Source organism: Paraburkholderia sp. J10-1, assembly GCF_905220165.1.
Lineage (GTDB): Bacteria > Pseudomonadota > Gammaproteobacteria > Burkholderiales > Burkholderiaceae > Paraburkholderia.
The window spans coordinates 1-57,671 of record NZ_CAJMYW010000015.1 but is presented as its reverse complement, the minus strand read 5'-3'; the positions used below and the strand labels follow the sequence as shown (position 1 = coordinate 57,671).

Sequence of the window (57,671 nt, the reverse complement as noted above, 5' to 3'; positions counted from 1 at the left end):
CGCTCGACCATGGCGAGCGCGAGATCGAGCCCCGCCGTCATGCCCGCCGAGGTCCAGACCGGCCCGTCGACGATATAGATGCGGTCGTCTTCCACGCGCACGTCCGGAAAGCGCTGCCGCAAATCGCGCGCGTAGATCCAGTGTGTGGTGGCGCGGCGGCCGTCGAGCAGGCCCGCCTCGGCCAGCACGAACCCGCCCGTGCAAATGCCCGCCACCCGGCGTGCGCGGCCGCTCGCGCGGCGCAGGAACGCCAGCACCGCGGGCTCTGCAGCCACGGCAACCGGATCGTTCACGCCCGCCACGATCCAGGTGTCCACGCGGCTGCGCGCGGGCGCGGGCGTACGCTGCGTGTCCACGCTCATGCCGAGCGACGAGCGAACCGCCCCGCCCTCCATCGAATAGTTCTCCATCGCGTAGAACGGCGAGCCCGCCACCACGTTCGCGTATTCGAAAACGCTTTGGGTCGCGAGCGCCATCACCTGGAACCCGTCGCTCAGCAGGTAGCCGATGCGGTGCATGTCCTACTCCCGTCGTTGCATGTCCTAAAACACGACCATATACGTCATTTGCGCCACGGTCAATCACGGCCAGAATGCATTCACAGCAGCGCCAACTCGTACGTTACCTAACCACTCGCGCCGCTACACAAAGGAGTGCAATCATGACCCAGCCATCTCATCGCGGCACCGCGCTCGTCACCGGCGCGTCTTCCGGTATTGGCGCCGTGTACGCCGCAGAACTCGCCCGCCAGGGCTACGACCTCGTGCTCGTCGCGCGCAATCGCGACCGGCTCGCCGCGCTCGCCGAGCGCATCACGAGCGAAACCCAGCGCGACGTGGAAGTGCTCGCCGCCGATCTCAACGACCGCAACGACCTCGCCGCCGTGGAAGCGCGCCTGCGCGACGACGCGAGCCTCACGCTGCTCGTGAACAACGCGGGCATCGGCACGCACACGCCGCTCGTGGAGAGCGATGTCGATCACATGACGCGCATGATCGAGTTGAACGTCACCGCGCTCACGCGGCTCACGTATGCGGCCGTGCCGGGATTCGTCGCGCGCGGCAATGGCGCGATCATCAATATCGCCTCCATCGTCGGCATCGCGCCCGAGATCCTCAACGGCGTGTATGGCGGCACCAAGGCGTTCGTGCTCGCGTTCAGCCAGTCGCTGCATCACGAACTGGCGGCCAAGGGCGTTCGCGTGCAGGCGGTGCTGCCCGGCGCCACGGCTACGGAGTTCTGGGAGACGGGTGGACTGCCGCTCGAACATCTCGACAGTGCGATCGTGATGTCGGCGCAAGACATGGTGAGCGCCGCGCTCATCGGCTTCGAGCGCGGCGAAACCGTGACGATTCCTGCGTTGCACGACGTGGAGCAATGGAACACGTTCGAGACGGCTCGCCGCGCGATGTCCGCGCATCTGTCGAGCAACACGCCCGCGGCACGCTATCGCGTTGCGCAGTGACGTTCGCGTTCGAGTCAGGCGGGGGCTTGCCCCCGCAAATCACGCTTCCCGCTTGGTCCGCCCGTATAGCAGCAGCATCGCCGCAATCACCACGCCGTAGATGATCTGGCGTCCGGCCTCCGGCATCTGCGCGACCGAGAGGATCGATTGCAGCAGCGTGATGAGGATCGCACCGGCCACGGTGCCGAGGTACGAGCCCCGGCCACCCAGGATGGACGTGCCGCCCAGCACCACCGCCGCGATTGCGGGCAGCAGGTAAGCGTCGCCCATCGACTGCGCCGCCTTCGACGCATAACCCGCGAGCAGCACGCCGCCGAACGCCGCGAACGCACTGCACACGGCGAACGCAGCCACGGTCACGAGCCGCGTATCGATGCCGGAGAGGTAGGCGGCGCGCTCGGTGTTGCCGATCGCGTAGAGCGTGCGGCCGAAGGTCGTGCGCGAGAGCAGGAACATCGTCGCGGCCCCAATCACCACCCACAGCGCGACGGCATTCGGCACGCCGGGCACGAGCCAGCCCGCCGCGAGCCATCGCATGACTTGCGGCGCGGAATCCTGCGGCGACGATCCCCCCGTGTAGACGATCATGATGCCCTGCGCAACCGCATTGGTCGCGAGTGTCGCGATCATCGATGGAATGCGCAGGAGTGCGACGAGAATGCCGTTGACGATGCCGATCAGCACGCCACAACCAATGCCAACGGGAATCGCGAGAATTTGCCCGAGTTCGCCGTGCCCTGACACCGCGCACGCCATCATGGCACCGACCGTGATCGTCCACGGCAGGGACAGGTCGATGTGGCCAAGCAGAATCACCATCATCAGCCCGGTCGCAATAATGCCGAGAAACGCGCCGACCTTCAGTTGCAACAGGATGTATTCCGGCGACGTGAAGTTGCGCGAAAACATCCCGCCCACGAGCAGCAGCGCAATGATGCAGCCGAACGCAATCACGATCGGCTTGTCGATCTTGCTCGTGAGCCTCGACACGAACGTGGTCCGAGTGCTTGCCGAAACGCCGCTCATTGGAACCACTCCAGACGGTTGCGCACGCTGAACAGCCCACACGCGCCAATCGCGACAGCCAGCAGAAGAATCACGCCCTGGAATAGCGGCTGCCACAGCGCGTCGACGTTGAACACGAACAGCAGGTCGCCGATCGAGCGAAACGCGAACGCACCGAAGATCGCGCCAATCGCACTGCCCTTGCCGCCGAGCAGCGACACGCCGCCGATCACCACGGCGGCAATCGAAAAGAGCGTGTATGAGTTGGCGCTGCCGAGGCTCGCTTCGCCGGTGTCGGTGAAGAAGGTCAGAAAAAGGCCGCCTATCGCGGCGAGCAGGCCGGCCAGCGTGTAGCTTGCGAACTTCGCGCGGCGGATCGGCATGCCGGAGAGGAAGGCCGCGGGTTCGGACGAACCGGTCGCATAGGCCGCCCGCCCCACTGCCGAGCGTTTGAAAGGAATCCAGACGATTGCCACCGCCGCAATAAGAATCAGCAGGCTCGTCGGCACAACGCCTGCAACCTTGCCGGTCAGAACGTCGGCGAGGTCCTCGTTGATCGTGCCGCCCGGCACGGGGCGCAGCAGCAGCGCGATGCCGTAGTAGACGGCGCCCGTCGCGATCGTCGTCACGATCGGCTGCAAGCGCCCGAAAATGATGATCACGCCATTGAGCGCGCCGCACAGCGCGCCTGCCGCGAGCACGCCCACAATGCCGAGCGCGCTGTGCAGCGCGTCGCCCGTGACGATCCACGAGCCAATGCAATTCGTCAGCACGAGCATCATGCCGATAGAGAGATCGATGCCGGCCGTGAGCACGACGAGCGCCTGGCCCATCGACACCAGTGCGAGCAGCACCGCCTTGTTCGCAGCGGTCTGAAACACGTTCGCCGACAAACTCGACGGATAGTTGAACAGATAAATCGCGAACATCAGCACGAACAGGCCGAACGCGAACGCCGTCCCGCGATTTTCCGCATACCAGTAACGCAGCCCGCTCATGGCGCGACTCCTGTGGAGGGCGTTGCTTGCGCGATTTGTCCAACCGGCAGGTCCAGCGCGCTGGCGATCAGGTTCTGCTCGGTGATCGCCGCCCCGACCAGTTCCTGCTTGATCCGGCCTTCGTACAGCACGAGCACGCGGTCGCAGCAGCCGATCAGTTCGTCATAGTCGGTCGAGTAAAAGAGAATCGCGGCGCCTTCGTCGGCAAGCCGCCTGAGCAACTGATAAAGCTCCTGCTTGGTGCCCACGTCGATGCCGCGCGTCGGGTCGCTGAGGAGCAGGATTCTGGGCTTGCGGATCAGCCACTTCGCGATGACCACCTTCTGCTGGTTGCCGCCCGAGAGCGCCCCCACCGGCGCGTCGACGCCATGCGACTTGATCGCGAGGAGTTCCATCATTCGGTCTACGAACGACTGCTGGCGCTCGCGATCGATGACACCCGCGGTGGACATGCGATCGAGTGCCGCAAACGAGAGATTTTCGCGCACCGACATCGGCAGCATCAGGCCTTCTGTCTTGCGGTCCTCCGGGATCAGCGCCATGCCGATTCCCTTGGCGCGCGCGGCAACCGGGCTGCCGATCGACACGGCCTTGCCGTCGATCTCGATCTTGCCCGCGCAACCGCGCAGCACGCCGAACAGCGCGAGCAGCAGTTCGCGCTGCCCCTGGCCGTCGAGGCCGCCCAGCCCGAGAATTTCGCCGCGCTGCAGCGAAAAGCTGATGCCTCGCAGCGTGTCGCTCCATGCAAGATCGTGACAGGCCAGAACCGGGGCGGCGGCGCTCGACGGCTCAGGCTTTTCGGCAGGCTTGTCCGGAAAAGCATGCTGGTACGTCCGGCCGATCATCATTTCGACGACCTCATTATCCGAACGCGTGCCCGCCTCGAAGCTCATCACATGACGGCCATTGCGGTAGACCGTGCATTCGTCCGCGAGCGCCTTCACTTCGTGCATGCGGTGCGAAATGAAGAGAAGCGCGAGCCCCTCTTGCCGCAGGCGCTTGAGCACCTCGATCACGCGCGCGACGTCGGCCGCGGTGAGCGCGGACGTGGCCTCGTCGAGGATCAGAATGCGCGGCGCGTGAGCCAGCCCCTTGGCCAGCTCGACCATCTGCTGGCGCGACAGCGGCAGGTCGCGGACTTTCGCGAGCGGATTGATGTCGGCCGCGCCCGCTCGTGCGAGCGCTTCCTCGGCCTGGCGGCGCTGGGCCCGGCGGTCGATCATGCCAAAGCGGCGTGGCGGGTTCGAAGCGAAGATGTTGTCGGCCACGCTCAGGTCGGGAATCAGCGACAGCTCCTGATACACACAGACAATGCCGGCCGCGTTCGCCTCGGCGGGCGACGCGAACGAGACCTCGCGGCCGTCGAGGTGCATCACGCCTTCGTCCGGCTGCACGACGCCGGACATCACCTTCAGCAGCGTGGACTTGCCCGCGCCGTTTTCGCCGAGGATTGCGTGAATGCGGCCCTTTCGCACCGCGAGGTCTGCGTGATCGAGCGCCACGGCGCCGCCATAGCTTTTCGACACGCCGGACATCTGAAAGAACGGCTGCCCTGCATCCTGCTGCATGCTTCGTCTCCCGTCACGTCGCCAGCCTTCACGCGTTCACTGGTTGCCCTGGCTCTGCTTCATGATCTCCTGCGCGGAGAAGTTGATGCCGCAAGTGGGAAACGAATTGCCGACGAAGAAGTTGTCCGACTCGTTCGGGAAATAGTTGGCGCCCGCCTTCAGCTTCGAGTCGTCGGTCACGTCGAGCGGCAGCTTGATCGCCACAGGAATCGTCTGGCCATCGAGCGCCGCGAGCGCCGTCTTGATCGCCACGGCCACCTGCGCGGGACCGCTGCCCGCCGACGTGCACTTCAGCCCCTGGGCGCCGTACTGCGCGCAGAACTTGCGAAAGCCGTTTTCCGTCTCGCCGCCGAACGGCACGAACGGATGTTTCGCATCGATCATCGCGCGCACGACACCGGTGTCGCCGCCTTGCGCCGAGATGCCGTCGAAATGGCCTTGCACGGCAATCGCGTCGGCGGTGGCCTTCTGCGCGACGGCGTCGTCCCACTTGCCGTAGACCTGCACGACGTTCCACTTCTTGCCGCTCTCGTCCAGTGTCTTCGTGAAGCCATTGTGGCGGTCGGTGTCGACCGACGTGCCCGCCACGCCGCGCACTTCGAGCACCTTGCCGCCGCTCGGCAGATGGCCCGCGAGCCACTTGGCCCACAACACGCCCAGCCCGTACTGGTCGACGTCCACGTTGATCGCGTCTTCGCTGTCGAGCGTATTGTCGAACGCGACCAGCACGACGCCGGCTTTCTTCGCGCGGCGGATCGCGGGTCCGAACGAAGCGGGATTCTGCGCGTCGACGATGATCGCGTCGTAGCCGGCGTCGATGAAGTTGTTGACAGCCGAGATCTGCGCCGGAACGTCCTCGCCGGTCGAGACGACCTTGAACTCCTTGAGCTTGGCGGCGACGTCCGGTTGCGCCGTATAGGCCTTGGCCGTCTTGATCATCTGGATACGCCAGGTGTTCGCGATATAGCCGTTCACGAGCGCGACACGGTACGGGCCGCTCTTCTTCGGATACTTGATGAACTTCGTGTCGGTCTTCCAGGGGACCATGCATGTGGGGTCGCTGGACGGGCCGGAAACGATCGATGCCTGCGCGAATGCCGCGCTTGCGCACAGCGCCATTGCCGCGGTCGCCGCCGCTCGAAGCACGTGGATTCCTGAAAGCATGTTGTCTCCTTTTTGTCGGATAGAACTGACTGCTTATGGATAACCGGCGCACCTGGCTTGCCGAAAATGGCCGACACCGTGTGCGTAACGCGGGGAATCTTTCTGGATGTGCTGCAGCGGGACTGGACCGGACACGCCGAACCAGCGGAATGACATCTTCAAAGGCGTCCCCTCGAAGCAAAACGACGGGCATGCGTGAACGCCACCCCGTCTGACAGTACTGGCATACCAATCTGCGCGCGATAGTGGTTTACCACTGGATGCGGCGCGCGGGCCAACTGGCGGGAATCGGGCGAAAACCCGCACCACGCCTATGCGTGGCGGTGCGCCAACTGGTGTACCATTTTGCCGAACTTCAGCCGCCGCCCGGCGGCTTCGACGCTTTCGAGAATCTGGATGGCCGATCTTTCGCATACGCCAACCGGTCGCGCCGCCGATGCGGACGCGGCCGACCGCTCCTACGTCGGCCTCGCGAAACAGATCTACGAGCTGATCGCGGCGGGCGAACACGGGCGCGCGCCGGTAGGCCCGCGCGAGCGCCTGCCTTCCGAGCGCACGCTCGCGGAGCGCTTTGGCGTGAGCCGTACGCAGGTGAGAGAGGCGATCATCGCGCTGGAAGTGCAAGGCGTGGTCGAGGTGCGCGTGGGCTCGGGCATCTATGTGGCCGAAGCGCCGGAGGCGCGCTCCATCGCGTTCGACCTGCCGCGCGGGCCGGGCCCGATCGAGACGCTGCGCGCGCGCGAAGTGATCGAAAGCGGCATCGCGGCGCTCGCCGCAACCGAACGCAAGGACTCGGACCTCGACCGCCTCTTCGCCGCGTTGCGCGCGATGCGCGAAAACATGGACGACAAGGCCGCGAACGAGGCCGCCGACCGCGAGTTCCATCTGGCGATTGCGGGCGCAACGGGGAACGACATGCTGCGCCAGGTGGTGAGCGCGATGTGGGACAACTCACGCGCCGACCCGCTGTGGCAGAAGATCGAGGAGCACTTCCATACGCCCGCGTTGCGCGCCGCGTCACAGAAAGACCACCAGCGCATCTTCTCGGCCATCATGGCGCGCGATGCCGATGCCGCGCGTGCGGCGATGCAGGCGCATCTCGCACGCGTGATCGGCGAATTCACCCAGGCGTGGCGTTAGCGCCTTATGCGGCCGCAGGCAGCGCGTGCGCGAGCAGCGCGCTTTCCTCGTGCGCAACAGCCAACGGTGCGTTGAACGGCGCCTCTTGCGGCATGTCCACCGTCTCGCTCACACGGAAGGTCGCCACGGCCTCGGCCATCTGGCTCGCCTGCTGCTCGAGCGATTCGGCGGCAGCCGCTGCCTCTTCCACGAGCGCCGCGTTCTGCTGCGTGACCTGATCCATCTGGCTGACCGCCGTCTCGACCTGCTCGATGCCGGCGCTCTGCTCCACGGTGGCCGAGGCGATCTCCTTCATGAGGCCCGACACCTTGTCCACCGACGCGACGATCTCGGCCATCGTCGCGCCTGCTTCGCCCACGAGCGAGCGGCCATTGCGCACGTCATGCACCGAGGCGTCGATCAGCGACTTGATCTCGCGCGCCGCAGCGGCGCTGCGCTGCGCGAGCATGCGCACTTCGCCCGCGACCACCGCAAAGCCGCGCCCCTGCTCGCCCGCGCGCGCGGCCTCGACCGAAGCGTTGAGCGCGAGAATATTGGTCTGAAACGCAATGCCGTCGATGATGCCCGTGATGTCCGCAATCTTGCCCGAGCTGCGGCTGATCTCCTCCATCGTTTCGATCACCTGTTCGACCACGCGTCCGCCGCGCTGTGCGACATCCGCCGCGCCTGTGGCGAGCGCGCTCGCCGCGTTCGCGTGCTGCGCATTCTGACGCACGCTCGACGTGAGCTGCTCCATGCTCGATGCCGTCTGCTCCAGCGACGCCGACTGCTGCTCCGTGCGGCTCGACAGATCGAGGTTGCCCGCCGCGATTTCGCGCGCGCCCGTATTGATGGCGTCGCAACTCGAGCGCACGCTGTGCACCGTGTGGCTCAGGCCGCCTTGCATGCGCCGCATGGCGCCAAGCAACTGGCCGATTTCGTTGCGCCCGCCACTTTCTATGTGGACCGAGAGATCGTTCGCGGCGATCTGGTTCAGCACTTCCACCGCCCCTTTGAGCGGCGCCGTCACGAGGCGGCGCAGCGCCATATGGGTTGCGACGACGAGCGCCAGCGCGCCTGTCAAGCCCACCGCCACCATCGCCATCACCCAGTCGTGCTCGCGCTCGCCCTGGTCGAGCGTCGCGCGCGTGGCGGCGTCCGCATTCGCGCGCAACGCACCCACGCTCGCCGAAAACTGTGTATTCGCGTTGGCGACGTCTCCGGCGGCGAGCGTGGCATATGTGGCCGTGTCGCCAGCATCGAGCGCCGTGGCCGCGCGCCGCAGCGTATCCGCGAGCGCGCTCCACGTAGAGAGCAAGGTGTCGCGCTGCTGGGCCGCCGCGGCATTGAACGGTGTGCTCGTGCGCAGTGCGGCGCTATGCTTTGCGGCCTGATCGAAGAGATCGCTTGCGTCCTGCTGCGCCCGCTTTTGCGCTTGCTCCCGCGCTGCTGCGTCGCTCGTTTCCTTCGCCGCCTGGTACGCGCGCGCGAGTGCCGTTTGCGCAAGCGCCGCGTCCTCGCGCAAGGCGAGCGCGAGTGCGTCCTGGCGCGCGACTTCGTGAATGAAACGCGCCGAGTTGTCGGCGCGGCCGATCATCAGGACACCTACCGCAGCGCCCACCACCAGCATCGCCGCGAACGTGCAGAGCACGACCAGCAGCCCGGTTCGAATCGTCAGATTACGCATGGCTCTCTTCCCGGTTCAGGGCTTCGACGTGGTTGGGACAGCGTCGCTGCCCATGCGGGCCAGCAGCATGTTCGCCTGCTCGATCAGCGTGGCGCGGTATTCACCGGGCAGCAGCACGTCGTCGGCCACGGCCATCGCTTCGCCGAGTTGCGCGCGAAACGCGAGGATCGTGCGCTCGATCTGCGCAGTCGACAATTGCGGCAACACCGCCTCCACGAACTTCGTCATCACCACCACGCTCGCGCCGAAGCGTGAGATGGCTTTGCCATGCGCGCTCACTAGCGCGGTCATCGATTTCAACAGCATCTCGTCACTGGTGCTCACGGAATTCTCCAGATACAACGGCCAAAGGGGAATTGGAAACGGCAGCCTTCAACCGGCCACGCACACTTCCAGCACGCGCGGCATCAATTCGGCGGGCGCGGGACGTGCAAGCAGATAACCTTGCGCGCGGTCACAGCCGATCTCGCGCAGGAACTCGAGTTGCCGCGGCGTCTCGACGCCCTCGGCCACCACCGTGACGCCGAGCGAGCGCGCCATCGCGACAATCGCGCGCACGATCGAGCGGTCGCGCGCGGCGCTTTTCTTCACCCGCGGCGACATGTCCGGCTCCGGCTCGGCCATATCCGCGAGGAACGAACGGTCCACCTTGAGCGTGTCGACCGGTAAGGACTGCAGATACTTGAAAGACGAATACCCCGTGCCGAAGTCGTCGATCGCGAGGCTGATGCCGCGGGCGGCGAGTTCCTGCAGCAACGCTTCGATACCGCCCCGGCCCGACGTCATCGCCATGCTCTCCACGAGTTCGAGCTGTAGGCGCGTGGGCGGCAAGCCCGTTTCGCTGAGTATGGTCGTCAGCTGATGCAGGAAACCGTCGTGCAGGCATTGCCGCGCGGAGAGATTCACGCTGATGCGGCCGAAGTCGAAGCCTTCGTCCAGCCACTCGCGCGCCTGGCGGCAGGCTTCGCGCAACACCCACGCGCCGAGTGGCACAATCAATGAGGATTCCTCGGCAATCGGAATGAACTGATCGGGCGGCACGAGGCCGCGGCGCGGATGCTGCCAGCGCACGAGCGCCTCGATATTGACGAGTGCCCCGCTCGCCACATCGAATTCGGGCTGATAGTGGAGCACGAGTTCGCCGGCCTCCAGCGCATGGTGAAGCTCGCTTTCGAGCACGATGCGCTCCATGGCCGAAGACGTCATCGGCGCGGCGAAGAAGCGGAAGTTGTTCTTGCCCGCGTCCTTGGCCTCGTACATCGCGCGGTCGGCCTGCATGAGCAGTTGCCGCGGATCGCGCGCGTCGTCCGGATACATGCTGATGCCGATGCTCGGCGTGACGAACAGCAGTTGCTCGCCAATGTGCATCGCGGCGCCCACGCGCGCGAGCAGCCCCTGGGCGATCTGCCCGACGTGGCGAATGTCCTCGATGTCCTCGATCAGCAGCGTGAACTCATCGCCGCCAAGACGCGCCACCGTGTCGGTCTCGCGCACCGCTTCGCGCAGACGCGTGGCGATCACCGTGAGCGCCTCGTCGCCCACGCCGTGGCCCATCGTGTCGTTGATGAGCTTGAAGCGGTCGAGGTCGAGAAACATCACCGCGACGCGCTTGCCCGAACGGCGTGCGCGCGCAAGCGAGAGCGTAAGGCGCTCGGTGAACAGCGTGCGATTGGGCAGGCCCGTCAAGGCGTCGTGCGTCGCGAGGTAGCTCAGGCGCTCCTCGGTCTCGCGGCGCTGCGTGATGTCCGCGAAGATCGCGGCGTAATGCGTGCAGCGGCCCCCGGGGTCGCAGATGCTGGAAATCGTCAGGTATTCCAGGTAAAGCGCGCCGTCCTTGCGGCGGTTCCAGATTTCGCCTTTCCAGTGGCCGTTTTGCTGAAGGCTGCGCCACAGTTCGCTGTAGAACGCCGAACCCTGGCGCCCCGAGTTGAGCAGGCTCGCGTTGCGGCCCAGCGCTTCGTGCTCCGTATAGCCCGTGAGGCGCGTAAAAGCGGGATTCACGCGTTCTATGGTGCCATCGAGGTCGGTGATCATCACGCCGTCGAGCGTCGATTCCACCACCTGGTCGGCGAGGCGCAGATTCGCGCGCGAAGCGAGCAGCGCGTCGTCGCGCTCGCGCAGCGCGATCTGCAGTTCGCGCACGAAACCATCTTCGATATCGTGCAGGATATGGGAGAGGTCGAGCAGGCCAGCGAGACTGCCGTCTTCGCCGATCACCCCCACGTGGCGCATGCGGTGCTCGACGAGATACTGACGCGCAGCATAGAGGCTTTGCGAATGCGCGAGCGAGCGCAGCGGCCGGCTCGCGCGCGCGCCGACCGTGCCGTCGAGCGCGCCGGCGGCCGCGAAGCGCACCACGTCGCGCTCGGTCACGATGCCGTAGTCGCCTTCGGGATAGCTCACGACCAGAGCGCTCAAGCGCCGCGCACGCATGCGCTGCATGGCCTCGTGCATGGCCATGCGCGCGTCGACCACGAGCGGCATCGCGGCGTTGACCGACCCGACGGTCTTCAGCCGCAGGAAGCATTCGAGCCCCTGATTCATGACCAGGTCGGTTTGCGTGACGATGCCGAGCGAGCGGCCAGCCTGATCCACGACGAGACAATGGCGGATGCCCTCGCGCTTGAAGCGCAGCGCGGCGTCGCGCAGGCGCGTGCTCGCAGGCAGCGCGCGCACCGGATGGCTCATCGCGTGACGGATGGGCAGCGCCAGCGCGGCGGCGTCTTCGCCCAGCGCGAGCGCGTCGTGCTCGGTCCAGATGCCGACAGGCCGCCCCATTTCGGTAATCACGATGGCGCTATAGCGCCGCTCGCTCATCATGCGCGCCGCTTCGCGAATCGGCACGTCGGGCCCGCAGGCAAGCGGCGGCCCTGAAAGAAGCTGCCCGATTTCCAGGTCCAGCGTGTGGTGTTGCATGTAGCGCCCCGAACCGCACTGCGATGTCTTTGTGAGATAGCGGGAAGCTAACAGCGGGCAAGCGGGTTTCAGTTGACGAAAATCAAGGTTCTAACCATCCGAGACTACGCAAACGTTTGCGTATCCTGTGGCACGAATATCAGGGCGGCATCATGTGTCGCGCGCTTGCGACAAACTTGATGCGCATAAACTTTTATATGTGGAGCCACATAATCTAGTTTACTGGACAGTTAAATCCATTAAACTGGACACTATGGATATCCACACCAACATCGCCCGCCGCCTGCGCGAACTACGCGACGCCAAAGGCTGGTCGCTCGAAGCGCTGGCCGAGCGCAGTTCGGTCAGCCGCTCGAACATTTCGCTCATCGAACGCGGCGAGAGCAGCCCCACGGCCGTCGTGCTCGACAAGCTCGCCACGGCACTTGGCGTCTCGCTGGCGTCGCTCTTCGAGGCGCCGGGCGACGAAGCACGACAGGTCCCCTCCCCGCATGCCGCGGCCCGCGATCAAGCGGTTTGGACCGATCCCGAATCGGGCTACGTTCGGCGCAATCTGTCGCCGGCCGCGTGGTCGCCCATCCAGCTCGTGGAAGTGCACTTTCCGCCAGGCCAGCGCGTGGCCTACGACACAAGCCTGCGCGACGCGGAAATTTATCAGCAGGTTTGGGTCATGGAAGGCGCGATGGAGATGACGGTTGGCGAGCGCCTGTGGCGGCTCGAAACGGGCGACTGCCTCGCCATGCGCCTCGACTGCCCTATCGTCTATCGCAATCCCACGAGCGAACCGGCGCGCTACGTCGTCGCGCTATGCAGGATTACTAACTGACCAGATTCGAATACACATGAGCGAAACCATCGAGATACGCCGCCTCACCGCCGAACAGGCGCACGCCGCCTCACCCGCGCTTGCGAATGTGCTCATCGACTGCGTGGAGGGTGGCGCCTCGGTGAGCTTCATGTGGCCCATTTCGCGCGATACGGCGCTTGCGTTCTGGCGCGAGGTCGCACAAGGCGTGGCGCGCGGCGAACGCATTCTGCTCGCGGCCGAAGACGCGCAGCAGCGCATCGTGGGCACGGCCCAGCTCGTGACGGCACAACCCGCGAACCAGCCGCATCGCGCCGATGTCGCCAAGGTGCTGGTGCATCGCGCCGCGCGCGGGAACGGCGTAGGGCTGCGCCTCATGCAGGCGATCGACGCGGCGGCGCGGGAAGCGGGCAAATCGGTGCTGGTGCTCGACACCGTCACAGGTGGCGTAGCCGAGCGGCTCTATGCGCGCGCAGGATGGCAGCGCGTAGGCGCCGTGCCGAACTACGCGCTGATGCCGGACGGCACCTTCTGCGGCACGACGTTCTACCACAAGCAACTGGCAAGCAGCTAACGTGGCAGGCTGCTAACGCGAAGCCGGTTCATCGTGCGTTCACCCAACCATGGGGCGACGGTACGAATAAAACCAGTACGAACGCGGGCACGGGCAGCACGCACTCATTTACCGTAATCGGCCACGTACCGGCGTGGCTCAATACGTGCCCGGTTTTAGAACATTGCCGATTGCCAACGCCAAACCATCGGGATTGTCATAGGCCATCATATGCTCGGCGTTGGCTACGAGTTCGACGCTACAGCCCGCTCGCTCGAATCGGGCAATATCCTCGCGCGTTGCCGTATCCGGAAGAATTACCCCTTTTCTCGTATTCAGCCTGGCGAGGTCTTCGAGCCAGCTTCCCGAGTTGTCTTCCAATGCGGACTTTGCCCATTGGTATAGGGCATGAGGCGACGCAACGGCAAACGGGCCCAGCCAGGCGTCATTGCCGCCCTCGGCTCTCAATTGCGCCCGAAGCTGCGCAAACCCGCCATTGACGAACTCCGCTTCGGTCGTCGATGCCATTTCCGACAGCCTCGCAATACCGTAATCGGTGAGACCGGGCGCACACAAGATCAGCGTTCTGAGCTTGCCTGGCAGGCATTTCGCCAGTTTCAAGGCAATGAACGCGCCGGCACTGTGAGCGAAGAGATTCACCTGCGTGAACGGCTCGGCCGCAACGAATTTTTCCAGAACGGCTGCCTGTGCCGTGGAGGTATAGGTTCCGTCCTCTGGTTTGTCGCTAAACCCCGCGCCCATGAGATCGACGAGTATCGATCTGCATTTCGAATAAGACCTGGACGTCACGACCGGCGGATAGTCGCTACTCGAAGCACATCCCAAGCCGTGAATAAAGACGAGCGGATCGAATGTGCTCGTACCGCAATGCATATCGATGTAACGAAGAATGTTGCCTCCGTCGTCTACGGTGAACGTATTCACACACCTCTCCACGAAGCGATATCGAACTCACGATACCCCAACGTGGAATACCTATGGAAATTCACTACACCTCTCATGACCTGAAATACGCTTTGGGACAGTGCGACGAGACCACAAAGCGACTCGCATCGCTCACGCATGCTCCACCGCGCGCAACGCCTCCGATGGCCGCATGCCGAACATGCGCCGGTAGTCGGTGGCAAACTGGCTCAGATGCCAGAAGCCCCAGGCCGCTGCAACGTCCTGCACCGAGCCGGCCGCGCGTCCGCACAGATCGCGCCGGGCGCCGTTCAGGCGCAGCGCACGCAGATAAGTGGCGGGCGCCATGCCGAGCACGTCCTGAAAACAGTACTGGAGCGTACGACGGCTCACGTGCAACTGCTCGCAAAGCTCCGGCACGCCAACAGGCCGCGCGCGATGCGCGAGCACATAGTCACGTGCCTGCGCGACGATCCAGCGGCGCCGCGAGGCGGGCTCGACAACCGCCTCGCCGCTAGTCGCGCAGGCATCGAACAGCGCGGCGAGCACTTCGGCCTGGACTTCATTGCGCTCGAACTCCGAAAGCGGGCCGTTTGGCGCGTGGGCATGCGCGTGTCCACCGTCGTCGAGACGCCTTGCGAGCAGCGAGCAAAGGCGCTCGATACGTGCGGCGCCAGCGTGCACGATGGGCGTGCCCGGCAGACGCTCGTCAAGCGACGCGCGCTCGACCGAAGCCGCATAGTGGCGCAGCACGTCGCCGCGCACGACCACGCCGTAGATCGAAAATTGCGCCGGCGTGAGCAGTTCGAATTCGACGTTGCCAGGGCGCAGCGCAAACGCGTTCGCGCCGATAGGCTGCGCGTCGATACGCGCATGACCTTCGCGCGCGACCGGAATGCCGAACCACCAGGCATCGCCGCGCACTTCGCACGCCTGCCGCAGCGTGTGGCTCGTGGTCTCGCGAAACACCTTCATGGTGTCGAGCGGCAACTCGGTGAGGGTGCCGACGAAGCGGCCCGCGGCGAGCTGGTCGTAGGTCTGACGCCACCCCACGAGATTGCGCGCCTGCTCGTCGGCGTCGTGCGCGACGCTGACCACCGCACGGCCTGCTGGCACCTCCGCGCCCAGCGCGTTGCGCCGCGTTTCCTCGGCCGTGGCTTCGGTCCGCTCAGCCAATTCGTTCATGGTTGCCTCCCAGCTCGCACTTGCATCTGTCGATTGTCGAATGATGCAAGAGTCGCGCCAGCCCGGGCAATATGCCGAAAGGCCAAATCGCGCGGCAAGCTGCTCCACGGCGGCGCAATGGCCTGTTACCGGAGTGCTCAATCACGGCACACGCGGCGACGCGCACCGCCGCGGTGCGTGAAGGGTCGCGCAAGGCTGCGGCGGGCCATATGGCATGCCGCACGCGGGCTCACGCCGAACCAAGCTGACTTGCCCCCGCATTGCCCGGCAACGTCGCGTCGCTATCGTCCTTGAGTCCGACGCCGGTCAGCCCGAGCCGCCGCGCGTGCGTGAGGAGGTAATGCAGCTTGTGAGCGGCGGCCTCGTAGGGCAGGCCTTCGGGCCGCACGTTCGAAATGCAGTTGCGCTGGGCGTCGTGGCAGCCCACTTTCGGCGCATAGGTGAGGTAAACGCCAAGGCTGTCGGGCGAACTGAGTCCGGGCCGCTCGCCTATGAGCATTGCAACGAGCTTCGCGCCCAGCAGTTCGCCAATCTCGTCGCCAAGCGCAACGCGCGCCTGGCGCGCAACGACCACGGGACCGATGCGCCAGCCTGCAAGGCGCGCACGCACGGCGAGCAGCAACGGAACGGCCTGCTTCGCCGCAGCGAACGCCGAAAGGCCGTCGCCGATCACGAACATGACTTCGGGCGGTTCGCCGTTCGAGGCGGCTGCGATGGAACCTGCCAACGCGGCCAACTCGGCCCGGCTCGCCTCCGACAAGCGCCGCCCCAGATCCGGCCTGCGCAAATAATGCTGCCGGTCGGGCGCCGCGCTCTCCACGCCGAGCGTTGCGAATCCCTCGGCTTCGAGCGTGCGCCGCAGGGCTTCGGCGTCCAGCGGCTGATGCACGGCGTCGCGCGCCTGCGCGTGCGAGAGATTGAACGCGAGCAGCGGCGCAGTGGGCAGGCCGTTGCCAGCACGCCCGAGCGCAATGCGCGCGTTCGTGAATGCCTTCAGTCCGCCCCAGGGGTTCTTTTCGACGGCGTCGCTCATGCGTCGATCCCCATCCATTCATGCGCGCCCGCGAGCAACGGCACGCGCGCCGAGCCGGGCAGGAGCGCGCCTTTGGAGTCGACGATTTCCATCGTCTCCAGCCACTCCTCGAATTCCGGTGCGCGGCGCAGGCCGAGCAGGTCGCGCACATAGAGCGCGTCGTGAAACGAGGTGCTCTGATAGTTGAGCATCACGTCGTCCGCGCCTGGAATGCCCATGATGAAGTTGATGCCCGCCGCGCCCAGCAGCGTGAGCAGCGCGTCCATGTCGTCCTGATCGGCTTCGGCGTGATTCGTATAGCAGATGTCGCAGCCCATTGGCACGCCCAGCAGCTTGCCGCAGAAGTGATCTTCCAGACCCGCGCGAATGATCTGCTTTCCGTCGTACAAATACTCGGGGCCGATGAAGCCCACCACCGTGTTGACCAGAAACGGCTCGAACTTGCGCGCAACCGCATAGGCGCGCACCTCGCACGTTTGCTGGTCTACGCCGTAATGCGCATTCGCCGAAAGCGCGCTGCCCTGGCCCGTCTCGAAGTACATGAGGTTGTTGCCGACCGTGCCGCGCTTGAGCGACAGCGCAGCCTCGCGCGCCTCTTTCAGCAGCGCGAGCGAAATGCCGAAGCTCGCGTTTGCTTTTTCAGTACCCGCTATCGACTGAAACACGAGGTCGACCGGCGCGCCCTTTTCGATTGCCGCAATCGTGTTCGTGACGTGCGTGAGCACGCAGGACTGCGTAGGCACGCGGTAACGCTCGCGAAAACCGTCGATCATCGCGAGCAGCTTCACGATGGCCGCGAGGCTGTCCGTTGCAGGATTGATGCCGATCATCGCGTCGCCGCAGCCGTACATCAGGCCGTCGAGCATCGAGGCGGCAATGCCCTTCACGTCGTCGGTGGGATGATTCGGCTGCAAGCGCACCGACATGCGGCCCGGCAATCCCACCGTGTTGCGAAAGCGCGTGACCACGGGGCGTTTTTTGGCCACCGCGATCAGGTCCTGATTGCGCATGAGTTTCGACACAGCGGCAACCATCTCGGGCGTGAGGCCCGGCGCCAGGCGCTCGAGCGTTTCGGTATTTGCTGCGCCGGAAAGCAGCCAGTCACGAAAGTCGCCAACACTCAGGTGCGACACAGCGGCGAACGCCGCTGCGTCGTGATCGTCGACGATGAGGCGCGTGACCTCGTCGTTCTCGTAGGGGACCAGCGCCTCCGAAAGAAACGCCTTCAGCGGCACCGCGGCCAGCGCCATTTTCGCGGCCACGCGCTCCTCTTCGCTCGCCGCCGCCACGCCGGCCAGCTGGTCGCCGGAGCGCAGCGGGCTAGCCTTCGCGAGCAGCGTCTTGAGGTCCGCGAAGCGGTAGGTGCGCGCGCCGATCGTCTCCGTATATTGCATGTGATGGACTCCTGCAAATCTCGCGGCTCACTCCTCGAGCAGCGCTTCACCCGGCATGGCGTCGCGCTGGCTGCGCGTGGCGAGGAAATAGCCATAGCCGAGCGCGAGAAACACCACGAACACTCCCGCGACCAGCGCATTGAAATACACCATCGTGCCGAGGCAAACGACTGCGGCCACGAGCGCAAACGCCGGAAAGTACGGGTAAAGCGGCGCGCGGAACGGCCGGTCCATGGCCGGCTGCATGCGGCGCAGCTTGAAGAGCGCCGCCATGCTGACAATGTACATCACGATCGCGCCGAATACCGACATCGTGACGATGTTGGCCGTGAGCGTCTGGCCGCCGAACTGGATCAGCTCGTCGCTGTAGATCGCGGCGATGCCCACCACGCCGCCCGCGAGAATCGCGCGATAAGGCGTCTTGAAGCGCGGGTGGATCTTCGCGAGCCACGCGGGCAGATAGCCTTCGCGGGCGAGCGCGAAGATCTGCCGCGAATAGCCGAGGATGATGCCGTGAAACGAGGCCACGAGACCGAAGAGGCCGAGCCAGACGAGCATGTGCATCCAGCCGCTGTGCTCGCCCACGATGAACTTCATGGCCTGCGGCAGCGGGTCGTTGATATTGGCGAGCTTGGTCCAGTCGCCCGCCCCGCCCGCGAACACCATCACGCCCACGGCCAGCGCGACGAGCGTGAGAATGCCGGCCACGTAGGCGATGGGAATCGAGCGGCGCGGGTTCTTCGCTTCCTCCGCAGCCATGGCGACGCCTTCGATCGCGAGGAAGAACCAGATGGCGAACGGAATCGCGGCGAACATGCCGTTGAACGACCCAAGCGAGAAGTGGTCGCTACCGGACCAGCCGCCCTTCATGAAGTTGCTCCACGCGAAACCCGGCGACACCACGCCCATGAACACGAGCAGCTCGAAAATGGCGAGCAGCGTGACGATCAGCTCGAAGGTCGCGGCGATCTGTACGCCCACGATATTGAGCGCCATGAACACGAGATACGCGCCCATGGCCGCGTGCTTGGGTTCGAGCCCGGGGAACTGCACGTGCAGGTAGGCGCCGATCGCGAGCGCGATGGCGGGCGGCGCGAACACGAACTCCACGAGCGTGGCCGCGCCTGCCAGGTACCCGCCGGTCGGGCCGAACGCGCGGCGGGCATAGGCGAAAGGCCCGCCCGCGTGCGGAATGGAGGTGGTGAGTTCAGTGAAGCTGAAGATGAACGTGGTGTACATCGCCGCGACGAACAGTGCCGTGACGACGAAGCCGAGCGTGCCGGCGCTGGCCCAGCCGTAGCTCCAGCCAAAGTACTCGCCCGAAATCACGAGGCCGACTGCGATGCCCCACAACTGCCACGTGCCGAGCGTTTGATTCAGTGCCGGCGCGCCGGCCTTGCCGCCCGCTGCGGGGCGTGCGTTCGACTCGCGTTGCATGGTTCTCTCCCTGTGGATGGCCCGGGCGGCCAGCCCTGGCCGCCACGGATGCGTGAAACCATGCTATTGGGTCATTAATCGACGTGTTATCGAAAATCGGCAAATCGTGGCTGCGGCGCAGCACATGCGGCTGCGCGCTTCCTTGCGGCAACCTTTCGCGCGTTGCGCCTACAGCAACGGGTCCATCAGCGCGACCTGCTGCGCGAAGCGCTGCTTGTCCTCGCCTTGCAAGGGGTCACGATGCGGCAGGTCGACGGTGAGCGGATCCTGCGCGACCTGATCCACGTGCACCTCGTAGTGCAGATGCGGACCGGTCGCCCAGCCCGTCGCGCCCACATAGCCGATCACCTGCCCCTTGGTCACCGTCTGCCCGGCCTTCAAATGCTTCGCAAAGCGCGAGAGATGCGCGAAGGTCGTGGAGTAAGGGCCGAAGTTGTCAAGCTTCACGACCTTGCCGTAGCCCGTTTGCCAGCCGGCGAACATCACGGTGCCGCGCGCGGTCGCGTGAACCGGTGTGCCCACGGGCGCCGCGAGATCGACGCCTTCGTGCGGCTGGATGCGGTGCGTGACCGGATCGAGCCGTCGCAGCGAGAAATGTGAAGACACGCGCGTGAACGTCACGGGGAAGCGCAAGAACGACGGCATGGCCGCGTGGCCATCGGCGGAATAGTAAAACGCCTTGCCCGCGAGGTTCCGATAGAGAAAAAGATCGTGCGAAACGTTGCCGTTCGAGATGCGGATCGCAACCGGCGTGTCGGGGGAAGACTGTGCGTCTTGTGTCGCGCCGGCATTCGAAGCGCTCACGCCGCTTGAATCTTTTGCGCCGTTTTCGTCGTTTGTGCTGTTCGCATCGTTGCGAAACACGAAGCGGATTTCGCTGCCGCGTTGCAGATCGCGCCGGAAATCGAGCCGGCCCGAAAATGCGCGCGCCAGCCGGGCCGTCGTCGCCGCGTCCAGGCCGAGACGCTGCGCCGCCTCCGAGAAGCTGTGCTCGACCACGGCGGTTTCCACACGAAACGCCGGCGCGCTTTCGCTCGCGGACGCCGCATCATGCGCCGGCGCGACAGGCGTCACCGTCGCCGCGCCGGATAGCGGATCGTCGGTCGCAACGTCCGCGTGTCTATGTGCTAGCCACGCGGTGCTCGTCAAACCGATTGCGGACACAACGATGAGTTTCCCCGCGAAGCCCGGGGAGGCCGCTATTGCACGAAAAGCCATGAATCGAATGACGGATTGCAGAGCAGAGAAACGCAAGCGAACGCCGCGCTACTCAAGGTGAAATCGGAAGTGAGATCGATGACCGCTTCGTTCGATTAGCGAGCATCGATGATGCGAAGCGCTTCAAAATAAATGCCCTTTCTTAAACGAAACTTAAGACAGGTCAAAGAGCAGAACATTCTTCCGATTTGCTGAGCAATGGCTCCCGGGAACGCCGCTTGCTAGATGCCACGGCGCAGAAAATGCGTACCTGTACGCGAGTTTTCTGTCACTTTTATAAAACGGGAAATGCTACCGAAAACAGTTTATCTGGATACCTTATTAATTTCCCGAAATGACACGCCGAATGCAATCAAGCCTGTTATCCGTTCAATCGCGATCGCTCCCCAAGGTAGACGCACCCAATCGAATGCTCTATACTGATCTCGTTTCGATCACAACGAAGTCGTTCTCGTGTGCATTGAGGCACATGGTCCACGCTAAAGGACCACTGTGTCGCAAGCGCCATTCAAACGGGCCTCCGGCCCTCGCGTAGCGGCTTAAAGCCCTCGCATCCATGCCGCCATCAGGCGGTTTCCTGCTTCAGCGCGCATCGATTTTCTCGACGCCGTTGAGCTGAACATGACAACCAGAAGAACGCGAATCGCGCGTTCACGCGACTGCCGCCACGTAGCCATCGTGCGCGGGCGGGCTGGCTTTCGTCCGCTTTTTTATCCGCTTTTTTGTCCGTTGTTTTCGTCGGTTCCAATCGCGGCCATGCCGGGATCACGAACTTCCTTCGCGGCGTCCCCGGCATCTTCATGGGCGTCCCCGCTGCGCAGCGTTGCGCCGCGCGGCACAAGAACAAGGAGGCGTACCTTCATGACTCGACGCTCTGCCCTGCTCGCGGGCAGCCTGATCGCCCTTGCCGCCATTGCCTGGGCACTTTCGCGCGCCATTGGCGCCGATACATGGCACAGCCACGCAGGCGACCTCGCCTACTACACCGGGCGGCACCTGCTGCTCGTCGGCTATTCGATGGCGCTCGCCATCATGGTTGGCGTGCCCGCAGGCGTGCTGCTTAGTCGACCGCGCTTCGCGCGCCAGGCCGAACGCTTCATGCAGATCTTCAATGTGGGCAACACGATTCCGTCGCTCGCGGTACTGGCCATTGCGCTCGGCGTGTTCGGCATCGGCGACATTCCTGCGATCGTCGCCCTCTTTCTCGCGTCGCTCCTGCCCGTCACGCGCAATACTTACGAAGGCGTGAAAAACGTGCCGGGCGCGCTGCGCGAAGCCGCGCGCGGCATCGGCATGACGGGATGGCAATCGCTCACGCGCGTGGAGCTGCCCAATGCGCTGCCCATTATCGTGGGCGGCGTGCGCACCGCGCTCGCCATTAACGTGGGCACGGCGCCGCTTGCTTATCTGATTGGCGCGGACAGCCTCGGCTCGCTCATTTTCCCCGGCATCTATCTGAACGATCAGCCCTTGCTGCTGCTCGGCGCCGCGTTCACCGCCGCGCTCGCGCTCGTGCTCGACGGCGTGGTCGCCGCCAGCAGTCATCAGTGGCTCTCGCGTCACGGAGGGCTCGTATGATGCTCACGTCACCCTTCCAACGCCTGCGCCGCTTCGTTCAAGCCTGCTTGCTCGGCGCGACGCTCGTTGCCGTCAGCACGCCCGCTTTCGCGCAGCCGAAGCTCGTTTTGGGCGCGAAAAACTTCACCGAGCAATACGTGCTCGCCGAAGTCACGGCGCAATACCTGCGTTCGCGCGGCTACACCGTGGAAGTGCGATCGGGCCTCGGCAGCACGCTCATGCGCAGCGCACTGGAAAATGGCCAGTTCGACCTCGTATGGGACTACACAGGCACTGCGGCACTCGTCTACGACAAGCTAACGGAAAAGCTCTCGCCCGAAGCAATGTACGAACGCGTGAAGACGCTCGACGCACCGCGCGGCCTCGTCTGGCTCAATGCCTCGCCGCTCAACGACACCTATGCATTAGGTCTGCCGAGCAAATTCGCCGGGGAAACGGGCATCACCACCGTCTCGCAGCTTGCGCAACGGCTGAAGACCGACCCAGAAGCCAGGCGCTACGTGTTCGGCATGGACGCCGAGTTCGCGAATCGCCCGGATGGCCTCAAGCCCCTGCTCGCCACCTACGACATGAGCTTCCGCCGCTCGCAGATGAAGCAGATGGACCCTGGCCTCGTTTACACGGCGCTGCATAACAATCAGTTGAAGATCGGCCTCGTCTACACCACGGACGGGCGCGTGAAAGGCTTCGGCATCGTACCGCTCGAAGACGACAAGCATTTCTTCCCGCCCTACAACGCCACGCCCGTGGTGCGCAAGGAAGTGCTGGAGCACAACCCGAAGCTGGCCGCGCAGCTCAATGCGCTTTCCGCCGCTCTCAACAACGACGTGATGCAGGACATGAACAAGGCCGTGGATCTGGACGGCAAATCCGCCCAGGAAGTGGCGGCGGATTTCCTGCGCACGCATTCGCTGCCTTGAAGGAGCCCGCATGAACGTATTCGACTATCTCGCTTCGAACTGGCCCGAACTGCTGCAACTCACGCTGCAGCACCTGTACCTCGTAGGCATTGCCGTGGGCTGCGCGATTGTTGCGGGCGTACCGCTCGGCGTGCTGATCAGCCGCCACGACTGGCTCGCCGCGCCGCTGCTGGGGCTCGCGACCATCATCCTCACGCTGCCCTCCATCGCGCTATTCGGCCTCATGATTCCCGTGTTCTCGCGCTTCGGGCAGGGTATTGGCGCGGTGCCCGCCATCACGGCCGTCTTCCTCTATTCGCTGCTGCCCATCATGCGCAATACGTACCTCGCGCTGCGCAACGTCGACGCTGGCATCAAGGAAGCCGGCACCGGCATTGGCATGACGTCGTGGCAGCGCCTGCGTCTCGTCGACTTGCCGCTGGCCGTGCCCGTGATTCTCGCGGGCGTGCGCACCGCGGTCGTCATGAACATTGGCGTGATGACCATTGCCGCCGTGATCGGCGCGGGCGGGCTCGGCACGCTGATCATCCGCGCCATTGGCCAGAGCAGCATGATGAAGCTGCTCGTGGGCGCGGTGCTCGTGAGCGTGCTCGCGATCGTCGCCGACCTGTTGTTGCAGATGCTGCAGCGCGCATTGACACCGAAAGGAGTACAGAAGACATGATCGAACTCGACCAACTCACGAAGACCTTCACGCAGAAAGACGGCCAGGCCGTGCGCGCCGTCGATTCGGTGAGCCTCTCGGTGGCCGAAGGCGAGATCTGTGTGTTCCTCGGCCCCTCGGGCTGCGGCAAGACCACCACGCTCAAGATGATCAACCGGCTGATCGAGCCGACCTCGGGCCGCGTGCTCATCAACGGCGAGGACACCACGGGCCTGAACGAAGTGGATCTGCGCCGCCGCATTGGGTACGTGATCCAGCAGATCGGCCTCTTTCCGAACATGACGATCGAAGAGAACATCACGGTCGTGCCGCGCCTGCTCGGCTGGGACAAGAAACGCTGCGCCGGGCGCGCGGCGGAACTGATGTCGATGGTCGCGCTCGACCCGAAGCTGTATTTGAAGCGCTATCCGCGTGAGCTTTCGGGCGGGCAACAACAACGCATCGGCGTGATTCGCGCGCTGGCCGCCGACCCGCCCGTCCTGCTCATGGACGAGCCGTTCGGCGCGGTCGATCCGATCAATCGCGAAACCATCCAGAACGAGTTCTTTCAGATGCAGCGGCAACTGAAGAAGACCGTCATCATGGTGAGCCACGATATCGACGAGGCGATCAAGCTGGGCGACCGCATTGCCGTATTCCGGCGCGGCAAGCTCGTGCAATACGACCATCCCGACACCCTGCTCGCGCGCCCGCACGACGACTTCGTCGCACAGTTCGTGGGTCAGGACAGCACGCTCAAGCGGCTGCTGCTCGTGAAGGCCCGCGACGCGGCCATGCAACCGGAAACCGCACGCATGAACACGCCGCTCGCCCACGCGTTCGCCGCGATGGACGAAGCCGATTGCCGCTACCTCACCGTGCTCGACGACGCGCGGCATGCGCTCGGCTTCGTGGCGCGGCGTGCCGCGCGCGGCGCCGAAGGCGTGTGCGGCGAACGCATCACGCCCTTCCCGGCCACGGTTTCCGTCGACGACAACCTGCGCATCGTGCTCTCGAAGATGTACCAGTTCCGCGCCTCGTGGATGCCGGTGCTCGACGCCGAAGGCGCCTACGTTGGCGAGATCACGCAGGATTCGATCGCCGACTATCTGAGCTCGGGCCGCTCGCGGCAGCAGACCGGACAGCCGCCGGGCGCGGCGGTGCGGCCGGTGGCTGCCATCGCGTGAGCGGCGGGTCATGCCAAAACGCGCTAGAACGTGGTGCGCAATCCGACCATGACACTGCGCCCGCCCTCGGGCGCGATGTCGCGCACCACGGAACTCGCATAGCGCACGTCCTGATTCGTGAGATTGTCGCCGCGCACGTACGCAAGCCAGTTCGTTGCGCCCACATGGAACTTGTACGTCAGCGCCAGCGCCAGCGTGGTGTAGCCTGCCGTCGGTAAATCGTCTTCGGGCACGCGGTTTTGCGCCCATGCGTGCACGAGTTCGGCGTGCGCGCCGAACGGGCCGTAGCCGTAGTCGGCGTTCAGCGTCGCGCGCAACGGCGCAATGCGCGGCAGCGGCGCGCCCGTGTCCGCGTTGCGCGCGTGCGTATAGTCGGCGGTCAAGCCAACGTCGAGACGATGTGCGCCGCGCTCGAGCACCCGCCAGCGCCCTTCCAGTTCCACGCCATAGAACTCCGCGGGCACGCCGCGATAAACGGCCTCGTTGAGCGCATCCGCGGTGCCGGCGGGCACGGGCGTGTCGTCGTCGTTCACGAGGCGGCCCGTGTTGTACTCCGTGAGGTAATTGCGAAAACGGCTGTAGAACACGCCCGCGCTCGCCTTGTTCGCACCGCGCGCATAGCGCAGCGAGAGATCCGTGGAAATGGCCTTTTCCTTCTGCGCGTCGGGGTTGCCGATCAAATACTGGCCGGTCGCGTCGTGCGGGCCGTTGGCATAAAGCTCATAGAAAGTCGGCGCGCGCTCGGTGTACGCGACGTTGCCCACCACCGACCATACCGGCGTGAGCTTGTAGAGCGCGCCCGCCGAGAGGCTGCCCGCGTTGAAGTCGCGCGATTGCGCGCCCGCGAACTTCGTGCCGTCTTCGCCCGCCACCGGATCGAGCTTCACATGTTCGATGCGCCCGCCCAGACTCAGCTTGAGCGCCGGCGTCACGTGCCACTCCTCCAGACCGAACAGCGCGACATTGGTGGTTTGCGTGGTCGGCACGAGCGCCTCATCGCCCAATGCCGAGAACGTGTTCTGGCTCACCTGCACGCCAAACGCGCCCTCCAGCGGCCCGAGCTTCGCGTGGCGTGCCTCGAGCCGCGCTTCGTAGCCGTGATTGCGGAACGTCGTGCTCGTTTCGCCGTTGTCGATCTCGCGATGTTCGTAGTCCGTATAACCGAAGTCGAACTTGAGCTGGCTGATCGGCCCCTGCAGGTTGCGCACTTCGGAGGCGAGCGCGACGTGGTCCTGATGCATGCGCAGGCGCACGTCGTCTTCGGCCACCGAGCCGTAGTTCGCGTCGAACCCGTTGTACGAGATGCCCGCGTAGCCGTCGGCCCAGGTGTACGACGAGCCGACCGCGCCGCCGTGCCAGCGGCCGTCGCTGTTCGGGATGCTGCCGTAGGGCTCGGCGGCATCGGGGCCGTCCAGCGCGCGTTGCTGCGCCGAGTGCGCGTAGCCGGGTATGCGCTGGTTGCTCGTGTCGCGGTCGAACGCGTCCACGTGGAAGGCGAAACCGCCGTTGCCGCCTTCCACCTGGGCTGCGCCTGCGCGCACGTCGTTCGCCCCGCCGTAGCTCGCATCCACTGCGCCCGTCACGCCCGAAACCGGCTCGCGCGGAATACGGTTGTCGATCGTGTTCACCACCCCGCCAATCGCGTTGCCGCCGTACAGCAGCGCAGCCGGGCCGCGCACGATCTCGACACGCTCGATCGAAAGCGGGTCTTGCGGCACGGCGTGATCGTATGAGAGCGACGAGGCGTCGAATGCGGCCACGCCGTTTTGCAGCAGGCGAATGCGGTCGCCGTCCATACCGCGAATGATCGGCCGCCCGACCAGCGGGCCGTAGGTCGTCGTCGAAACGCCCGGCAGACCGTCGAGCGTTTCCCCGAGCGAGTTGGCGCGGCGCAGGACGAGCGCATCGCCGTAAAGCGCGGTGGATGGCGTGGTGAGGTCGGTGTTGCCGAGCGGGTTCGCGGTGACGAACACCGGCGCGAGTGTCGCGCCGCCCGTCTGCGTGTCGGCGGCGCTCGTTTCAGGCGATTGGGCATGCGCGAGCACACCGCAAAGCGCGAGCGGCAAGGGAGCGAGCGGCAGGACGCGCGCGAAGCGCAGCCCCGCCAGCAGCGCGGATAAGGACGTAAATGGGATGGTCGCCACGATGTTTTCTTGTTTGCGTCGTTGGAGTGATGGGCGGCGAATGTCCGGGGCCGAGGCGGACGTACGTCGCACAGGGTTGTGGCTGCAGCTCGACGCGAATGTTACGTTATAACATTACCAATTGTGAAGGAAATTTTGACGGAGAGCTTTCAAGCCAGCGCCGCAATGCAAGAGCGAAATATCAGCAAACGTCGCCCATTGCCCCCCCAAGTCGCGTGAACTGCAGCGCTAATCGCAACGGACTTGCACGCGTCACCGCACGCGCGCATATTCCCCATACTGTCGGACGGACCCAACGGGGGCGCGCCATGGATCACTCGATGCGGCTCAAAAGCCTCTCCGCCGCCCTTTACGCGGTCGGCGCGATCGCCACCTTTGGCTTCTACCCGCTGATGGTGCTCTGGCCGTCCGGCTGGGCCTGGCACTCGGGCCACTCGGACTACTCGCTGATGATCGTCGGCATCTACGCCACGCTGGGCGTGTTTCTCATGCGCGCGGCGCGGCGTCCGCTCGAGCATTTGAGCCTGATCTGGTTCACGGTGTGGTCGAGCGTCGTGCACGGCGCGATCATGACGGTCCAGTCGTTCATGTCGCCCGGCCATCTCGGCCATTTGATCGGCGACGTGCCCGCGCTCTTCATCGTTGCCGCCGTGCTGGCCGCGCTCACGCCGCGCCGCGCGCAAGCGGGCGCGGGCGCGCCGCCCCAATCGAGCTTGCGGACGAATTGACGCAGCGCTCAACCTGGCGGCCTGTGCGCGGCACATGGCCGCGAACAAATGCGCTCCAAACGACCTGCTCGGTAATTATTACAAACCCCATGAATTCTGTAGTAACTTAAAAATATTCGGGTTCACCCTAAATCCAGGCCGCCAGCTGTCGATATGTAAGGTGACGCCCGTTGGCGGCAGCCTGCACCGATGGGCCGCCCCGCTTGCGTTGCCCTTGGTCAAAACGGTACAGACGCATGACACTCACCATTCGAGCGCGCATCGCCCTTACGTTCGCGCTTCTCGCCCTTCTGCTCACGGTTTCCGGCGTTCTTGGCTTCATCAGCACGGAAAAGGCCAATAGCGCCAACCGCGACACCTATCGCAACAAGCTCGCCGAATCCACGGCGATCGACAACGCGGAGATCTTCATCGCGCGCACGCGCCTCGTGCTCGACCGCGTGGCGCTGCACCCCGACGCGCCCTCGGTGCCCGACCAGTTGCAGCGCGCCGCCGGCTTCTTCCAGAACTCCGACGAGTGGTGGACGAAGTTCACGCAAATGCCGCACGAGAGCGACGAGTTGCCGCTGATCGCCGCGACCACCGAGCGGCGCACGGCCATGCGCAACGCGGTAACGGACTTCACGAAGGCACTCGAATCGGGCGACAAGGCCAGCGCCGACAACATCGCGATGACGCAGCTCTCCGACCTTTACAGCGCCATGAGCGCCGCAAACAACGAGGTCAAGCAGCACCTCTACAACAACGCGAAATTGCGTTATGAGGAGGCCGAAGCAAATTTCCATCTGTTCTCGGGCGTGAGCGCCGCGATGGTCGCGCTCGGCCTGCTCGGCGCGGGCCTTGGCTGGGTGATGCTGCGCCGCGCGATCATGGAGCCGCTCAATTACGCGCTCACGAGCCTCAATGAAATCTCCTCGGGCAATCTGAGCCAGACCGTGCGCGCGCAGCGCCACGACGAAATGGGCCTGCTGCTCGAAAACATCGAAAAGACCCGCAAGGAGCTGGGCTCCGTAACGGGCGCGGTGCGCACGGGCAGCGAGTCGGTTTCGGTGGCCACGCGCCAGATCGCGGCGGGCATGATCGATCTTTCGGCGCGCACCGAAGAACAGGCCGCGTCGCTCCAGGAAACGGCCGCGAGCATGAACGAACTGACCTCGGCGGTGAAGCAGAACACCGACAATGCGCGCCAGGGCAGCACGCTCGCGCAAACGGCGGCGAACGTGGCGTCGCGCGGCAGCGACGTCGTGCAGGACGTGGTGAGCACGATGAGCGAGATCGAAGGCAGCTCGCACAAGATCTCGGAGATCACGGCCATCATCGAAGGCATTGCGTTTCAGACCAATATCCTCGCGCTCAATGCGGCTGTCGAGGCTGCCCGTGCGGGCGAGCAAGGGCGCGGCTTCGCCGTGGTCGCGAGCGAGGTGCGTTCGCTTGCGCAGCGCTCGGCCGCGGCGGCCAAGGAGATCAAGGACCTCATTGCGAATTCGGTGGCAACCGTTTCGCACGGCACGGAACTCGTTACCACGGCGGGCGCGACGATGGCCGAGTTGCACACGTCGGTGCAGCGCGTCACCGCCATCATGAACGAGATCGCCTCGGCATCGGAGCAGCAGCAAAGCGGCATCGAGCAGGTCGATACCGCCGTCACGCAGATGGACGAAGTCACACAGCAAAACGCGGCGCTCGTCGAGCAGGTGACGGCTGCGGCCCAGGCGCTCGACACGCAGTCCACCAAGCTCGCCGGCACTGTGCAGGTGTTTCGCGTCGCCTGAGGCGCAAGCTGACGTACGTATGCGGCGCGAGCGCCTTCGCGGCCTCTTATAATCGGAAATCGAAGCTGCGGCGGGCAAGAATGAACACAGGCTTTGTCCCGCCGCCGCGCTTGATCGAGTTTTCGTACGCGAAGAGGAACGCCGCATGTATATCGCCATGAATCGCTTCAAGGTCGCACCGGGCTCCGAGGCCGCATTCGAGGAAGTCTGGGCCACGCGCGACACGCACTTGAAACAGGTGCCCGGCTTCATCGAATTTCATCTGCTCAAAGGCCCGCAACGCGAAGACCACGTGCTCTATGCGAGTCACACGATCTGGGCGAGCCACCAGCACTTCGAAGACTGGACGCGCTCCGAAGCTTTTCGCGCGGCGCACAGAAACGCGGGCAACGCGGGCGGCGCAAACCGTCCGGTCTACCTGAGCCACCCCGAATTCGAAGGCTTCGAAGTGGTGCAGACCGTGAAGTAAGCAGCGCACGCAAAGTCACGCAACCGTATCGGTAAATCCGTGCACGCGCTGTGCCAAAGCTACACGCTCGCAGCGCGCGCCGCCTCCTCGCGCGGCAACGCGCGGCACGATTCACGCGGCGATCGACGGCTGAAAAAAATGCCGCTGCGCCCCGCGCGTACCACGCCCCCCTCCTTGCCTTCCCCTGCAGCGCGTTGCTCAGCGCGCGCTTAGGCCCGAACCTTGCTTGATAGAAGCCCCTGCCCTTGCGCGCAACGGCGTTGGAAGCGCGCGCCACCGCGTCCCCCACCGACGAGCCCATGAAGAAAAAGACCGCTACCCGCATCGTAGAAGGACAGCCGTTTCCACTCGGCGCCACCTGGAACGGACGCGGCGTGAACTTCGCGCTCTTCTCCGCCAACGCGACAAAGGTCGAGTTATGTCTCTTCGACAAGAACGGCCTGCGCGAGATCGAACGCATCGAGTTGCCCGAATACACCGACGAGGTGTGGCACGTGTATCTGCCCGACCTCGAACCGGGCGCCATCTATGGGTATCGCGTGCATGGGCCTTACGAACCGCAGGCGGGCCATCGCTTCAATCCGAACAAACTGCTGCTCGATCCCTATGCGAAGGCGCACGTGGGCGCGCTGCGCTGGCATCCGGCCGTGTTCGGCTACACCATCGGCAGCCCCGACGGCGATCTCTCGTTCGATACGCGCGACAGTGCGCGCTATGTGCCGCGCTGCCGCGTGGTCGATCAGGGCTTCATCTGGCACCACCCGATGCGCGAGCGCGTAGCGCGCGAGCGCACGATCATCTACGAAACGCATGTGCGCGGCTACACGATCCGCCATCCCGACGTGCCGCCCGAAGAGCGCGGCACCTTCGCGGGCCTCGCACAAACGCCGGTGCTCGAATATATCCGCGGGCTTGGCGTGACATCCGTGGAGCTAATGCCCGTCCATACCTTCGTGAACGATTCGCACCTGCTCGAGCGGGGCCTCACGAACTACTGGGGCTACAACACCATCGGCTTCTTCGCGCCGGACCCGCGCTACTCTGTTGGCGCGCATGGCTCGATCGACGAATTCAAGAACATGGTGGACCGGCTGCACCAGGCGGGTCTCGAAGTGATACTCGACGTGGTGTACAACCACACGGCCGAAGGCAGCGAGCTCGGCCCCACGCTCTCGTTTCGCGGCATCGACAATGCTTCGTACTACCGGCTACCTGAAGACAAACGCTACTACATCAACGACACCGGCACGGGCAATACGCTCAACCTCTCGCACCCGCGCGTGCTGCAGATGGTCACGGACAGCCTGCGCTACTGGGTGCTCGAAATGGGCGTGGACGGTTTCCGCTTCGACCTCGCGACGATCCTCGGGCGCGAGCCCTACGGCTTCGACGAAGGCGGCGGCTTTCTCGACAGCTGCCGGCAGGACCCGATTCTCTCGAGCGTGAAGCTGATTGCCGAGCCATGGGACTGCGGGCCCGGCGGCTATCAGGTGGGCGGCTTCCCGCCCGGCTGGATGGAGTGGAACGACCGCTTTCGCGACACCACGCGCGCCTGGTGGAAAGGCGACGAAGGCATGGCCCCCGAACTCGCGACGCGCCTATGCGCCTCGGGCGACAGCTTCAACCGGCGCGGCCGGCGGCCTTGGTCCAGCGTGAACTTCGTCACGGCGCACGACGGCTTCACACTGAACGATCTGGTGTCGTACAACGAGCGCCACAACGAGGCCAACGGGGAGGAGAACCGCGACGGCCACGGCGACAATCTCTCGTGGAACTGCGGCGTGGAAGGCCCGACCGATGACCCCGAAATCCGTGCGCTGCGCGAGCGCCAGAAGCGCAACTTCCTCGCCACGCTGCTGCTCTCGCAGGGCACGCCCATGCTGCTGGCGGGCGACGAGTTTGGCCGCACGCAGCGCGGCAACAACAATGCGTACTGCCAGGACAACGAGGTGAGCTGGGTGGACTGGGAGGGCATCGGCGACACGGGCCGCGCGCTCGCCGACTTCGTGCGCAAGCTCACCGCGCTGCGCCACGCGCTGCCGGTGCTGCGCCGCAACCGCTTTCTGATCGGCGAGCACAATGCCACGCTCGACGTCACCGACGTCGAATGGCTTTCGCCTGCGGGCGTGCCGCTCGCCCATGAGCAGTGGGACGATCCCGCCATGCGTTGCTTCGGCATGCTGATCGATGGGCGCTCGCAAACGAGCGGCATCATGCGCCTCGCTTCAGACGCGACCATGCTCATCGTGTTCAACGCCTACCACGACGTGGTGGAATTCACGCTGCCTTCCGTGCCGGGCAACGATCAGTGGAACTGCCTCATCGACACGAACATGCCTGTGCGCGACGAGTTGCCCGAATTCGAAGCCGGCGATATCTACCAGGTCACGGGGCGTTCGCTGCTGTTGTTCGCGCTGCATGCACGCGGCGCGACGCAACGCGTGTTCGCCAGGCTGGAGGAAAATCTCACAGGATGAATGGCAGGCTTTTTCGCGGACTGGCGGCAAAGCCGCCGGACCGTTGGGCAACGTGTGGCGGGGCTGACAGTTAGTTGCACTATGAGGCGAACGACAGTTGCCTCACCGCAAGACCGCTGACATCGCCGACAAGCTATTGAGCGTGCGCACGAGGTACTCGGCGGTTGGCGCCACAAACCGGATCACGCTGCCCGCCGCGCGCTCGACACTTGGCCACTGCGAAAAGAGATCCGCAAGCGCAGGGGTCTGTGTATGCAGTTCGCACGTGCGCACACGTGGCGCCGCGCAGGCGCGGTCCCACCACGCGCCGTCGCTCGCGATCTGCCCCACGGCTTCGCGTGCGGCGTCGCGAATCCGCTCGCGGCTCGCGGCAGGCGTCAGCAGATCGCCGCTCACGTGGCCGCCGGCGTGCTTCACCACCACGAACTTCGCCTCGGGAAAAACGGGCCGCGTTTCGCGTTCGAACACATCGTCGCCGCTCAGGAGCGCCACCCGTGCGCCGTATTCCTGCGCAAGCGCGCCGTACAGCCCCGCCTCGCCCGTTTCGACGCCATCCACGAGCACGCGTGCGAACGCAAAACTATTGATGGTATGCGCAAGCATGCCGCGGCTTTGCGCCATGGCGTGATAGCCAATCATGAAAACGAGCGCGGGCCGGTGCTCGAGCCCCGCCATCATGCCGAGCATGCGCGGCTTGCCGAGTATGACGCGTGCGCGCGCATCGATTTCGTCGGGCAGCAGGTTGTTGAAGCCGCCATGCGAGTCGTTGACCCACACTTCGCTTGCACCGCCCGCGAACGCGCCTTCCACGGCCGCGTTCGCTTCGAGCGTCATCCAGCGGCGGGCGCGTTCATACTCGGGATTGCCGGCGCGCGTTTGCTGAACGTTGAACACACCGCCTATGCCTTCGATATCGACGGAAATCAGTACCTTCACGCTTGCGCCCCGCCTGAAAGCAGATCGGCGAGATCGGGCACCGCTTCGCGCAGCGCAAGACGCACGTGGCCATCGCGGCCCTGCACGGTGCTTGCGCTCCACAAGGCGTCGAGAATCGCTTGCTCGACGCAATCGGCGCTGGCCTGAAACAGCGCATCGAATTGCGAGTCTGCGAGCAAGGGCGGCAACGCGTAGGTTGGCGCGTCGTGCGCCAGTGTGTATGCCGTGCTGAACGCCAGTGAGATATCGCCGCTGCCGTGTCCATACACGGAGCCCGTGCGCGCGAGGCCCGCTGCCGCGCGCATCGACACGCGCCGAAGCTGCCGCGAGTCGAGCGGCGCATCCGTGGCGATCAGCATGATGATTGACCCCTTCTCGGGCGCCTGTGCCGCGCGATTCGACGCCGCGCGCGCCGCAAGTTCGCGCCCCACAGGCACGCCATCGATCGTCAACATGGGCAGGCGGCCGAAGTTCGCCAGCACGAGCGCGCCCACCGTGTACTGCACGCCCGCGGTCATTACCACGCGCGACGCCGTGCCAATGCCGCCTTTCAGGTCGAAGCTCGACATGCCACGGCCCGCGCCGACACTGCCGCGCGTAAAGTCAGCGCTCATAGCAGAGCAGGCAGCGACATAGTGTGCCTCGGTCACCGCCAGCGCCTGAAGATCGTTCAGATAGCCGTCATTGCATTCGAACACGAGCGGATTGACGGTCGGCAGGCCGCGCCCGATCTGCGGGTTCGCCGCGACCGCCGCACGAATCTGCGCTTGTGCAAGCGCGCCCACGCCGAACGTATTGGTCAGCGCAATCGGCGTTTCGAGCACACCCAGCTCTTCGAGCTGCATGAGCCCGATGCTCTTGCCGAATCCGTTGATCACGCAAGCGCTCGCCGGCACCTTCTCGCGAAAGAGGTCGCGTGCGTGCGGCATCACCACGCTCACGCCCGTTTGCACATCGCCCGCGTCCAGCGTGCAGTGACCCACGCGCACGCCGCTCACATCGGCAATCGTTCCCGTCGCACCGCTCGCCAGTGTGCCGATATGCGGCGCGGCATCTCCGTGATTCTTGCTCATGCGCGGTCCAGTTTCGGGTCGAGCGCGTCGCGCAGGCCGTCACCCAGCAGATTGAATGCGAGCACGGTGAGGAAGATGGCGAGGCTCGGGAACAGCGCGATATGCGGCGACGTGACCATGTCCGCGCGCGCCTCGTTGAGCATGGCGCCCCACTCCGGCGTGGGCGGCTGCGCGCCGAGGCCGATGAACGACAGGCTCGCCGCCGTGATGATCGAGGTGCCGATACGCATGGTCAGATACACGACCACGGACGACACCGTGCCCGGCAGAATGTGCCGCATGATGATCGTCCAGTCCGACGCGCCAATGCTGCGCGCGGCCTCGACATACGTGAGGTGCTTGAGCATGAGCGTGTTGCCGCGCACGAGGCGTGCGAACGCCGGAATGCTGAACACGGCCACGGCGCACACCACGTTGATCATGCCGTTGCCGAGAATCGCCACCACGCCGATGGCGAGCAGGATGCCTGGGAATGCGAACAACACGTCGGCCACGCGCATGGTGATGCGGTCCCACCAGCCTTCGTAGTAGCCCGCCAGCAAGCCGAAGAACGTGCCGACCACGGCGCCGAGCGCCACCGAAAGAAAGCCCGCCGCGAGCGAGATACGCGTGCCCGCGAGAATGCGGCTAAAAATATCGCGGCCGAGCGCGTCCACGCCGAACCAGTGGGCCGCAGAGGGACCCGCATTGAGCGAGTCGTAGTCGAAGTAATTTTCCGGGTCGTAAGGCACGAGATGCGGCGCGAACACCGCGATCACCACCAGCAGCAGCACGAACGCGCCTGCGCCAAGCGCGACATGCTGCTTGCGGAACTTGCGCCAGAACTCGCGCCATGGCGTGCGGATCGCCTCGTCCTGGGCGCGTACGACAACGTTTTGAGTCGTGCTCATGGCGTGCTCACCTGAATCGAATGGTCGGATTGATGACCGCGTACAGCACGTCCACGATCAGATTGATGACGATGAACTCGAGCGAGAACAGCAGCACTTCGGCCTGAATCACAGGGTAGTCGCGCATCGCAACCGAATCGACGAGCAGCCGCCCGAGGCCCGGCCAGTTGAACACTACCTCCACGACGATCGAGCCGCCCAGCAGGAAGCCGAACTGCAGACCCATCATCGTGACGACGGGAATCATCGCGTTGCGCAGGCAATGCTTGATCACCACCCATTGCTCGGCCACGCCCTTCGCGCGCGCCGTGCGCACGAAGTCTTCGTTGAGCACTTCGACGAACGATGCGCGCGTGAAGCGCGCCATCACGGCGGCCACGGCCGCGCCGAGCGTAATCGAAGGCAGCACGTAACTGCGCCACGAACCGTCGCTCACCACGGGCAGCCAGCCAAGGTGCACCGAGAACAGTTCCATGAGCGCCATGCCGAGCGCGAAAGCCGGAAACGAAATGCCCGACACCGCGAGCGCCATGCCGATGCGATCGGGCCAGCGATTGCGCCACACGGCCGAGACGATGCCGATGGCCATGCCGAACACCACGGCCCAGACCATGCTGGTGAGCGTGAGCAGCAGCGTGGGCATGAAACGCTCGCTAATTTCGGTGATGACCGGGCGCTTGCTGCGCATCGACACACCGAAGTCGCCGTGGGCGATGCGCACGAAGAAATGGAGAAACTGCTGCGGCAGCGACTGGTCGAGGCCGAGATCGGCGCGCACGAGCGCGACCGTGGCGTCGTCCGCTTCGGGACCGGCCGCGAGGCGCGCCGGGTCGCCCGGCAGCAGATGCACGAACAGGAACACCAGGATCGCGACGATCAGGAGCGTCGGCAGGAGACCCAGCGAGCGTTTGACAATGAAATTCAGCATGAGCGCGTTACTGCATCGGGGCGTGCGTGGCGCGCCAGACTCGAACGTTCCGGCGCGCCGCGCAACGCATTAGCGAATCGAGATCTCGTCGAAGTTGAACGAGCCGTCCGGCGCCACATACGCGCCGGCCAGGCGCTTGCTGCGGGCGTACACGACCTTTTCCTTCACGAGGAACACCCACGGCGCGTCGGCCCAGATGCGCTTTTGCGCGTCGGTGTACAGCGCCGTTTTTTGCGCGCGGTCCGTCGTTTCGAGCGCCTTCGCGAGATCCTCATCGACAGCGGGGTTCTTGTAGTACGCCGTGTTCATGAGCTTGGGCGGCCACGACGCCGAAGCGAGCAGCGGCGAGATGCCCCAGTCCGCTTCACCCGTGGACGACGACCAGCCGATGTAATACATGCGCACGCCCGCCGATGCCGCGTCTTGTGCGCTTTCCACGCGCGCCACCGCTGTGCCCGTTTCCAGCGCTTCGACGTTCGCCTTCACGCCCACTTGCGCGAGTTGCTGCTGCACGAACTGAATGGCCTTTTGCGCGGTCGAGTTGTTATACGCCGACCACAGCGTCGTTTCGAAACCGTTCGGGTAGCCCGCCTGCTTGAGCAGTTCGCGCGCCTTGGCCGGATCGTACGGCCACGGGCCGAGCTTGACCGAATAGTCCACGCCCTGGGGCAGCACGCCGTCCGAAGGCAGCGCGTAGCCCGCGAACGCGACCTTCGCGAGCGCGTCCTTGTTGATCGCATAGTTCAGCGCCTGACGCACGAGCGGGTTGTCGAACGGCTTCTTCGCGGTGTTCAGGCTGATATAGCGCTGGATGATCGAAGGCGTGGCGATCAGGTCGACCTTCGGGTTCGACTGGAATGCGCTCGCCTGCTCGAACGGAATGCGGAACGCGAAGTCGGCTTCGCCCGTGCGCATGAGCGCGGCGCGCGTGTTGTTGTCGGCCACCGGCTTCCAGTCGATCTCGTCGATCTTCGGGTAGCCCTTCTTCCAGTAGCCGTCGAACTTGTGCACGACGAGGTCGCCCGCCGGGTCCCACTTCACGAATGCGAACGGGCCCGTGCCTACCGGATGCAGGCCGATATCCTTGCCCCACTTCTTCATGGCCGCAGGCGAAATCATCACCGCCGACGGGTGCGCGAGCACGTTCACGAACGCCGAGAACGGCGCATTGAGCGTGACCTTCACCGTGTACGGATCGACCACTTCGGTCTTCGCGATGCGGCGGAACATGTTGTAGCGCTTCAGGTGATTCGCCGGGTCCGTCACGCGGTCGAAGTTCGCCTTCACGGCCGCCGCATTGAAGTCGGTGCCGTCCTGGAACTTCACCCCCTGGCGCAGCTTGAACGTGTAGGTGAGGCCGTCGCCGCTCACTTCATAGCTCGTGGCCAGCACGTTGGTGAGCTTCAGGTCCTTGTCGAAACCGAACAGGCCCTGGTAGAACGACTTCGAAACCGCTTGCGAGAGCGTGTCGTTGGCGTCGTACGGGTCGAGCGTCGAGAACGTCGAATCGACGGCCATCACAGCGCGCTGCTCGGCGGCTTGCGCGGACGTTGCGCCCGCGATCAGCGCGAGTGCGAGCGCGCTGCCCTTCATCCATGCTTTGACTTCATTCATCAATCAGGTCTCCATACCAATGAATCTTGTCGATTCAGCGAAATGATCCAGCTAAAATGCAAACGATTGCGTCGCACAATGGCGTATTCAGTAAGCACCGCCCACCCGATGCTTCGCAACGAAGTGACCGGGACCAACCGGCACGAGCGGCAACACTAGCGGCTCGTCGCCGGGGGCGCGAATCGGGCTCGGGAGTTCGTCGGCGGCAAGCACGCGCTTCGCGTGGCGGCGCGCCGGATCGGCGATCGGCACCGCACCCATGAGCTTCTTCGTATAGGCATGCTGCGGGTTTTCGAACACGGCGCGGCGCGGCCCGATCTCGACGATCTGCCCCAGATACATCACCGCCACGCGATGGCTCACGCGTTCCACCACGGCCATGTCGTGCGAGATGAAGAGGTACGCCACGCCCAGTTCCTGCTGCAGGTCGAGCATGAGGTTGACGATCTGCGCCTGCACGGAAACGTCGAGCGCCGACACCGACTCGTCGGCGACCACGACTTTCGGGTTCATCGACAGCGCGCGCGCAATGGCGATGCGCTGACGCTGGCCGCCCGAGAATTCGTGCGGATAGCGCCCCGCCGCCGATTTCGGCAAGCCCACGCGGTCGAGCAGCCATTCCACGCGCGCCTGCGCTTCCGCCCCCTTCGCGATACCGTGCACGAGCAGCGGCTCCATGATCGAGAAGCCCACCGTGAGGCGCGGGTTCAGCGAGGCGAACGGGTCCTGAAAAATGAACTGGATGTCGCGGCGCAAGGTTTGCAACGCGTGCCCGGTGAGGGTGCTGATGTTCTGGCCGCCGAACTCGATCGTGCCGCTCTGGCTCTCCACGAGGCGCAACAACGAGCGGCCCGTGGTCGATTTCCCGCAGCCGGATTCGCCCACCAGCGCGAGCGTTTCGCCCGCGTGAAGATCGAAGCTGACCTTTTCCACCGCGTGCACACGGCCGGTGACCTTGCCGAACAGACCGCTGCGCACGGGAAATCGCGTGACGAGGTCGCGCACGCGCAGAACTGGCGCAACGTCTGTTTTCGGCGCGTTCGCCTTGGGTTTTGAACCGGCGGCCGGGCGTGCCGCTTCGCTCATCGAAAGCAGCGAAAACTTCTCCGGCAAGTCGGTGCCCTGCATCGCGCCGAGCTTCGGCACGGCGGCGAGCAACGCCTGCGTGTAGCGATGCGAAGGCGCTGCAAAAAGCGTATCGGACGCGCCCTCTTCCACTTTCTCGCCGCGGTACATCACGAGAATGCGGTCCGCCACTTCGGCCACCACGCCCATGTCGTGCGTGATGAAGACAACGCCCATATCCATCTCGTCCTGCAGGCCGCGAATGAGCTGCAGGATCTGCGCCTGAATCGTCACGTCGAGCGCCGTGGTCGGTTCGTCGGCGATCAGGAGCGCGGGCTTGCACGAGAGCGCCATCGCGATCATCACGCGCTGGCGCATGCCGCCCGAAAGCTGATGCGGGTAGCGCTCCATCACGCGGCGCGCCTCGGGAATGCGCACGAGGTCGAGCAGGCGCAGCGTTTCGGCGCGCGCCTGCGTAGCGTTCATCTGCTGATGCAGCGCGATCGCTTCGCTGATCTGGTTGCCCACCGTGAACACGGGGTTCAGCGAAGTCATGGGCTCCTGGAAAATCATCGCAATGTCCGCGCCGCGCACCGAACGCATGGTCGACGCACTCGCACGCGTGAGATCGAGCACGCTGCCGTTGCGCCGGCGCAGCTCGATGCTGCCGCCCGCAATGCTGCCGCCGCCGTGCTCGACGAGCCGCATCAGCGAAAGCGACGTGACCGACTTGCCCGAACCCGATTCGCCGACGATGGCGAGCGTCTCGCCGCGATCGACATGGAACGACAGATTGCGCACGGCTTCGAACGTGCTCGCGCCGCGCTTGAACGATACGCGCAGATCACGAACGTCGATCACGCGGTTCGGCGGCAACGCGGCCTTTTCTCCGGCCAGTACGGTATCAAGAGAGTGCGAGGACATCTGCACGATGAGGATTCCTTCGTTTGATGCGCAAAGCGATGCGCCGCTTAAGCGTAGATCGACGCAACGGGCGCTTCGCCCACGCGCGCGTAGCCGCGATACATGCCTTCGGTGTTGAACGGCAGGACCACATTACCTTGTGCGTCCACTGCGATCAGGCCGCCGCGGCCGTCAATGCGCGGCAATTGCTCCATCACGACATTCGTTGCTGCTTCGGAGAGCGAAACGCCACGATATTTCATTTGCGCCGCCACGTCGTAGGCCGCGACCATGCGCATGAACATTTCGCCCGAGCCCGTGGTGGACACCGCGCAGGTGGCGTCGTCGGCATAGCAGCCCGCGCCAATCAGCGGTGCGTCGCCCACGCGGCCCACCTGCTTGTTCGTGATGCCGCCCGTCGAGGTCGCCGCCGCGAGGTGGCCGTGCGCGTCGAGCGCTACCGCCCCCACCGTACCGTACTTGCGGTTCGGGTCGATCGGCTCGTGCGGCAGGCTTTCTTCCGCTGCCTTTGCTGCGGCCTTCGCCTCAAGCGTTGCCCCGTCGTGATCGAGCATCGCGCGCGCTTCGCCGCGTGCGAGCTGCCACTGGCGGTAGCGCGCGTCGGTGTGGAAATAGCCGGGATCGACGAATTCGAGGCCCTGTGCCGCTGCAAACGCCTCCGCGCCTTCGCCCGTGAAGAGCACGTGCTCGCTCTTCTCCAGCACGCGGCGCGCCGCCAGCACCGGATTGCGCACGCGCTTCACGCAGCACACCGCGCCCGCTTCGAGCGTGCGGCCGTCCATGATCGAGGCGTCGAGTTCGTGCGTGCCGGCAGACGTGAACACCGCGCCATGGCCTGCGTTGAAAAACGGGCAGTCTTCGAGCAGGCGCACCGCTTCTTCGACTGCGTCGAGCGCGCTCCCGCCTTCGGCCAGGATGCGCTGGCCGGCCGCGAGAATGCGGCTGAGCGCTTCGAGATACTGGGCTTCGACTTCGGGCGCCATCGAGGCGCGCAGGATCGTGCCGGCGCCGCCGTGAATGGCAATGACTGCATTCGATTTCATGACTTCTTTTTCGTGGGGGAAGACGGGGCCGAAGGCGCGGGGCTCGCCTGCGCCGAGGTCGAGGAAAGCCACGGCAGCACCGATTCTGTGATGGCCGCAGCGGCAACGACGGAATCTTTCGCGCGCAACGCCACGGCGTCGCACAGCGCTTCGATGACAGCCAGCACCGCGGCTTCCGAGTTCGCCGCGAGGCGCCGTTCGGAGCGGATCAGCAGCATGAGATCGGCGAAGCGCGCGAGCGGCGAGTCGATGCTGTCGGTGAGCGCGAGCACGCGTGCGCCGAGCTTCGCGGCGTGGCGCGAGAGCTTGATCGTGTCGTCCACGTAGCGCGGAAACGCAATGCCGATCACGAGATCGTCCTTGTTCGCGCCGAGCAGCCGGCGCGCGGAATGCGTGGGACCGCCGACCGAGGAGAGCGCCTGCACGTTGTCCAGATAAGGCAGCAGCGCGTTCTCCATGATCCCGGCGAGAAACGCGCTCGTGCCCGAGCCGATCACGTACACGCGGCGCGCGCAAAGAATCGCGTCCACCGCTGCGGCGGCCGCTGCGCTGTCGATCGACTGGCGCGACAGGCGCAGGTTCGACTCGGCCTGCTCGAGCGACGCGCCGAACAGCTCCGCGCCGCTCGTGGGCGACTCCTGGGCGCTGCGCAACCGCTCGACCGGCGCGAGCGTGGCCTCGAAGCCGCGCACGAGCGCCTCGCGAAACTGCGGATAGCCGTCGAACCCGAGCGAGCGAGCAAAACGGTTGGCCGTGGCCACCGAAGCGCCCACCGCGCCCGCGAGTTCGTCGATTCGCATCGTCGCGGCATGGAACAGGTTCGCGAGCACGTATTCGGCCATGCGCCGGTGGCCGGGCGTGAGAACGGGCATCGCGGCGGTGATGCGCGCGACGATCTCGGCTTCGGGCGTGTCGGGAATTGACGGTCGGGTTGGCATACGTGGGCCGGAGTGAGGACGGCGAGTCCGTAAATGAAATTACATGAACGGATCTTAGTGAAAATTAATTTTCATCGCGCCCTGGGTTTACCCTATCCGAGAGAATCTAAAAGGAAATTGGCTTGACCGGGCGCAACGAGGCGCAAATTTGCGCGCCTCGAGCACGTTGCATGATTTTGGAAGGAGAACCCGGCAGAAGCCGGAAAGACACGTCGCCCACTGGCGAGACTACGGGAAAATTTAGGGAGCCGCACTTGCCGCCGGCAGGGCGCCAGCGGCAATCGAATCAGTCACATGAAAACGGCGTGCGCCGCTTCACGCATTCAACGCCACCATCGCCTTGGCGCCCGGCGCCAACCGCCACGTATTACGCCCCGCGCGCTTGGCTTCATACATTGCGGCGTCGGCCAGACAAAGCGGATCGTCGGCGAGCGCCTTGTTCTCGGCCTCGACGGAAAGCACCGCATGGGTGGCGTCCACCCTGCCCGCCGCCCCAGTCGCGCCGGTCAGCACGACACCCACGCTCGCGCTCGTTTCGATCACGCGCCCCGCAGCGACGAAGACCTTCGACACCTCGCGGCAAATGGCCGCCGCAATACGCTCGCCGGTGCGCGCGTCGCTCACGCCGCGGCTCGCCACCACGAATTCATCGCCGCCCAGGCGGCTCACCACGTCGCCCGTGCGCACGGTGGTGACGAGCCTGCGCGCGGTCTCCTTGAGCAGGGCGTCGCCCACGTCGTGGCCGTAGCGGTCGTTGATCGCCTTGAAGCCATCCATGTCGATGAAGAAGAGCGCGAACGGGCTGCCGCTCGCGCGCAGCTCGCACAGCGCCTCCTGCAACGCGCGCCGGTTCGCGAGGCCCGTGAGCGGGTCGATCAGCGCGCCCTCGCGCAGGCGCTGCTCGGTGCGGCGCTGCTCGGTCACGTCGTGCGCCATCACGTAGAAGCCGGTCACCTTGCCCTCGCGCCTGCACGGAATGTAGGTGGCCGACCATACGCGCTCGGAGTCGGCCCGGTAGCGCACCTCGTTGCAGGTCACGCGCTCTCCCGCGAGCGCGCGTGCGAAGAGCGGCTGCAACTGCGCGAACACTTCGGGGCGCAGCGTTTCGCTCAGGCTGCGACCGCGCAGCGCGGCCGGCTCCGCACCGAACACGCGCTTGAACGTCTCGTTGTTGAACTGGTAGCGAAGATCGCGATCGACCACGGCGATCAGCGCGGGCACGTTGTCGGTGATCGTCTGCAGCGCGTCGCGGCTGCGCCGCAGCTCCGCCGTGCGCTCACGCACGCGCGCTTCAAGCTCGACGTGATAGTTGCGCAGCGCCTCTTCGCTCTTCTTGCGGCCGGTGATCTCCTGCACGGCCGCGATGAAATGCAGCGGCGTGCCCGCCACGTCGCGCACGAGCGACACCGCGAGATTGACCCACACGGCCTGGCCGTCGGGCCGAAGGTAGCGCTTTTCGATCGCATACGTGGCCGCGCGTCCCGCGAGCAGTTCGGCCACTTGCGCGAGATCGGCGGCAATATCGGCCGGGTGCGTGACCGAAGCGAACGTGCGCCTACGCAGTTCGCTCTCGTCGTAGCCGATGATCTCGGAGAACTTCTGGTTCACGTCGAGAAAATGGCCGTCGAGACCGACCACGGCCTTGCCGATCGGCGTTTGCTCAAACACGGTCCGAAAGCGCGCCTCGCTGATGGCGAGCGAGCGGCGGTCACGCTCGTGCGCCGTGCGCGAGCGGTTCAACTGCCGGCGCAACTCCAGTTCGCGTTCGACCAGGTGCGCGAAGTCCGCGAGCTTCGCGCCCTGCGCTGCGTCGAACGTGCGCGGCTTTTCGTCGATGAGGCAAAGCGTGCCGACCACCTGGCCGTCGGCGAGACGCAGCGGCGAGCCCGCATAGAAGCGGATGTTCGGCGCGCCCGTGACGAGCGGGTTGTCCAGAAAGCGCTCGTCGTCCAGCGCGTCTTCCACCACGAGCATGCGCTTGCTCAGCACGGCGTGCGCGCAGAACGACACGTTGCGCGGCGTTTCGCACGCGGCCAGCCCATGGTGCGACTTGAACCACTGGCGGTCTTCGTCCACGAGCGAGATCAGCACGACCGGCATGTCGAACGCGAAAGCGGCGAGCCGCGAGATGCGGTCGAATGCCTCTTCGGGATCGGTGTCGAGTATGTCGAGTTGCCGCAGCGCCCGAAGGCGCACATCCTCATCCAGAGGAAGCGGAGCAGTGATCATCGTGGAGAGTCCCGGCTGGGCGGATACGGTTGGGTGGCGCGTTCCGCACCGGCGCGCCTCACTTTTCGGTTTACGGCCGGAACACGCAAAAACTGAAGCACGGCAATGTCCGAAGCACGCGCGCGGCGCGGCCCTCCGCGCCAGGCATTTCCCTTACGCAGAAGCCGGGAATTAAGCGCACGAACGTTCGGTATACGTGCAGTTGCGCAATCATCACTCCCTGCCGCCTTCATGCCCCTACCGCCCGCGCGGCCCGGCCCACGGCGCATCATGCCTCTCACCGCGCGGAAATCGTCACGCCACAATTGATTCGGCATCCGAATTACATGCCATTTTTAACCGGTTGGTTATCGTGTTGTGAAATCGATCAAGCCCTCAAAAAAAAGAGGTCTGGCGACTTCAGCAACGGTTTTTCATCGCCGTAAAAAGGGCAAAGCTCCACCCTTTCCGGTGTCACCATGAGAACCCTTGCGCAAACCCTGCGACTGAAACAGACCACTGGCATCGCCTCTGCGGCGCGCAATGCCGCTGGCCGCGGCACCAGTACCCGCATGAGCGCGGCGCCCCGTGCGCACCGTGCTCCGTTGCGCCGCGCTCATGTGCGTACCGGCACATCGCGTCACTACGCTGTGCGCCGCCTCGCGGCGCAGGCGCGCACGCGCAGAATCTAACGCCACACGGCCATCGAAGCATGAATCAGGAAACCGTGGCGGCCATGCCCGATCCCACCTCCGCACTCAAACCCCGGGCAGCGCTTCCCTGGATCGTCCGTACGCGCGCTACGCTACGCGCCTCGATCCGCGCCCGCACGAAGTTCTTCATCGGACTGTTTTTTGCCTTGTTCGCCACGCAAACCACGCTGCTGGCAAGCCAGCTGATCGCGTTTGGCCACGCTTTCGAACGCATGGATACGACCTGGCACCACGAAAGCACTGCGCAGGAGACCGAAGCGCCGCACCGGCAAGCCGTTTCCGCTTCGCCTCGCGAGCTTGCCGCCGAGCGGCTGCGCAGTCAGGTCCAGCACGGCATCCTGCGCGTGCATCACACGCTCGAAGCGGCCATTGCGATCGCGCTCGCCACGCTCGCCTTTGGCCTCGTGCTGCTGCACTACCTCGAACGCACGCTGCTGCGTCCGCTGCAGACCTTGACCGATTCGCTCGTGCGCCTCGCGCACGGCGAAGACATGCGCGCATTGCCCGACATGAACCGCACCGACGAGATTGGCGCGATGGCGCATGCCTTCGATACGTTGTGCGAAAAGTCTCGCGAGCTGCATATCGCCCATGAGGCCACGCGCGCCGCCGAGGCACACGCCCAGGCGCTCGCGCGCCACGATCCGCTCACGGGCCTGCCCAACCGGCGCCTGCTCGCGGCGGAAATGAGCGCGGCGCTCGAGCGCACGCAGCACCGCTCGCCCGATTACCTCGTGTTCGTGATCGACCTCGACCGCTTCAAGCCCGTGAACGACTTTCACGGCCACGCCGCGGGCGACACGGTGCTATGCGAGATCGCAGCGCGCCTGCGCCGCGTGGTGCGCGACGGCGACACGGTCGCGCGTCTGGGCGGCGACGAATTCGCCGTGCTCGCCCGCGTGCATCGCGACGACCACATCGAGGCCGCGAGCGAACTCGCGCAGCGCCTGCTCGCCGCCACGCGCGCGCCCATCGACATCGGCAAGCTGCGCATCAACGTGGACGCGAGCATTGGCATTGCGTGCTGCCCGCGCGACGGCGGCGACCCCGACGCGCTGTTGCGCGCCGCCGATATCGCCATGTATCGCGCCAAGTGCGAAGGCAAGGGCACCTACCGCTTCTTCGAGCAAAAGATGGACGACGAACTGCGCCTGCAGGCCTCGCTCGAATCGGACTTGCGCCGCGCGCTCGCGGGCGGCGATATTCGTCCGTTCTACCAGCCGCTCGTGCGTCTCGCCGACGGCCAGACCACGGGCTTCGAGATTCTCGCGCGCTGGCACCACGAGCAGCGCGGCTGGATCTCGCCCGAGGTGTTCGTGCCGCTCATCGAGCAGATGGGCATTTCGCCCGCCTTCACCGCTTCGATCTTGCGGCGCGCGTGCCGCGACGCGCTGGGCTGGCCCTCGCGCTATCACCTCGCGCTCAATCTCTCGCCCGCGCAGTTCAAGGACACGCAACTCGCGGCGCTGCTACTCACGATCCTCGCCGACGAGGGCATGCCGCCCGAGCGCATGGAGATCGAGATTACCGAATCGGCGCTCATGTACGACTTCGACGCGGCGCGCGCCGTGCTCGCGGACTTCCGCAACGCGGGGCTGCGCATGTCGCTCGACGACTTCGGCACCGGCTATTCGAGCCTGCAGCACTTGCGCGAACTGAAGGTGGACAAGCTGAAGATCGACCGCTCCTTCGTGCTCTCCATGGCATCGTGCAACGAGAGCGTCAAGATCGTCGACGCGATCATCGCGCTCTCCACGAACCTCGGCATGAGCACGGTGGCCGAGGGCGTGGAGACCGCGGAACTCGCGCGCACGCTGGCAGCCAAGGGCTGCGACTACGCACAGGGCTATTTCTTCGGCAAAGCGATGGCGGCGCGTGAAATCGACGCTTTGCTGAACGTGGATCGTGCGGCGAACGAGGCGCGTCTGAAGCGTGTTGTCGAGCCGGCCTGAATGGATTGATCCGTATTACTTTGAAAAAGAAAAGGTAGACATCATGTTTGTCGCAATTGGCTGGATAGTCGTGCTCGGATCGGTGATCGGGAGCTTCGTGGGCGTGGGGGGCCACCTGCCCGCGCTCGTTCAACCGTTCGAACTCCTGTGTATTTTCGGCGCGGCGCTGGGCGCGTTCGTGGTGAGCAATCCCACGGCCACGCTCGGCAAGACGCTCAAGGCGCTGCCCACCTGCTTCAAGGGCGGCGGCTACACGAAGGCGCAATACCTGGAGTTGATCGCCCTCCTCTACGAGCTGCTGCAAAAGGCGCGCAAGGAAGGCATGATGGCGCTCGAAGCCGACATCGAGGCGCCCGAGAACAGCCCGATTTTCCAGAAGTACGCGCGCGTGCTCTCCGACCATCATCTGCTCGACTTCATCGTCGACTATCTGCGCATGATGTCGAGCGGCAACGTGAACCCCATGGAAATGCAGGACCTCATGGACGAGGAACTCGACACGCACCACTCCGAAGTGTCGATCGCGCCCAACGCCATCCAGAAGATGGCCGACGGCCTGCCCGCCTTCGGCATCGTGGCGGCCGTGATGGGTGTGGTGCACACCATGGGGTCGGTCGGCAAGCCGCCCGCCGTGCTGGGCGAGATGATCGCAGGCGCGCTCGTCGGTACGTTCCTCGGCATTCTGCTCGCCTACGGCTTCGTCGGCCCGATTGCCGACCTGCTCAACGCCAAGGGTCGCGCCGCCAGCAAGCCGTTCCAGTGCGTGAAGGCCGTGCTGCTCGCGTCGCTCGCCGGCTACGCACCGCCCGTGGCCGTGGAGTTTGGCCGCAAGGTCCTCTTCACGTCCGACCGCCCGAGCTTCCAGGAGCTCGACGAAGCGGTGCGCGCCACCAAAACGCCGAAGTCCGCTTAGGAGTCCCAATATGCCAGAACGCACTCCAGGCTCGCGCGCCACGCGCGACACCGAAGGCAGCAAGGTCACCCTGGTGGTGCGCCGCGTGAAGAAAGGCGGCCACGAGGGCCATCACGGCGGGGCATGGAAGATTGCCTATGCCGACTTCGTGACCGCAATGATGGCGTTTTTCCTCTTGATGTGGCTGCTCGGCTCAACCTCGCAGTACGACCGCGACGGCATCGAGAAGTACTTCAACACGCCGCTTTCGGCCATGCTCGGCAGCACACCCGCTGCAGCGAATCCCAACCCGAGCGTGGTGCAAGGCGGTGGCCGCGACCTCTCCAGCAAGGCGCCCGCCGTGGGCGGCTCGAACGCGCAGACCACGCTCTCGCACGCCGTGCCAGTGGAAGCGCTCGACAAGTCGCGTCTTTCGCAGCTGAAGGAAAAACTCTCGGCGCTCATCGAGCGCAAGCCGGAGTTGCGCGCGTACCGCGACCAGATCCGCATGTCGATCACTGACGAAGGCCTGCGCATCGAGCTGGTCGACTCGCTCAAGCGCCCCATGTTCGCAACCGGCAGCGCGAAGCTCGAAGACTACGCGTACGAGATCCTCGTGCAGATCGGCAGCGCGCTCAACGACGTGGACAGCGGCGTGTCGATTGCGGGGCACACCGACTCGGTGCCCTACTCGGGGGGACTTGCGGGCTACTCGAACTGGGAGCTATCCAGCGAGCGCGCCAACGCCGCGCGCCGTGCGCTGGTGGCCGGCCGTCTGAGCGAGGAGAAATTGCTCCAGGTGCGCGGCCTCGCCGACGTTCTGCCGCTCGACCACGACACGGCGGACAGCCCGTTGAACCGCCGCATCAGCATTCTGGTGATGAGCAAGGCCGCAGAGCGGGCGTTCTTCGAACAGGCGAAACGCTACGGCGTCGAACCGCCGCAGAAGGGCGCCACGCCCGCCTCATAAGGCTTTGGCCTCCAAACAGGCAGGAACGCCCCCAATGCGCCTCGCCCCGGCGCATCGAATCGACGGGCACAGCGCGGTACGCCGCTTGCTGTATCTCCCAGCAAGCGGCCAGAACCGCCGCGGCATCGCCTGCCGCCTCACACGGGAATCGTCGGGAGTCTGGCCGGACTCAACGTTGTTCCCCTGATATCTGGAGACCATCATGCCCACCTTCATTCCTCCGCCCATGCCAACCGGTAATGGCGCGCGCATCGTCGGCAAGGGCCGCGTAAGCGCAGCGGGGCCCGGCCCCGACGTGATGGCCGCCAGCACGCTCGACAGCGACCGCGTGCTGAGTTCGGACGGCCAGGAAGTCGGCAAGATCAAGGAGATCATGCTCGACGTGCAGAGCGGCCGCGTGGCCTACGTGGTGATGTCGAGCGGCGGCTTTCTCGGCATTGGCGACAAGCTGCTCGCCATCCCCTGGAGCGCGCTCATGCTCGACACGAGCCGCAAGTGCTTCCTGCTCAACGTGTCGTCCGAGCGCGTGAAGGAAGCGCCGGGCTTCGACCGGGACAGCTGGCCCGCCATGGCCGACGCGACCTGGGGCAGCACGCTGCACGCGTATTACGGCGCCGAGCCGTACTGGGCAGCGGTCGAGCCGGTGACGCCGCGCCACTGAGCTTCCTGCCCGGCTCCGAACGGCAAGCAGGCGTTCGGAGCCGCCCGCGGTCGTTCAGCGCCGCGATGTCCCGGCGTTCTCCGCCATTTGCTCCGCCTCGGCAGCGCCGGCGGCCTCCAGTGCCCACGTGTTCACCGTGCGCCGCATCGGGCAAGCAATCACCGTGGCCACGCGGCTCGCCTGCTCCGCCTCGGGCACATTGCACCCGCCCTCCGCCAGCGCCCGCACGCGTTGTCTGAACGCGATCTGCAAGGCATCCGATTTCACCGACACCTCGCTCTGCCAGCTCTCGGGCACGCGAACCGGCCGGATACGCCGGAGCACGGCGTGGTCTTCCTCGAAAATGCGCAGATTGCGCGCGCGAAAACGCCCGTCGAAAAGCGGATTGCGCAGAAAGCTGCGGCCCATCATCCAGAACGTCTGCGTGCGCCCCGCATCCACCGGCACATGCGCCGACGCGATATGGATGCGCCAGCCATTGGCCAACGTCAGTTCGAGCGTCGCGCACGGGCCGCTCAGGTGAAAACCCGTTTGCGTGACCACGTCGACATGTTCGCCCGTAGGCGTGCGGCGCAGCCAGCCCTTGCGCACGGGCCGCCGCATCACGAGCCGCGCGTGGCCGCTCCAGGCGTTGGCGCTCACGTTGACTGCGTCGATTTCGGGGCGGTCGGGCGCGCCGAACGAACTGCCGTGCACGAACGGCGCGTGCGCGAAATCGAGTCCGTTCTCGATCACGCGTTCCCAGTTCGCCTCCCACGCGTAAGTGCCGTATACGACGCGCACATTCGGGTCGTCGGCCCAGGCGAGATCGGGCAGCGGCGGCCGCTCCTCTTCGGGCAGGTCGCCCACGAACGCCCAGATCCAGCCGTGACGCTCGACCACGGGGTAGCGGTCCACGCGCGCTCGCGCTGGAATGCGCGCCTGCGGCTGCGCGGGAATGTGCGTGCACACGCCGTCGCCGCCATAGCGCCAGCCGTGGTACGGGCACTGGACCTCGCCGTTCACGCGGCGGCCGGCCGCGAGCGAAGCGCCGCGATGCACGCAAATATCGGAGAGCAATTGCGCGCTGCCCTGTGCGTCGCGAAACGCGACGTAGCGGTGACCGAGCAGCGTGACCGGCAGCAACTGCTCGCGCAAATCCGCGGCGGCGGCCACGACGTACCAGAGGTTTTTCAGCATGTCAGATCGAAGCAGAGAATCGAATGCGCCAATTGGACCAGATTTGGGGTCCCGATGGCGACAGGCGCACAATACGTGCCGTTACGACGCGGCTTCGATGCCGCCATCGCCTGACAACTCCGGGCAACCCTACAGGTAACCGCTAACCATGACCCAGTTCTTCAGCGAAGCCGCCTCCGCCGAGGCCGTCAATGCGCGTATTGGCGAAAACGCCGACGAGCGTCTGCGCGAGGTGATGAGCGCGCTCGTGCGTCACCTGCATGCGTTCGCGAAAGAAGTGCAGCTGACCCAGCCGGAATGGGAAACCGCCATCGACTTCCTGACCACGGCCGGCCAGCTTTGCAGCGCCGAGCGCCAGGAGTTCATCCTGCTCTCGGACACGCTAGGGTTTTCCATGCTCGTCGATGCCATCAACAACCGGCGCCCGAGCACCGCCACCGAAAACACGGTGTTCGGCCCATTCCACGTGGCCGGCGCGCCCGAGCGCGAGATGGGCGCGTGCATCACCGCCGACGGCAAGGGCGAGCCCTGCCTGTTCGAGGGCCGAGTGCTCGATCTCGAAGGCCGCCCGGTGGAGGGCGCGCGCATCGACGTGTGGTCCGACAACGCCGACGGCTACTACGACGTGCAGCAGCCCGGCGTACAGCCCAAATGGAACAACCGCGGCATCTTCACGACCGGCGCGGACGGCGCGTACCGCTTCGTCGGCATCAAGCCGGTCTCGTACCCGATCCCGCACGACGGCCCGGTGGGCAAGATGCTAGCAAGCCTCGGCCGGCACCCGTACCGGCCCGCGCACATGCATTTCCTCATCACCGCGCCGGGCTTCCAGAAGGTGGTCACGCATACCTTCGTGGGCGACGATCCATACCTGCAGTCGGACGCCGTGTTCGGCGTGAAGGCGTCGCTCGTCGCGCCGTATGAGCGCGTGGCGGACAGCGTCACGCCCTGGCGCTCAACGTTCGATTTCGTGCTGATGCCGCTCGCGCCGCACGCCTGATTCAGCAATGCCGCGAACTGGACGCAATATCGCGCCCTGCTCGCCGCATTGTCCGCCGCGCCCAGGTCATAGACTGATCCTGCAGTCGAACGAACAACCGGGAACACCTTGGGGGCGGCGATGCGGGTCACGAACTGGATTCTGGTGCTGGAATGCGCGTATATGGAGTTTTCCAGCTGGCGCGGCAAGAACGTGTATCGCCGCACGGTGGCGTACGACAGCGTGGTTTGGTGCTAGCGCTAAACCATAAGCCATCGACGCAACGGCAATCCTCCACTACAGTCGAAGATTTTGAAGGCGCGCTAGAGACGCCCGCCTCCCGTCATCGTTGCTGGAATCGAGGATCCGACCATGCTGTTCCCCGCCGTTGCCACCGTCGCCCTGCTGATCGTGGTGTATGTCCACGCGAACATTCCGCGCTTCACCGAGCGAGGGCCGAAGCGCATCGTCGCCCACGCCACGCTGTTGCTGGGGGGCCTGTGCTTCGGCGTGATCGGCGGCATGATGGCCGGAACGTTCGCGCCGCCGTGGGCGGTGATCGCTTGCGGCATGGGCGTCGTGCATCTGCCGGCCCTGTGCATGGTCGTGCTCAAGCGCTTCAAGCACTCCGGGCGCAGCTAATACGGCGTTCGCCAGCCGCGCCCACCGTCCTCAAACGCGATTCAACGCCGGCCGCCCGTCGAGCACCGCGGCCACATTATCGAGCGCGGTAAAGCCCATCTGGTCGCGCGTTTGCACCGTGGCGCTCGCCATGTGCGGCGTGAGAAAAACGTTGTCGAGGCTGGCAAAGCGCTGGTCGACATTGGGCTCGTTGCGGTACACATCGAGGCCCGCGCCGAACAGGTGTCCCGAGGTCAGGGCGTCGTAAAGCGCATCTTCATCCACGAGGCCGCCGCGCGCCGCGTTGACGAATACCGCGCCCTTCGGCAAGCGCCCAAATTCCCTTTTCGTCATCAGGGGCGCGCCGCCGCCCGGCACGTGCAGCGTGAGCACTTCGCAATGCGGCAGCATCTCCTCGAAGCTCGCGTAATAGGTCGCACCGTTTTCCACGGAAGGCGCAGCACGATTGATATCGGTGTAGATCACGCGCATGCCGAAGCCGAGCGCGCGCTTCGCCACCGCCCGGCCAATACGGCCAAAACCCACAATGCCCAGCGTCTTGCCATTCACGCGCGTGCCCAGCATGTCGGTCATGCCGAACGACTTGCCCCAGCCGCTGCGCATGATCCGTTCGTACTCCGATGCACGCCGGCATGCTGCCAGCATGAGCAGCATGGAAAAGTCGGCGGTGCATTCGGTCAAGGCGTCGGGCGCGTTCGTCACCACTATGCCGCGATCGCGGGCAGCGGCCACATCGAGGTGATCGACGCCCGCACTCGCGTTGGCGATGATTTTCACGCAAGCAGGCAGCGCGGCAATGTGTTCGGCCTGCAAGCCCGACTTCTTGCCGATCAGCACAGCCGGCACCTCGTGCTGCTTGCAGAAGTCGACCACGGACCACGCGTCCATATCGGCGTCGGTCACGAAGGCATGGAATTCGGCCACAGCGCGTTGCGCCACAGCGGCGGGCACTTTTCGCGCGATCAGGAGCCTCACGCGTTGATTTTCCGGCATGGTGTTTTCCCCTTTGGGTATGAACAGACGTCGAGAGACTACGAAAGCACCTGCCGGCCGGTCAATGTTGATTCGGCGAATCAAGTTCTGGCGGGCGCTGTGGCCCTGTATTCGCTTCAGCGCGTGTGTACGCGGCGCTTTACGCGATCCGCGCATCAGGAAAACCCTGATCCGGCGCCCAGATATCAAGGCCCCAGATGTTGATTCAACGAATCAAGATTGCTGCGCGCCTCACGCGAATGCAATTCTTTTCCCGTGTTCAATGGAATCGGGAAGAGGACGCGAAATGTCTGCATCGAAAAAGTTCGCCGCCGTGACGGGCGCTGGCTCCGGCATCGGCCGCGCCACCGCCGTGGCGCTCGCCAACGCCGGGTTCGCCGTTGCGCTAATCGGCCGCCGCGTCGAACCGCTGCTGGAGACGAAGGAACGGATCGGCAACGGAGGGGCAGACGCCCACGTGTTTTCCGCAGATGTGACCCAGGCGGAATCGGTCGAGCACGCGTTCGCGCAAATCGCGCAGACCTTCGGCCGTCTCGACGTGCTGTTCAACAATGCAGGCCGCAACGCGGGCGCCGTGCCGCTGGAAGACTACGAAACCGACTTCTGGAACGATGTGGTCGCAACCAATCTCACCGGCGTATTTCTGTGCGCGCGCGCCGCGTACCGGCTCATGAAAGCGCAGTCGCCGCAAGGTGGGCGCATCATCAACAACGGCTCGATCTCCGCGCATTCGCCGCGCCCGCACACCATCGCCTACTCGGCCACGAAGCACGCCGTAACGGGCATCACCAAATCGATCGCGCTGGACGGCCGCGCGTACAACATCGCGTGCAGCCAGATCGACATCGGCAACGCGGCCACGTCGCTCACCGAGCGCATGAACAAAGGCGTGCTGCAGGCCGACGGACGACTCGCGCCCGAAGCGCGCATGGACGTCGAGCACGTCGCAAATGCGGTCGTGCATATGGCGAGCCTGCCGCTCGAAGCCAACGTGCTCAACATGACGATCATGGCGAGCGCCATGCCGTTTGTCGGCCGGGGATAGCGCAGCGCCCCGCCCGATTTGAACGCCCAACATAAAAAAGCAGGCGTCAGAACTGATATTGGAGACACCGATGAAAGTCGCAGAGGAACAGGTTTTACCCGCGCAAGCTCCGGCCTACGCGGATAGTGCAAAACGCTCGCGCGTTCGGTATTTCGTGCTCTCGATGCTGCTCGTGGCCACCGTGCTCAACTTCGTCGACCGCTCGGCATTGGGCATCGTGGCACCCGGCCTTTCGAAAGATCTCGCACTCAACAAGATGCAGATGGGCGAACTGTTCGCGGCGTTCGGCCTCGCCTACTCGATCGCGCTCCTGCCAGGCGGCATTCTCACCGACGTGCTCGGCTCGCGCGTGGCCTATGCGCTCTCGCTCGTGGGCTGGTCGATCGCCACGCTCACGCAGGGTTTTGCGAGCGGCTATCACATGCTGCTCGGCTCGCGCCTCACCATGGGCGCGCTCGAAGCCCCGGCGTTCCCCTCGAACACGCGCGCCGTCACGTTGTGGTTTCCCGTGCAGGAACGCGGCTTCGCCACGAGCGTGTACGTGATGGGGCAATACGTGGGCACACCGCTCTTCACCGGCCTGCTGCTGTGGATTTCCGCGGCCTATGGCTGGCGCACGGTGTTCTTCGTGACCGGCGGCTTCGGCATTCTCTTCAGCATGGTCTGGTATCGCATGTATCGCGATCCGCACAAGCACGGCTCGGTCAATGCCGCGGAGCTTCAATACATCAACGAGGGTGCGGCGCCCGCCACGCGCAAACCGCGCGAGAAGTTCGACTGGCGCATGGCGCTCAAGCTGCTCAGCTACCGCCAGATTCTCGCCATTTGCCTTGGCAAGTTCTGCAACAACACGCTGCTTGTTTTCTTCACGACGTGGTTCATGACGTACCTGATCGAAGCGCGTCATATGTCGATGATCAAGGTGGGCATTTTTCAGGCCATGCCGTTCATTGGCGCGACGATTGGCATTCTCTCGGCGGGCTTCCTCTCGGACTTCTTTATCCGGCGCGGCGTGTCGATCTCGGCTGCGCGCAAGGCGCCGCTCATCATCGGCACGATGCTGGGCGCTTCGATCGTGCTAGTGAATTTCGTCGAGTCGAACGAGATCGTGATCGCCATTCTCACCGTGGCCTTCTTCGCGCAGGGCATTGGCTCCATGTCGTGGGCCGCCGTTTCCGAAATCGCACCGCGTCAATACGTGGGCCTCACGAGCAGTATCACGAGTCTTGCCGCGAACATTGCAGGCGTTACCACGCCGCTCATGATCGGCTATATCACGCAGCACACCGGGCACTTCTACTGGGCGCTCAACCTCATGGGCGCGATCTGCCTGCTCGGCACACTCTCGTATTCGCTGCTGCTCGGCAAGCTCTCGCGCATCGAACTCTGACACTCGCACACACACGGGGCGAAAAACGCATGATCGAATTCAAGTGGGACCATCTCCAGCTCTGCTCGGCCAATGCGGAGGCCACCGCCGCGTGGTTCGAACGTTGCCTGAATGCCGAAATCGTACGCAGGCCGGGCCGCGTGGATCTGCGCATCGGCGAGATCGATCTGTTCATCACGCAATTGACTGGCGAGCGCGCTGCGCAACGAACGCGTGAGGCACGCTCGCAAGGCATCGATCATTTCGGCGTGTTGGTGGACGATCTCGATGCGGCCTTCGCGCATCTCACGCGTCATGAAGCGGAAATCGTCGAACCCGTGAAGCCCATTCGCCCGGGCGTGCGCGCCTGCTTCGTGCGCGCGCCGGGCGAGATTCTCATCGAAGTGCTCGAGCGGCGGCCCGCAGAGATGACTTTTCGCTGAAAAACCGTCAATATTGCCGCTGAATAGCCGCACTGCCCCGTCTGCCCTGCCATGCCAAACTGGATCACCCTGACTGAAGCCGCCCGTCAACTCGGCGTACAGGCGCAGACCGTCTATGCCTACGCAAGCCGCGGCAATATCGCGGTCATGCCCGATCCGCACGACCCGCGCAAGAGCCTCTACCGCGCCGAAGACGTCGCCAGCCTGTGCCGCAAGAAGCAGGTGGGCCGCAAGCGCGAGGCGCTCGCCGCGGGCACGATCTTCGGCGCGGAGCCGTGCATCTACAGCAGCATCACCACGTTCTCGAAGGGCCGCCCGTATTACCGGGGCCGCGACAGCATCGCCATGGCGCAAACGGCCACGCTCGAAGACGTGGCCACCCTCCTCTGGAACGCGCGCGCGGACGTGACATTCGAAGCCGCCGACATGCGCCTGCACGGCGAGGAGCGCGGCCGCGAATGCGCGTTCACATCGCTTGCGGCCATCGCGGCGCGCGGCCACTCCACGCTTGGGCGTACCGACACGGCCCTGCACGCGGAAGCCGGCCGGCTCGTGGCGGTCATTGCTCATGCGTTCGGCGCACGCTGCGTGGCATCGGCAAACGCCGCCCCGCCGCCAGTTCACGAGCGCCTCGCGCTAGGCTGGGGCCAAGGCAGTGAGGGCGCGGAGTTGATCCGCCGCGCCATGGTGCTCGTGGCCGACCACGAGATCACCAGTTCGGCGTTCGCCGCACGCATTACGGCGTCCACCGGCGCGTCGCTGCCGGGCTGCCTGCTCACGGGACTCGCCACGCTCTCCGGTCCGCTGCACGGCGACGCATCGGGCCGCGTGCGCGCGGTGTTCGACGACGTGGGGCGGCTCGGCGCGGAGCATGTCGTTGCCCATCATTTACAGTCGGCCATTCCCATTCCGGGGTTTGGACACCATCTCTATCCCGACGGCGACCCGCGCGCGGACGCCTTGCTGGAAGTGCTGGACGCACCCGCGGAGATCGCCTCCTTCATCGAGAAGGTCGTGGCGCTAACAGGCCTCAAGCCGAATATCGACGTGGCGCTCGCCACGCTCGCTGCGCAACTCAAGCTGCCGCGCGACGCCTCGTTTGCGCTCTTCGCCACCGCGCGCAGCGTGGGGCTGCTCGCGCATTGCATCGAGCAGCTCAGGGTGGGCAAGGTCATCCGTCCGCGCGGACGCTACACCGGGCCCGCGCTCGAAGATGCCAACACCGCAGCGAGCGCAGACGAGAACGCCAAAACGCCCGACGCAGCGACGCTCGAAAAGAACCGCCTCTTCAAGTCCGTGGCGCGCTGAGGAACGCGCAAGGCGACTCATCGTCCTTCACGCGCTCGTCTCTTTACGCTTCTGATATTCAGCCATCCAAAGCAATATTACGCTTAAGCGTACCCGATAAATCGCTGCCTGGCGTTGGACGAAAGTGCGTTTCGCTTGCACAATTTTTTGTGTGCACGACGCAGGCGAAATAATGCCTGACGCTGGCTCGCAACGCGTCGCGAGCTGCTGTATGCTCTGCGCGCATCTTCGACCAGAAAGAATTAACGCGCCCATGGCCCAGACATTCCCGCAGTCATCTCTTCCTTTCCTGCCGTTCGTGCGCCCCGAAATCGACGAAGAAACCGTCCAGGGCGTCGCCGACGTGCTGCGCTCGGGCTGGATCACGACCGGCCCGCAGAACCAGGCATTCGAGGCGGCGCTCTCCGAATACTGCGGCGGCCGTCCCGTGCGCACCTTCAACTCCGGCACCGCCACGCTCGAAATCGGGCTGCGCATCGCCGGCGTGGGTCCCGGCGACGAAGTCATCACCACGCCT

The 57,671-nt window shown here is 65.0% G+C and carries 50 protein-coding genes (1 of these 50 running past the window's edge); 23 read left to right on the top strand and 27 right to left on the bottom strand.

Annotated elements, in window-relative coordinates:
- Positions 1-518 carry the 5' portion of a GlxA family transcriptional regulator gene (locus U5A65_RS32290; protein WP_321915034.1) on the bottom strand. Its footprint begins 436 nt before the window's first position, so only the first 518 of its 954 coding nucleotides appear in the window; its start codon is at positions 516-518; its stop codon lies beyond the left edge, outside the window.
- Positions 519-661: 143 nt separating this feature from the next.
- On the opposite strand from U5A65_RS32290, the gene U5A65_RS32285 reads away from it, so the two are divergent.
- Entirely contained in the window at positions 662-1,465 is an 804-nt protein-coding gene (locus U5A65_RS32285) for an SDR family oxidoreductase (protein ID WP_321915035.1), read from the top strand.
- A 39-nt stretch (positions 1,466-1,504) separates the two neighbouring features.
- Here the strand turns inward: U5A65_RS32285 and U5A65_RS32280 are convergent, their stop codons facing one another.
- From U5A65_RS32280 to U5A65_RS32265, 4 genes are read right to left on the bottom strand one after another with little or no spacing between them, the layout of a single operon-like run.
- A complete protein-coding gene (locus U5A65_RS32280) occupies positions 1,505-2,491 on the bottom strand; it encodes an ABC transporter permease (RefSeq protein ID WP_321938883.1) in 987 nt (328 codons plus the stop codon).
- Entirely contained in the window at positions 2,488-3,468 is a 981-nt protein-coding gene (locus U5A65_RS32275) for an ABC transporter permease (RefSeq protein ID WP_321938881.1), read from the bottom strand. Before U5A65_RS32275 ends, U5A65_RS32280 begins: the two co-directional genes overlap by 4 nt.
- The gene (locus U5A65_RS32270) at positions 3,465-5,036 is read right to left on the bottom strand and encodes a sugar ABC transporter ATP-binding protein (protein ID WP_321948893.1); all 1,572 of its coding nucleotides are present in this window, start codon (positions 5,034-5,036) and stop codon (positions 3,465-3,467) included. Before U5A65_RS32270 ends, U5A65_RS32275 begins: the two co-directional genes overlap by 4 nt.
- Positions 5,037-5,072: 36 nt before the next feature.
- Positions 5,073-6,200, bottom strand: coding sequence for a sugar ABC transporter substrate-binding protein (locus tag U5A65_RS32265; RefSeq protein WP_321938877.1), 1,128 nt, complete (start codon positions 6,198-6,200; stop codon positions 5,073-5,075).
- Positions 6,201-6,596: 396 nt separating this feature from the next.
- Here U5A65_RS32265 and U5A65_RS32260 point away from each other — a divergent pair, with 396 nt between their 5' ends.
- Complete coding sequence (locus tag U5A65_RS32260; protein WP_321915040.1) at positions 6,597-7,340, top strand: FadR/GntR family transcriptional regulator; 744 nt, start codon at positions 6,597-6,599, stop codon at positions 7,338-7,340.
- Positions 7,341-7,344: 4 nt separating this feature from the next.
- On the opposite strand, the gene U5A65_RS32255 is transcribed toward U5A65_RS32260, so the two are convergent.
- From U5A65_RS32255 to U5A65_RS32245, 3 genes are read right to left on the bottom strand one after another with little or no spacing between them, the layout of a single operon-like run.
- Positions 7,345-9,006 (bottom strand): methyl-accepting chemotaxis protein, encoded by a 1,662-nt coding sequence (locus U5A65_RS32255; RefSeq protein ID WP_321948892.1) that lies wholly within the window; start codon positions 9,004-9,006, stop codon positions 7,345-7,347.
- Between the two features lie 15 nt (positions 9,007-9,021).
- Positions 9,022-9,330, bottom strand: a complete 309-nt coding sequence (locus U5A65_RS32250; RefSeq protein ID WP_321938874.1) for a hypothetical protein — start codon at positions 9,328-9,330, stop codon at positions 9,022-9,024.
- Positions 9,331-9,378: 48 nt separating this feature from the next.
- Positions 9,379-11,922, bottom strand: coding sequence for an EAL domain-containing protein (locus U5A65_RS32245; RefSeq protein ID WP_321948891.1), 2,544 nt, complete (start codon positions 11,920-11,922; stop codon positions 9,379-9,381).
- Positions 11,923-12,175: 253 nt separating this feature from the next.
- On the opposite strand from U5A65_RS32245, the gene U5A65_RS32240 reads away from it, so the two are divergent.
- Positions 12,176-12,748, top strand: coding sequence for an XRE family transcriptional regulator (locus U5A65_RS32240; RefSeq protein ID WP_321915044.1), 573 nt, complete (start codon positions 12,176-12,178; stop codon positions 12,746-12,748).
- A gap of 16 nt (positions 12,749-12,764) precedes the next feature.
- A complete protein-coding gene (locus U5A65_RS32235; RefSeq protein WP_321948890.1) occupies positions 12,765-13,301 on the top strand; it encodes a GNAT family N-acetyltransferase in 537 nt (178 codons plus the stop codon).
- A gap of 138 nt (positions 13,302-13,439) precedes the next feature.
- Here the strand turns inward: U5A65_RS32235 and U5A65_RS32230 are convergent, their stop codons facing one another.
- The 7 genes from U5A65_RS32230 to U5A65_RS32200 all read right to left on the bottom strand — a co-directional run bounded on the left by U5A65_RS32230 (position 13,440) and on the right by U5A65_RS32200 (position 21,334).
- The gene (locus U5A65_RS32230; protein WP_321948889.1) at positions 13,440-14,225 is read right to left on the bottom strand and encodes an alpha/beta fold hydrolase; all 786 of its coding nucleotides are present in this window, start codon (positions 14,223-14,225) and stop codon (positions 13,440-13,442) included.
- 132 nt (positions 14,226-14,357) lie between these two features.
- A complete protein-coding gene (locus U5A65_RS32225) occupies positions 14,358-15,389 on the bottom strand; it encodes a helix-turn-helix domain-containing protein (protein WP_321938866.1) in 1,032 nt (343 codons plus the stop codon).
- Between the two features lie 229 nt (positions 15,390-15,618).
- Positions 15,619-16,422, bottom strand: coding sequence for an ethanolamine ammonia-lyase subunit EutC (gene eutC, locus U5A65_RS32220; protein ID WP_321948888.1), 804 nt, complete (start codon positions 16,420-16,422; stop codon positions 15,619-15,621).
- Positions 16,419-17,816, bottom strand: coding sequence for an ethanolamine ammonia-lyase subunit EutB (locus U5A65_RS32215; protein ID WP_321915049.1), 1,398 nt, complete (start codon positions 17,814-17,816; stop codon positions 16,419-16,421). The genes eutC and U5A65_RS32215 overlap by 4 nt, the downstream gene beginning before the upstream one ends.
- A 27-nt stretch (positions 17,817-17,843) precedes the next feature.
- Positions 17,844-19,253, bottom strand: coding sequence for an ethanolamine permease (eat, locus tag U5A65_RS32210; protein ID WP_321915050.1), 1,410 nt, complete (start codon positions 19,251-19,253; stop codon positions 17,844-17,846).
- 168 nt (positions 19,254-19,421) lie between these two features.
- Positions 19,422-20,417, bottom strand: coding sequence for a M23 family metallopeptidase (locus U5A65_RS32205; RefSeq protein ID WP_321948887.1), 996 nt, complete (start codon positions 20,415-20,417; stop codon positions 19,422-19,424).
- 764 nt (positions 20,418-21,181) lie between these two features.
- Positions 21,182-21,334 carry a hypothetical protein gene (locus U5A65_RS32200; RefSeq protein WP_321948886.1) on the bottom strand — a complete coding sequence of 51 codons (153 nt, stop codon included), beginning with the start codon at positions 21,332-21,334 and terminating at the stop codon, positions 21,182-21,184.
- Between U5A65_RS32200 and U5A65_RS32195 the strand changes: the two genes are divergently transcribed.
- Genes U5A65_RS32195 through U5A65_RS32180 form a run of 4 tightly spaced genes read left to right on the top strand, consistent with a single transcriptional unit; the run spans position 21,333 to position 24,799 of the window.
- A complete protein-coding gene (locus U5A65_RS32195; protein ID WP_321915055.1) occupies positions 21,333-22,049 on the top strand; it encodes an ABC transporter permease in 717 nt (238 codons plus the stop codon). The genes U5A65_RS32200 and U5A65_RS32195 overlap by 2 nt on opposite strands.
- Positions 22,046-22,969, top strand: a complete 924-nt coding sequence (locus U5A65_RS32190) for a glycine betaine ABC transporter substrate-binding protein (RefSeq protein ID WP_321948885.1) — start codon at positions 22,046-22,048, stop codon at positions 22,967-22,969. Before U5A65_RS32195 ends, U5A65_RS32190 begins: the two co-directional genes overlap by 4 nt.
- 10 nt (positions 22,970-22,979) lie before the next feature.
- Entirely contained in the window at positions 22,980-23,633 is a 654-nt protein-coding gene (locus U5A65_RS32185; protein WP_321915056.1) for an ABC transporter permease, read from the top strand.
- A complete protein-coding gene (locus U5A65_RS32180) occupies positions 23,630-24,799 on the top strand; it encodes an ABC transporter ATP-binding protein (protein WP_321948884.1) in 1,170 nt (389 codons plus the stop codon). Before U5A65_RS32185 ends, U5A65_RS32180 begins: the two co-directional genes overlap by 4 nt.
- Positions 24,800-24,822: 23 nt before the next feature.
- Here the strand turns inward: U5A65_RS32180 and U5A65_RS32175 are convergent, their stop codons facing one another.
- Positions 24,823-26,934, bottom strand: a complete 2,112-nt coding sequence (locus U5A65_RS32175; RefSeq protein WP_415766025.1) for a TonB-dependent receptor — start codon at positions 26,932-26,934, stop codon at positions 24,823-24,825.
- Positions 26,935-27,251: 317 nt separating this feature from the next.
- Between U5A65_RS32175 and U5A65_RS32170 the strand changes: the two genes are divergently transcribed.
- The 4 genes from U5A65_RS32170 to glgX all read left to right on the top strand — a co-directional run bounded on the left by U5A65_RS32170 (position 27,252) and on the right by glgX (position 32,389).
- Positions 27,252-27,671, top strand: coding sequence for a DUF6632 domain-containing protein (locus tag U5A65_RS32170; RefSeq protein WP_415765995.1), 420 nt, complete (start codon positions 27,252-27,254; stop codon positions 27,669-27,671).
- 236 nt (positions 27,672-27,907) lie between these two features.
- Positions 27,908-29,443: a methyl-accepting chemotaxis protein gene (locus U5A65_RS32165; protein ID WP_321915060.1), complete on the top strand. Its 1,536-nt coding sequence runs from the start codon at positions 27,908-27,910 to the stop codon at positions 29,441-29,443.
- A gap of 145 nt (positions 29,444-29,588) precedes the next feature.
- Positions 29,589-29,912 carry an antibiotic biosynthesis monooxygenase gene (locus U5A65_RS32160; protein ID WP_321915061.1) on the top strand — a complete coding sequence of 108 codons (324 nt, stop codon included), beginning with the start codon at positions 29,589-29,591 and terminating at the stop codon, positions 29,910-29,912.
- Positions 29,913-30,211: 299 nt separating this feature from the next.
- Entirely contained in the window at positions 30,212-32,389 is a 2,178-nt protein-coding gene (glgX, locus tag U5A65_RS32155) for a glycogen debranching protein GlgX (protein WP_321915062.1), read from the top strand.
- A 102-nt stretch (positions 32,390-32,491) separates the two neighbouring features.
- On the opposite strand, the gene U5A65_RS32150 is transcribed toward glgX, so the two are convergent.
- The 9 genes from U5A65_RS32150 to U5A65_RS32110 all read right to left on the bottom strand — a co-directional run bounded on the left by U5A65_RS32150 (position 32,492) and on the right by U5A65_RS32110 (position 44,029).
- A complete protein-coding gene (locus tag U5A65_RS32150) occupies positions 32,492-33,325 on the bottom strand; it encodes a M55 family metallopeptidase (protein ID WP_321948881.1) in 834 nt (277 codons plus the stop codon).
- On the bottom strand, positions 33,322-34,398 hold the full coding sequence (locus U5A65_RS32145; RefSeq protein ID WP_321948880.1) for a P1 family peptidase: 1,077 nt from the start codon (positions 34,396-34,398) through the stop codon (positions 33,322-33,324). Before U5A65_RS32145 ends, U5A65_RS32150 begins: the two co-directional genes overlap by 4 nt.
- Positions 34,395-35,288, bottom strand: a complete 894-nt coding sequence (gene gsiD, locus U5A65_RS32140; RefSeq protein WP_321938846.1) for a glutathione ABC transporter permease GsiD — start codon at positions 35,286-35,288, stop codon at positions 34,395-34,397. The genes U5A65_RS32145 and gsiD overlap by 4 nt, the downstream gene beginning before the upstream one ends.
- A gap of 7 nt (positions 35,289-35,295) precedes the next feature.
- Positions 35,296-36,216: a glutathione ABC transporter permease GsiC gene (gsiC, locus tag U5A65_RS32135; RefSeq protein ID WP_321938844.1), complete on the bottom strand. Its 921-nt coding sequence runs from the start codon at positions 36,214-36,216 to the stop codon at positions 35,296-35,298.
- A gap of 69 nt (positions 36,217-36,285) precedes the next feature.
- The gene (gsiB, locus tag U5A65_RS32130) at positions 36,286-37,809 is read right to left on the bottom strand and encodes a glutathione ABC transporter substrate-binding protein GsiB (protein WP_321948939.1); all 1,524 of its coding nucleotides are present in this window, start codon (positions 37,807-37,809) and stop codon (positions 36,286-36,288) included.
- 108 nt (positions 37,810-37,917) lie between these two features.
- Positions 37,918-39,819 carry a dipeptide ABC transporter ATP-binding protein gene (locus tag U5A65_RS32125; protein WP_321948879.1) on the bottom strand — a complete coding sequence of 634 codons (1,902 nt, stop codon included), beginning with the start codon at positions 39,817-39,819 and terminating at the stop codon, positions 37,918-37,920.
- Between the two features lie 47 nt (positions 39,820-39,866).
- A complete protein-coding gene (locus U5A65_RS32120) occupies positions 39,867-40,862 on the bottom strand; it encodes an isoaspartyl peptidase/L-asparaginase (RefSeq protein WP_321915068.1) in 996 nt (331 codons plus the stop codon).
- On the bottom strand, positions 40,859-41,800 hold the full coding sequence (locus U5A65_RS32115) for a MurR/RpiR family transcriptional regulator (protein WP_321915070.1): 942 nt from the start codon (positions 41,798-41,800) through the stop codon (positions 40,859-40,861). Before U5A65_RS32115 ends, U5A65_RS32120 begins: the two co-directional genes overlap by 4 nt.
- A 315-nt stretch (positions 41,801-42,115) precedes the next feature.
- The gene (locus tag U5A65_RS32110) at positions 42,116-44,029 is read right to left on the bottom strand and encodes a PAS domain S-box protein (RefSeq protein ID WP_321948878.1); all 1,914 of its coding nucleotides are present in this window, start codon (positions 44,027-44,029) and stop codon (positions 42,116-42,118) included.
- 691 nt (positions 44,030-44,720) lie between these two features.
- Between U5A65_RS32110 and U5A65_RS32105 the strand changes: the two genes are divergently transcribed.
- The 4 genes from U5A65_RS32105 to U5A65_RS32090 all read left to right on the top strand — a co-directional run bounded on the left by U5A65_RS32105 (position 44,721) and on the right by U5A65_RS32090 (position 49,196).
- A complete protein-coding gene (locus tag U5A65_RS32105; protein WP_321948877.1) occupies positions 44,721-46,673 on the top strand; it encodes a putative bifunctional diguanylate cyclase/phosphodiesterase in 1,953 nt (650 codons plus the stop codon).
- A 43-nt stretch (positions 46,674-46,716) separates the two neighbouring features.
- Positions 46,717-47,586 carry a flagellar motor stator protein MotA gene (gene motA, locus U5A65_RS32100; protein WP_321948876.1) on the top strand — a complete coding sequence of 290 codons (870 nt, stop codon included), beginning with the start codon at positions 46,717-46,719 and terminating at the stop codon, positions 47,584-47,586.
- Between the two features lie 10 nt (positions 47,587-47,596).
- A complete protein-coding gene (gene motB, locus U5A65_RS32095; RefSeq protein ID WP_321948875.1) occupies positions 47,597-48,535 on the top strand; it encodes a flagellar motor protein MotB in 939 nt (312 codons plus the stop codon).
- 202 nt (positions 48,536-48,737) lie between these two features.
- Complete coding sequence (locus U5A65_RS32090; RefSeq protein WP_321938836.1) at positions 48,738-49,196, top strand: PRC-barrel domain-containing protein; 459 nt, start codon at positions 48,738-48,740, stop codon at positions 49,194-49,196.
- A 54-nt stretch (positions 49,197-49,250) separates the two neighbouring features.
- Here U5A65_RS32090 and U5A65_RS32085 read toward each other — a convergent pair whose 3' ends face one another.
- Positions 49,251-50,375 (bottom strand): aromatic ring-hydroxylating dioxygenase subunit alpha, encoded by a 1,125-nt coding sequence (locus U5A65_RS32085; protein WP_321938834.1) that lies wholly within the window; start codon positions 50,373-50,375, stop codon positions 49,251-49,253.
- Positions 50,376-50,523: 148 nt separating this feature from the next.
- Here U5A65_RS32085 and U5A65_RS32080 point away from each other — a divergent pair, with 148 nt between their 5' ends.
- The gene (locus tag U5A65_RS32080; RefSeq protein ID WP_321938832.1) at positions 50,524-51,375 is read left to right on the top strand and encodes an intradiol ring-cleavage dioxygenase; all 852 of its coding nucleotides are present in this window, start codon (positions 50,524-50,526) and stop codon (positions 51,373-51,375) included.
- Between the two features lie 351 nt (positions 51,376-51,726).
- Positions 51,727-51,996: a hypothetical protein gene (locus U5A65_RS32075; RefSeq protein WP_321915079.1), complete on the top strand. Its 270-nt coding sequence runs from the start codon at positions 51,727-51,729 to the stop codon at positions 51,994-51,996.
- Between the two features lie 30 nt (positions 51,997-52,026).
- On the opposite strand, the gene U5A65_RS32070 is transcribed toward U5A65_RS32075, so the two are convergent.
- Complete coding sequence (locus U5A65_RS32070; protein ID WP_321948874.1) at positions 52,027-52,989, bottom strand: D-glycerate dehydrogenase; 963 nt, start codon at positions 52,987-52,989, stop codon at positions 52,027-52,029.
- 286 nt (positions 52,990-53,275) lie between these two features.
- Between U5A65_RS32070 and U5A65_RS32065 the strand changes: the two genes are divergently transcribed.
- The 5 genes from U5A65_RS32065 to U5A65_RS32045 form a co-directional block, all read left to right on the top strand.
- Complete coding sequence (locus U5A65_RS32065) at positions 53,276-54,034, top strand: SDR family oxidoreductase (RefSeq protein WP_321938828.1); 759 nt, start codon at positions 53,276-53,278, stop codon at positions 54,032-54,034.
- A 70-nt stretch (positions 54,035-54,104) separates the two neighbouring features.
- Positions 54,105-55,424 (top strand): MFS transporter, encoded by a 1,320-nt coding sequence (locus U5A65_RS32060; RefSeq protein WP_321948873.1) that lies wholly within the window; start codon positions 54,105-54,107, stop codon positions 55,422-55,424.
- 29 nt (positions 55,425-55,453) lie between these two features.
- Positions 55,454-55,846 (top strand): VOC family protein, encoded by a 393-nt coding sequence (locus tag U5A65_RS32055; protein WP_321948872.1) that lies wholly within the window; start codon positions 55,454-55,456, stop codon positions 55,844-55,846.
- A gap of 51 nt (positions 55,847-55,897) precedes the next feature.
- On the top strand, positions 55,898-57,154 hold the full coding sequence (locus U5A65_RS32050; RefSeq protein ID WP_321948871.1) for a citrate synthase: 1,257 nt from the start codon (positions 55,898-55,900) through the stop codon (positions 57,152-57,154).
- 253 nt (positions 57,155-57,407) lie between these two features.
- Positions 57,408-57,671: DegT/DnrJ/EryC1/StrS family aminotransferase (locus U5A65_RS32045; RefSeq protein WP_321948870.1), on the top strand; the 264-nt coding region annotated here is incomplete at its 3' end.

Excerpts from the sequence above, each read along its gene's own strand:
- U5A65_RS32285 (WP_321915035.1), top strand. The coding sequence starts at position 662 with ATGACCCAGCCATCTCATCGCGGCACCGCGCTCGTCACCGGCGCGTCT.
- U5A65_RS32280 (WP_321938883.1), bottom strand. The coding sequence starts at position 2,491 with ATGAGCGGCGTTTCGGCAAGCACTCGGACCACGTTCGTGTCGAGGCTC.
- U5A65_RS32275 (WP_321938881.1), bottom strand. The coding sequence starts at position 3,468 with ATGAGCGGGCTGCGTTACTGGTATGCGGAAAATCGCGGGACGGCGTTC.
- U5A65_RS32270 (WP_321948893.1), bottom strand. The coding sequence starts at position 5,036 with ATGCAGCAGGATGCAGGGCAGCCGTTCTTTCAGATGTCCGGCGTGTCG.
- U5A65_RS32265 (WP_321938877.1), bottom strand. The coding sequence starts at position 6,200 with ATGCTTTCAGGAATCCACGTGCTTCGAGCGGCGGCGACCGCGGCAATG.
- U5A65_RS32260 (WP_321915040.1), top strand. The coding sequence starts at position 6,597 with ATGGCCGATCTTTCGCATACGCCAACCGGTCGCGCCGCCGATGCGGAC.
- U5A65_RS32255 (WP_321948892.1), bottom strand. The coding sequence starts at position 9,006 with ATGCGTAATCTGACGATTCGAACCGGGCTGCTGGTCGTGCTCTGCACG.
- U5A65_RS32245 (WP_321948891.1), bottom strand. The coding sequence starts at position 11,922 with ATGCAACACCACACGCTGGACCTGGAAATCGGGCAGCTTCTTTCAGGG.
- U5A65_RS32240 (WP_321915044.1), top strand. The coding sequence starts at position 12,176 with ATGGATATCCACACCAACATCGCCCGCCGCCTGCGCGAACTACGCGAC.
- U5A65_RS32235 (WP_321948890.1), top strand. The coding sequence starts at position 12,765 with ATGAGCGAAACCATCGAGATACGCCGCCTCACCGCCGAACAGGCGCAC.
- U5A65_RS32225 (WP_321938866.1), bottom strand. The coding sequence starts at position 15,389 with ATGAACGAATTGGCTGAGCGGACCGAAGCCACGGCCGAGGAAACGCGG.
- eutC (WP_321948888.1), bottom strand. The coding sequence starts at position 16,422 with ATGAGCGACGCCGTCGAAAAGAACCCCTGGGGCGGACTGAAGGCATTC.
- U5A65_RS32215 (WP_321915049.1), bottom strand. The coding sequence starts at position 17,816 with ATGCAATATACGGAGACGATCGGCGCGCGCACCTACCGCTTCGCGGAC.
- eat (WP_321915050.1), bottom strand. The coding sequence starts at position 19,253 with ATGCAACGCGAGTCGAACGCACGCCCCGCAGCGGGCGGCAAGGCCGGC.
- U5A65_RS32195 (WP_321915055.1), top strand. The coding sequence starts at position 21,333 with ATGACTCGACGCTCTGCCCTGCTCGCGGGCAGCCTGATCGCCCTTGCC.
- U5A65_RS32200 (WP_321948886.1), bottom strand. The coding sequence starts at position 21,334 with ATGAAGGTACGCCTCCTTGTTCTTGTGCCGCGCGGCGCAACGCTGCGC.
- U5A65_RS32190 (WP_321948885.1), top strand. The coding sequence starts at position 22,046 with ATGATGCTCACGTCACCCTTCCAACGCCTGCGCCGCTTCGTTCAAGCC.
- U5A65_RS32185 (WP_321915056.1), top strand. The coding sequence starts at position 22,980 with ATGAACGTATTCGACTATCTCGCTTCGAACTGGCCCGAACTGCTGCAA.
- U5A65_RS32180 (WP_321948884.1), top strand. The coding sequence starts at position 23,630 with ATGATCGAACTCGACCAACTCACGAAGACCTTCACGCAGAAAGACGGC.
- U5A65_RS32170 (WP_415765995.1), top strand. The coding sequence starts at position 27,252 with ATGGATCACTCGATGCGGCTCAAAAGCCTCTCCGCCGCCCTTTACGCG.
- U5A65_RS32165 (WP_321915060.1), top strand. The coding sequence starts at position 27,908 with ATGACACTCACCATTCGAGCGCGCATCGCCCTTACGTTCGCGCTTCTC.
- U5A65_RS32160 (WP_321915061.1), top strand. The coding sequence starts at position 29,589 with ATGTATATCGCCATGAATCGCTTCAAGGTCGCACCGGGCTCCGAGGCC.
- glgX (WP_321915062.1), top strand. The coding sequence starts at position 30,212 with ATGAAGAAAAAGACCGCTACCCGCATCGTAGAAGGACAGCCGTTTCCA.
- U5A65_RS32145 (WP_321948880.1), bottom strand. The coding sequence starts at position 34,398 with ATGAGCAAGAATCACGGAGATGCCGCGCCGCATATCGGCACACTGGCG.
- gsiD (WP_321938846.1), bottom strand. The coding sequence starts at position 35,288 with ATGAGCACGACTCAAAACGTTGTCGTACGCGCCCAGGACGAGGCGATC.
- gsiC (WP_321938844.1), bottom strand. The coding sequence starts at position 36,216 with ATGCTGAATTTCATTGTCAAACGCTCGCTGGGTCTCCTGCCGACGCTC.
- gsiB (WP_321948939.1), bottom strand. The coding sequence starts at position 37,809 with ATGAAGGGCAGCGCGCTCGCACTCGCGCTGATCGCGGGCGCAACGTCC.
- U5A65_RS32125 (WP_321948879.1), bottom strand. The coding sequence starts at position 39,819 with ATGTCCTCGCACTCTCTTGATACCGTACTGGCCGGAGAAAAGGCCGCG.
- U5A65_RS32120 (WP_321915068.1), bottom strand. The coding sequence starts at position 40,862 with ATGAAATCGAATGCAGTCATTGCCATTCACGGCGGCGCCGGCACGATC.
- U5A65_RS32115 (WP_321915070.1), bottom strand. The coding sequence starts at position 41,800 with ATGCCAACCCGACCGTCAATTCCCGACACGCCCGAAGCCGAGATCGTC.
- U5A65_RS32110 (WP_321948878.1), bottom strand. The coding sequence starts at position 44,029 with ATGATCACTGCTCCGCTTCCTCTGGATGAGGATGTGCGCCTTCGGGCG.
- U5A65_RS32105 (WP_321948877.1), top strand. The coding sequence starts at position 44,721 with ATGAATCAGGAAACCGTGGCGGCCATGCCCGATCCCACCTCCGCACTC.
- motA (WP_321948876.1), top strand. The coding sequence starts at position 46,717 with ATGTTTGTCGCAATTGGCTGGATAGTCGTGCTCGGATCGGTGATCGGG.
- motB (WP_321948875.1), top strand. The coding sequence starts at position 47,597 with ATGCCAGAACGCACTCCAGGCTCGCGCGCCACGCGCGACACCGAAGGC.
- U5A65_RS32090 (WP_321938836.1), top strand. The coding sequence starts at position 48,738 with ATGCCCACCTTCATTCCTCCGCCCATGCCAACCGGTAATGGCGCGCGC.
- U5A65_RS32085 (WP_321938834.1), bottom strand. The coding sequence starts at position 50,375 with ATGCTGAAAAACCTCTGGTACGTCGTGGCCGCCGCCGCGGATTTGCGC.
- U5A65_RS32080 (WP_321938832.1), top strand. The coding sequence starts at position 50,524 with ATGACCCAGTTCTTCAGCGAAGCCGCCTCCGCCGAGGCCGTCAATGCG.
- U5A65_RS32075 (WP_321915079.1), top strand. The coding sequence starts at position 51,727 with ATGCTGTTCCCCGCCGTTGCCACCGTCGCCCTGCTGATCGTGGTGTAT.
- U5A65_RS32070 (WP_321948874.1), bottom strand. The coding sequence starts at position 52,989 with ATGCCGGAAAATCAACGCGTGAGGCTCCTGATCGCGCGAAAAGTGCCC.
- U5A65_RS32065 (WP_321938828.1), top strand. The coding sequence starts at position 53,276 with ATGTCTGCATCGAAAAAGTTCGCCGCCGTGACGGGCGCTGGCTCCGGC.
- U5A65_RS32060 (WP_321948873.1), top strand. The coding sequence starts at position 54,105 with ATGAAAGTCGCAGAGGAACAGGTTTTACCCGCGCAAGCTCCGGCCTAC.
- U5A65_RS32055 (WP_321948872.1), top strand. The coding sequence starts at position 55,454 with ATGATCGAATTCAAGTGGGACCATCTCCAGCTCTGCTCGGCCAATGCG.
- U5A65_RS32050 (WP_321948871.1), top strand. The coding sequence starts at position 55,898 with ATGCCAAACTGGATCACCCTGACTGAAGCCGCCCGTCAACTCGGCGTA.